Here is a 55,766-nt window from a genome sequence, read left to right on the forward strand (position 1 = left end):
GCCCCGCCGGCCGGCGTTCGCCCGGCGACGGCGCCGGCCGCCGCCCCGCGCGCGCCCGCGCCGCCAACGGCGCCCTCGCTCGCGCCGCCCGTGCCGCTGCGGGTCACGGACCTGCTGCGCGAGACGACGATCGGGCGCATCCGCTTCACCCTGGCGGCCCAGGCCGCGACCCTCGACGGCGCGCTCGAGGAGGCGATGGCCGGGGAGCCGGAGCCGGCCGCGAGCGATGAGGCTCGGTGACCTGATGGCCGGCCTCGATCTCCGCGCCCCCCGCCAGGACGGCCCGCCGGAGATCACGGGGCTGACGGCGGACAGCCGCCAGGTGGTGCCCGGCGCCCTCTTCGCGGCGCTGCCGGGCGCGCGGACCGACGGGCGCGAGCACATCGAGGACGCGGTGCGGCGCGGCGCGATCGCCGTGCTGGCGCCCGAGGGCACGGAATGGCCGCCCGGCGTGCCGCCGCGCGCGCTTCTGACCGCGAGCGACCCGCGCCGCGCGCTGGCGCTGATGGCTGCGCGCTTCCACGGCGCGCAGCCCGGCACGGTCGTCGCCGTGACCGGCACGAACGGTAAGACGAGCACGGCGGAGTTCCTTCGCCAGGTCTGGTCGCTGGGCGGGCAGCGCGCGGCCTCGATGGGCACGCTCGGCCTCGTGGCGGAGGGCTTCCCGCCGGGCCCCTCCCTCACCACGCCCGACCCGGTCTCGCTGCACGCGACGCTCGCCGCGATCGCGCGGGGGGGCGTGACGCACGCGGCGATGGAGGCCTCCTCGCACGGGCTGGAGCAGCGGCGGCTCGACGGCGTGACCCTCGCGGGCGCCGCCTTCTCCAACCTCACGCGGGACCATCTCGACTACCACCGCACGGTCGAGGCCTACCGCGCGGCGAAGCTCCGGCTCTTCGACACGCTGCTCGAGCCTGGCCGCCCGGCCGTCGTGAACGCCGACATGGACGCGGCGACGCTCGAGGCGCTGCGCGCCGTCGCCGGCTCGCGCCGCCTGCGGCTGCTGACGGTGGGCGAGGCCGGGGCGGACGCGCGGCTGCTGCGCCACGCGCCGCTGCCGGACGGGCAGGAGATCGAGGTCTCGCTCTTCGGCCGGCGCGAGACGGTGCGGCTGCCGCTCGTCGGGCGCTACCAGGCGGACAACGTGCTCCTCGCCGCGGCTCTGGCCGTCGCGACCGGCCTGCCGGCGGACCGCGTGCTGGCCGCGCTGCCGTGGCTGTCCGGCGTGCGGGGGCGGATGGAGTTGGCCGCGCGGCTGCCGAACGGCGCGGCGGTCTACGTCGACTACGCCCACACGCCGGATGCGCTGGAGCGGCTGCTGGCGGCGCTGCGCCCGCACGCGGCGCGGCTGCACGTCGTGCTCGGCGCGGGCGGGGACCGCGACCCCGGCAAGCGCCCGCTGATGGGCGCGGCCGGCGCGGCGCTCGCCGACCGGGTGGTGGTGACGGACGACAACCCCCGCAGCGAGGACCCGGCCGCGATCCGCGCGGCGGTGCTCGCGGCCTGCCCGGGCGGGATCGAGATCGGCGGGCGCGAGGCCGCGATCGCCGAGGCCATGGCCGCGCTCGGCCCCGGCGACGTGCTGGCGGTGGCGGGCAAGGGGCACGAGAGCGGCCAGACGATCGGCGGCGTGACGCATCCCTTCGACGACGTCGCGGTGGTGCGGCGCCTCGCGGGGATCGACGCGTGAGCACGCCGCTCTGGGACGCGGCCTCGCTCCGCGCGGCGACGGGCGGGGCGGCGGCGGAGGGCCTGGCCGTCTCCGGCGTCTCGATCGACAGCCGCGCGGTGGCGCCGGGCGACCTCTTCGTCGCGCTGCGCGACACCCGGGACGGGCACGACTTCGTGGCGGACGCCCTCGCGCGCGGCGCCGGGGCCGCCATGGTGGACCGCGCGCCGGCCGGATTGAGCGAGAGCGCGCCGCTGCTCCGCGTGGGCGACACGCTGGCCGGGCTGACGGCGCTCGGCGCGGCCGGGCGCGCGCGCTCCCCCGCCCGCTTCGTGGCCGTCACGGGAAGCGTAGGCAAGACGAGCACGAAGGAGATGCTGGCGGCCGGGCTCTCGGCCGCGGGGCGCGTCCACGCGGCGGCGGCGAGCTACAACAACCATTGGGGCGTGCCGCTGACCCTCGCGCGGATGCCGGTCGAGGCCGAGTTCGGCGTGATCGAGATCGGCATGAACGCGCGGGGCGAGATCGCGCCGCTGTCCCGCCTCGCGCGGCCGCACGTCGCGATCGTCACGGTCATCGCGCCCGCGCATCTCGGGCGGCTGGGCTCGATCGAGGCCATCGCCGAGGAGAAGGCCGACATCGTCGAGGGGCTGGAGCCCGGCGGGACGGTGGTGCTGCCGGCCGAGGGCGAGCAGGCCGCACGGCTGCAGCGTCGCGCGGCGACCGCGGGGGTGCGGGCGGTGCTGTTCGGCGAGGGAGAGGGCGCCGAGGCGCGGCTGCTCGCCTGGCGCGGCGAGGCCGACCGGCAGTCCTTCCGCGTCGCCCTCGGGGCCGAGGAGATCGCGGTTTCGCTGGCCGTTCCCGGCCGGCACATGGCGATGAACGCGGTGGCGGCGCTGGCCGCGGCGCGGGCGCTGGGGGTCGATCCCCGGCGCGTCGCGGAAGGGCTGGCGGGCTTTGCCGCGCTGGCCGGGCGGGGGGCGCGGGTCTCCATCCCCCTCGCCGGAGGGGCGGCGCTGCTGCTCGACGAATCCTACAACGCGAATACGACCTCCATGCGTGCGGCCCTCGCCGTCCTGGCGGCACAGGAAGGGACGCGGCGGATTGCCGTGATGGGCGACATGCTGGAACTCGGGGACCAGGGCGCGGCGATGCACGCGGCGCTGGCGGCGGAGGCGGCGGCGAGCGCCGACCTCGTCTTCACCTGCGGGCCGCAGATGGCGGCGCTGCACGCGGCGCTGCCGGCCGCGCGGCGCGGCGCGCACGCCGCCGACAGCGCGGCGCTGGCGCCGATCGTCGCGGAGGCGATCCGCGCGGGCGACGCGGTGCTCGTGAAGGGCTCGCTCGGCAGCCGCATGGCCGCCGTGGTGCGGGCGGTGAAGGGGCTGGGCGAGGCGGGCCGGGGGGCCGCGGCATGATCCCCGCGCTGCTCGCCGCCCCCGGCGACCTCATCATCTTCAACCTGTTCCGCTACCTCACCTTCCGCGCGGGCGCCGCCTGCCTGACGGCGTTGGTGGTCTCGCTCCTTTTCGGGCCGATGGTGATCCGCGGCCTCCGCGGCTTCCAGCGCGGCGGGCAGCCGATCCGAGCCGACGGGCCGGAGCGGCACCTGATCGAGAAGAAGGGCACGCCCACCATGGGCGGGGTGCTCATCCTCATGGCGCTTACCGTCTCCACCCTTCTCTGGGCGGATCTCCGCAACGGCATGGTCTGGTCGGTGCTCGTGCTCACCCTCGGCTTCGGGCTGCTGGGCTTCGCCGACGACTGGCTGAAGGTGACAAAGCGGAACACGAAGGGCGTCTCGGCCCGCGGCAAGCTCGTGGTGCAGTTCGGCCTCGCGCTGCTGGTCGCCGTCGCCATCCTCTGGTTCGTGCCGCCGGAGCTGAACGCGAGCCTCACCATCCCCGTCTTCAAGGAGGTGCTGATCCCCTTCAGCGTCTTCTTCCCCCTCGTCGCCATGCTGGTGATGGTCGGCGCCTCGAACGCGGTGAACCTGACGGACGGGCTCGACGGGCTGGCCATCGTGCCCGTGATGATCGCGGCCGGGGTCTTCGCGCTGATCGCCTATCTCGTCGGCAACCGGGTCTTCTCGGAGTATCTCCAGCTCCACTTCGTGCCGGGCACGGGCGAGCTCGCGGTGTTCTGCTCGGCGCTGATCGGGGCGGGGCTCGGCTTCCTCTGGTTCAACGCGCCGCCGGCGGCCGTCTTCATGGGCGACACGGGCAGCCTGGCGCTGGGCGGCGCCCTCGGCGCGGTGGCGGTGGCCACGAAGCACGAGGTGGTGCTGGCCATCGTCGGCGGCGTCTTCGTGGTGGAGACGCTGTCGGTCGTGATCCAGGTCTTCTGGTTCAAGCGCACGGGGCGGCGGGTCTTCCTCATGGCGCCGCTGCACCACCACTTCGAGAAGAAGGGCTGGGCCGAGCCGACCATCGTGATCCGCTTCTGGATCATCTCGATGATCCTGGCCCTCGTCGGCCTTTCCACCCTGAAGATCCGGTGAGCGCCGTGCGGCCCTTCGCCGGCCTCCGCATCGCCGTCCTCGGCCTCGGCCGGGCCGGGCTGCCGGCCGCGCGGCGGCTGCGGGAATGGGGCGCGGCGGTGACGGCCTGGGACGACGGCGAGGCAGCGCGGGCCGTGGCGGGCGACCTCCCGCTCGGCCAGCCCGAGAGCTTCGACCTGTTGATGATCTCGCCGGGCATCCCCCATCGCGGGCCGCGGGCCCACCCGCTGGCGCTCCGGGCCGCGGCGATCGGGGCGCCGGTGCTCTGCGACGTGGAGTTCCTCTTCCGCGCCGTGCGGGCCGCGGGCAGCCGGGCGCGCTTCGTGGGGATCACGGGGACGAACGGGAAGTCCACGACGACGGCGCTGCTGGACCACCTCGGGCGCGCGGCCGGCCTCGCCGTCGCGACCGGCGGCAACCTCGGCCCGCCGGCGCTCGACATGCCCGTGCTCGGCGACGAGGGCGTCTACATCCTCGAGATGTCCTCCTACTCGGCGGAGCGGCTGGACAGGACGCGTTTCGACATCGGAGCGCTGCTCAACCTCTCCCCGGACCATCTCGACCGGCACGGGGACATGGCGGGCTACGCCGCGGCGAAGGCGCGCGTGCTGCTGGGCAACCAGGTCTCGGTCATGGGGATGGACGACGCGGCCACGCGCGCCGTCGCACCCGGCGGGCGCCGCGTGCCGGTCTCGGGCCGCGCGCCGCAGCCGGGCGGGGTCTGGGCGGAGGGCGCGATCCTGCGCGACGACGCCGGCGTCATCGCCGACCTCTCGGGCGCGCTGGCCCTGCCCGGCGTGCACAACGCGCAGAACGCGGCGGCCGCCGCGGCCCTCGCCTTCGCGCTGGGGATCGACCGGGCGACGGTCGGCGCCGCGCTGCTGACCTACCCGGGCCTGCCGCACCGCCAGGAGAATGTCGGCTCGGTGGGCGGGGTGACCTTCCTCAACGACAGCAAGGCGACGAACGCGGACAGCGCGGCCTATGCCCTGGCCTGCCACGACCGGCTGGTCTGGATCGCGGGCGGGGTGCCGAAGGCGGGGGGCATCGAGCCGCTCGCCGCCTTCTTCCCGCGCGTGGCGGAGGCGCTGCTGATCGGCCAGGCCGCGGAGGAGTTCGCGGCCACCCTCGCGGCCCACGGCGTGCCGCACCGGGTCCTCGGCACGCTCGAGGCCGCGGTGCCGGCCGCGCTGGACGCCGCGCGGCGGACCGGCGCCGGCGCCGTGCTGCTCTCGCCGGCCTGCGCCTCCTTCGACCAGTTCCGCAGCTTCGAGGCGCGGGGCGATTCCTTCCGTGCCCTCGTCGCCGCCCTTTCCAACCGTGAAGCGGAGGCCGCCTGATGGCACTCTCCCGCGCCGATACCTCGACCCTGGGCCGCTGGTGGTGGAGCGTCGACCGCTGGACGCTGGCCGCGCTGATGACGCTGGTCGGCTTCGGCTACCTCATGGTGCTGGCTGCCGCACCGGCCGTCGCCGAGCGCATCGGTGCCTCGTCGCGGAACCTCTTCTTCGCCAAGCAGGTGATGTTCCTTGCGATGGCGACGACGGTGATGGCGGGCGTGTCGCTCCTGAGCCCGAAGGGGGTGAAGCGGCTGGCCCTGCTCGGCTTCCTCGGCGCGCTCGTGCTCACCATCGCGACCCTCCTGATCGGGGCCGAGGTGAAGGGCGCGCGGCGCTGGCTGAACCTGCCGCTGATCGGCTCGCTCCAGCCCTCCGAGTTCCTCAAGCCCTGCTTCGCCGTCGTCGCGGCCTGGCTGATCGCCGAGGCCAAGGCGGCCGGGCGCCGGGCCTGGGTGCCCTGGGTGATCGTCATCGGGCTCTACGGCTTCGTTGCCGTGTTGCTGCAGCGCCAGCCCGACATCGGGATGCTGCTCGTCATCACCTCCGTCTTCCTCGCGCAAGTCTTCGTGGCCGGGATCAACATGGCCGTGGTGACCGCGCTGGGCGGGGTGGGCGTCGCGGGGCTCTTCGGCGCCTACTTCGTCTTCGCCCACTTCCGCGACCGCATGAACCGCTTCCTCTACCCCGAGCACGGCAACAACTACCAGGTGGACGTGGCGCTGGAGGCCTTCGGCGCGGGCGGCATAATGGGGGTGGGCCCGGGCGAAGGGCGCATGAAGACCGTGCTGCCCGACGCCCACGCGGACTTCGTCTTCGCCGTGGTGGGGGAGGAGTTCGGGCTGCTCGTCTGCCTCCTCATCCTCCTGCTCTTCGCCTTCGTCGTTGTCCGCGGGCTGATGCGGCTGCTGGCGGAGACGGACCTCTACGTCATCCTCGCCGCCTCGGGCCTGCTCACGCAGTTCGGGCTGCAGGCCTTCATCAACATGGCCTCCTCCCTCCACCTCATTCCCACCAAGGGGATGACGCTGCCCTTCGTCTCCTACGGCGGCTCCTCCGTCATCGCCATCGCGCTCGGCATGGGCTTCCTCCTCGCCCTCACGCGCAAGCGGATGAGCCGGGCCGAGGAAGGGCCGCTGTGACGGGCGGGCGGCCCTGATGCGCGGCCCGGGGGCGCGGCCGGTCGTCATCGCCGCCGGCGGCACGGGCGGGCACTTCTTCCCGGCCGAGGCGCTGGCCGCGGCGCTCGTCGCGCGCGGCGAGCGGGTGGCGCTGATGACCGACGCGCGCTCCTCGGCGCTGGACAGCCCGGTCTTCGCGAACGCGGAGCGCTTCATCCTTCCCGGCGCCGGCCTAGCGGGGCGCGGGGTGCTCGCCGCCGCCCGGGGAGCGCTGGCGCTGGCGCGCGGCACGATCGAGGCGAGGCGCCTGCTGCTCGACCTCAACCCCTCCGTCGTCGTCGGCTTCGGCGGCTACCCCTCGGTGCCGCCGGTGGTCGCGGCGCGCCTCCTGCCCGCCGCGCGCCGGCCGGCGATCGTGCTGCACGAGCAGAACGCCGTCCTTGGCCGCGCCAACCGGGAGATGGCGCGGGGCGCGGACCTCCTCGCCCTCTCGCTCGAGGGCACGCGGCGCGTCCCGGCGGGGGCGCGGGCGGAGGTTCTCGGCAACCCCGTGCGCCCCGCCATCGCCGCGCTGCACGGCGGCGGCTACGAGCGGGCCTCCGGAACGCTGCGGCTGCTCGTCCTCGGCGGCTCGCTCGGGGCGCGGGTCTTCTCGGACGTGGTGCCGGCGGCCGTCGCCGCCCTGCCGCCCGAGCTGCGGGCGCGGGTCTCGGTGGTGCAGCAGTGCCGGGCGGAGGACCTGGAGCGCACCCGCGCCGCCTACGCGGCGGCGGGCGTCGCCGCCGAGCTCGCGCCCTTCTTCGGCGACGTCGCGGCGCGCCTGGCCGCCGCCCATCTGGTGGTCGCGCGCGCCGGCGCCTCGACCGTCGCCGAGATCGCCTGCGCGGGGCGGCCGAGCCTCCTCGTGCCCCTTCCGCACGCCATCGACGACCACCAGACGGGGAACGCCCGTTCCCTTTCGGAGCGCGGCGCGGCCGAACTGATGCCCCAGGACAGCTTCACGGCGGATTCACTCTCCGCCTCGCTGAAAAACTGCTTTCTCGCACCGGAAACCCTGGACGAAACGGCCCGCGCTGCGGCACTTCTCGGCAGGGCCGACGCCGCCGAGAGATTGGCGGACCGGGTCCTCTCACTGGCTGACGTCGCATCGCCGCTTCGCGGTGGGTCCGGATCGCCCCTCGGGAAAGCTGCCTGACATGCGCGCCCTTCCGCTCAACATCGGCCCCATCCACTTCGTGGGCATCGGCGGCATCGGGATGTCCGGCATCGCGGAGGTGCTGCACAACCTCGGCTACCAGGTCCAGGGCAGCGACATCGCCGAGGGCTACAACGTCACCCGCCTGCGCGCGGCGGGGATCGCCGTCTCGATCGGCCACGCGGAGGAGAATCTCGGCGCCGCCCAGGTCGTGGTGATCTCGTCGGCGGTGAAGAAGGACAACCCGGAGGTCCAGGCGGCCCGCGCCCGCTTCCTGCCCGTGGTCCGCCGCGCCGAGATGCTGGCCGAGCTGATGCGGCTGAAGTGGTCCATCGCGGTCGGCGGCACCCATGGCAAGACCACCACGACCTCCCTCGTCGCCTGCGTGCTCGAGGCCGCGAAGATCGACCCGACCGTGATCAACGGCGGCATCGTCAACGCCTACGGCACCAACACCCGGCTCGGCGCCGGCGAGTGGATGGTGGTGGAGGCCGACGAGAGCGACGGCTCCTTCCTCAAGCTGCCGGCCGTGGTGGCGGTCGTCACCAACATCGACCCCGAGCACCTCGACCACTGGGGCACGGCGGATTCCATGAACGAGGGCTATGCCCAGTTCGTCGGGAACATCCCCTTCTACGGCTTCGCGGTGCTCTGCGCCGACCACCCGCAGGTGCAAGCGATGATCCCGCGCCTGTCGGACCGCCGGCTGATCACCTACGGCTTCTCCCCCCAGGCGGATGTCCGGGCCGAGCGCGTCATCACCGACCGCATGGGCGCGACCTTCGAGGTGGTGGTGCAGGACCGGCTGAACCGGCGCTCGCGCGCCCTCAAGCCCTTCCGGCTGCCGATGCTCGGCCAGCACAACGTGCTGAACGCGCTCGCCGCCATCGCCATCGGCGTGGAGATGGAGGTGCCGGAGGAGACGATCCGCATGGCGCTCGCCACCTTCAAGGGCGTGAAGCGCCGCTTCACCCGGGCGGGCGAGGCCGGCGGCATCACCGTCATCGACGACTACGGCCACCACCCCGTGGAGATCGCGGCGGTGCTGAAGGCCGCCCGCCAGGCCGGCGCGCGGGACGTGATCGCCGTCGTGCAGCCGCACCGCTACTCCCGCCTCGACGCCCTGTTCGAGGAGTTCTGCACCTGCATGAACGACGCGGGCACGGTGATCGTGGCCGATGTCTACGCGGCCGGCGAGGCGCCCATCCCCGAGCGCGACCAGGACGCGCTGGTCGAGGGGCTGCGCGCCCACGGCCACCGCTCCGTCGTGCCGCTGCCCGGGCCGGACCACCTGGCGGAGATGGTGCACGCCATCGCGCGGCCCGGCGACTACGTCGTCTGCCTCGGCGCCGGGAACATCACCACCTGGGCCCACGCCCTGCCCGCCCAGCTCGCCGAGCTGCAGGCCAAGAGCGGCGGGCCGCGCCGGATCAAGGGCGCGGCATGAGCGCCTCCGTCGACATGACGGAGAGCCCCCTCCCCGCCCTGCGCGGGCGCGTGCAGGCGGGGGCGGCGCTCGGGGCCACGACGTGGTTCCGCGTGGGCGGCCCGGCCGACTGGCTCGTGCGCCCGGCCGATGCCGACGACCTGCTGCGCCTCCTGCGCCGCGCGACCCTGCCCATCACCGTGATCGGCGCCGCCTCCAACCTCATCGTGCGGGACGGCGGCGTGCGCGGCATCGTGCTGCGCCTGGCCCGCGGCTTCGGGGATGTCGAGGTCGAGGCGGACGGGGTGGTCGCGGGGGCGGCGGCGCTCGACGCCGTGGTGGCCGAGCACGCGGCGGCGGCCGCGCTCTCGGGCCTCGAGTTCCTCTCGGGCATCCCGGGCAGCATCGGCGGCGCGGTGGCCATGAACGCCGGCGCCTACGGGTCCGAGGTCGCGGACGTGCTCGACTGGGCGGAGATCGCGACGGCGGACGGGCTGTTCCGCGTGCGCGCGGCCGACCTCCGCCTCTCCTACCGCCGCGCCCTCCTGCCGGCCGGCGGCGTGGTGGTGCGGGCGCGCTTCCGTGCCGTGCCGGGCGACGCGGAGGCCATCGCGGCCCGCATGGCCGCGATCCGCGAGAGCCGCGAGGCGACGCAGCCCGTGCGGGCGCGCACCGGCGGCTCCACCTTCGCCAACCCGCCGGGCCACAAGGCCTGGGCGCTGATCGACGCCGCGGGCTTCCGCGGGCGCGTGATGGGCGGGGCTCAGGTGAGCGAGAAGCACTGCAACTTCCTCCTCAACACCGGCGACGCCACGGCCGCCGATCTCGAGGATCTCGGCGAGGCGGTGCGCGCCGCCGTGCTGGCCCATTCCGGCGTCTCGCTCGAATGGGAGATCAGGCGCATCGGAGAGCGTTCGGCATGACGCGCGTCACGGTCCTTCTCGGCGGCCTGTCCAGCGAGCGCGAGGTGTCGCTCTCCTCCGGGCGCGAGATCGCGCACGCGCTGCGCGAGGCGGGCTACGAGGTGACGACCCTCGACCCCGGTTCCGACCTCGGCGCCGTGGTGGCGGCGCTCGCCGCCTCGCGCCCGGACGCCGTCTTCAACGCGCTCCACGGCCGCTTCGGCGAGGACGGGTCCATCCAGGGCGTGCTCGACTGGATGGGCATCCCCTACACGCATTCGGGGCTGCGCGCCTCGGCGGTCGCGATGGACAAGGCGGCGGCCAAGGCCTGCTTCGCCCAGGCCGGGCTTCCGGTCGCGCCGCACCGGCTGCTGGAGGCGCGCGACCTCGCCGAGGCCGATCCCCTCCCCCTCCCCTACGTCGTGAAGCCGGTGCGCGAGGGTTCCTCGGTCGGCGTGCACATCCTGCGCGAGCGCGACAACCGCCGCGCCGAGATCGCGGCCTCCTGGTGCTGGGGCGAGATCATCGCCGAGCCCTATATCCCCGGCCGCGAGCTGACGGTCGCGGTGATGGAGGACCGGGCGCTGGCGGTGACGGAGATCGCGACCGGCCACGCCTTCTACGACTACGACGCGAAATACGCGGAAGGCGGGTCTCGCCACGTCATTCCCGCCGAGGTGCCCGACGACGTCCGCGCGCGCGCCATGGCGGTCGCGGTCGCGGCCCACGCGGCGCTCGGCTGCCGCGGCGTCTCGCGGGCGGACTTCCGCTGGGACGACGCCCGGCCCGGCGCCGAGGGGCTCGTGCTGCTGGAGGTGAACACCCAGCCCGGCATGACGCCGACCTCCCTCGTGCCGGAGCAGGCCGCCTATTGCGGCATCCGCTTCCCGGAGCTCTGCGCCTGGATGGTGCGCCAGGCGCGGCACGACGGGATGCCGCGGGATGGGGCGAAGGGGTTCCGCGATGCCGCGTAAGCTCACCGCCGGGGCCCGGAAGAGGCCCGTCCAGAAGGAGCCGCAGCGGCCGAGCGCGCTGCGCCTCTGGCTCCGCCGCCGCCGCCCGATGCTGCGCCCGGCGGGCAAGGCCGGGGCGCTGCTGGTGCTGTTCGGCGTGGCCGCCATGGGCGTCGCCAGCCTCGACCCCGCGAGCAAGCTGACGGCGGCCTTCGACCGCGCCTCCACCGGCGCCGCGGCGCGGGTCGGCGGGCTGCGCGTGACGGAGGTGCGGATCGAGGGCGCGCGCAACGCGACGCCGGCGATGCTGCGGGAGGCCATCGGCGTCCGCGCCGGCGACCCCATCCTCGCCTTCGCGCCCCAGGCCGCGCGCGAGCGGCTGGAGGCCATCGCCTGGATCGAGAGCGCGGAGGTGCAGCGCCACCTCTCGGGCCTCGTGCTCGTGCGGCTGCGCGAGCGGGCGCCCTTCGCGATCTGGCAGAACAACGGCCGCTTCGCGATCATCGACCGCGAGGGCCGGACCGTCGCGACCGACCGGCTGGACGCCTTCGGCCCGCTGCCCCTCGTGGTGGGCGCCGGCGCCGAGAAGACGGCGGCGCCCCTCTACGACCTTCTGCGCGGGGTGCCGGACGTCCTCGCCCGCACCCAGGCGCTGGTGCGGATCGGCGAGCGCCGCTGGAACCTCCGCCTGCACAGCGGCACCGACGTGATGCTGCCCGAAGGCCACGAGGACGCGGCCCTGCTGCGCCTGGCCGAGCTGCAGAAGGGGAACCAGATCCTGGACCGCCCGCTGCAGGTGGTGGACCTCCGCCTGCCGGACCGGCTCGTCCTGCGGGGCAACCCGGCGCCGCCCGAGGTCGCGCCCCCCGCCGCCGCCCGCGCGCGCGCGGGGAGGAGCGGGTGAACGCCCTGTCGCGCCCGCCGGACGGCACCGCGGCGCCGCGCGCCCGCAACCCGCGCGCGCGGCCCGCCGCCTTCGGCGTGCTCGACGTCGGCACCACGAAGGTCGTCTGCATCATCGCGCGGATCGAGCCGGACGGGCTGCCGCGCGCCCTCGGCTACGGTTGGCAGCGCAGCCAGGGGGTGAAGGGCGGCAACGTCATCGACCTCGCCCAGGCCGAGCGCGCCGTGCGCGCCGCCGTCGCCCAGGCCGAGGAGATGGCGGACATCAAGCTGTCCGGCGTCATCGCCAACCTCTCCTGCGGCCAGCCCGAGAGCCGGCAGCACCACGTGCAGTGGACGATCAACGGCCGCGCGGTGACGGAGGCGGACCTCCGCGCCGTGGTGGCCGAGGGGCGCCGGCGCATGGCCGAGGAGGGGCGCGAGGCCGTGCACGCGCTGCCGCTGGGCTTCACCCTCGACGCGACGCCGGGGGTCACCGACCCCCGCGGGATGATCTGCGACACGCTCGGCGCACGGCTGCACATCGTGGACGCGGCCTCGGCCTCGCTCCGCAACCTCGGCACCGGCCTCATGCGCTGCGACCTCGAGGTGGAGGAGGCGGTCTCCGCCCCCTACGCCGCCGCCCTCGCCGCGCTGTCCGAGGACGAGCGCGAGCTCGGGGCCACGGTGATCGACATGGGCGGCGGCACCACCTCGCTCGCGGTCCTGCACGAGGGGATGCTGCTGCACACCGCGCAGGTTCCCGTCGGCGGCTGGCAGGTGACGAACGACCTCGCCCGCGGGCTGAATACGTCCTACGATCAGGCCGAGCGGCTGAAGACGATGCACGGCAGCATGTTCGGCACGATCGACGACGAGCGCGAGATGCTTTCCCTGTCCCGGATCGGCGAGGACGGGGACATCCTCTCCCGCGTGCCGCGCGCGCAGATGCTGTCGATCATCCGCCCGCGGGTCGAGGAGACGCTGGAATTCGTCCGCGACCGCCTGAAGGAGGCCGATCTCGGCCCGCAGGCGGGCCAGGCGGTCGTGCTGACGGGGGGCGCGAGCGGACTCGTCGGCGCCCGCGAGACGGCGTCGCGCATCCTCGGGCGGCCCGTGCGGCTCGGCCGCCCGCAGGCGGTGCGCGGCCTGCCCGACGTCTTTCACGCACCGGGTTTCGCCACCACGCTCGGCCTCGTCGCCTGGGGCGCGGGCGAGGGACGGCCGGTGCTCGATTTCGATCACGGTCCGCAGGGGTCGCGGAGCGTTTTCGCGCGTTTCGTCAATTGGCTCCGGGACCGTGTGTGATCCATAAGGTCTCGGGGGCGATTCGTAATCATCGCGTCTTCGAAGGGGGCTAGAACGATGACGCTGAACCTGACCATTCCACGTCAGCAGCATACTGACTTTACGCCGCGGATCACCGTGATCGGCGTGGGTGGCGCCGGGTGCAACGCGGTCAACAACATGATCGGCATGGGCCTGGACGGCGTCGAGTTCCTCGTCGCCAACACCGACGCCCAGCAGCTCGTGAACAGCCGGGCGGAGCGGCGCGTGCAGCTCGGCCCGCACCTGACGCAGGGCCTGGGCGCGGGCGCAAAGCCCGAGATTGGGCGCGCGGCGGCGGAGGAGGCCACCGAGGACCTCGCCCGCCACCTCGAGGGCGTCCACATGATCTTCATCACCGCCGGCATGGGCGGCGGCACCGGCACGGGGGCGGCGCCGGTGATCGCCCGCATGGCGCGCGAGCGCGGCGTGCTAACCGTCGGCGTGGTGACGAAGCCCTTCGACTTCGAGGGACCCAAGCGCCGCCGCGCGGCCGACCAGGGCCTCGACGAGCTCCAGCAGTACGTCGACACGCTGATCGTCATCCCGAACCAGAACCTGTTCAGGAAGGCGAACGAGCGGACCACCTTCGCCGAGGCCTTCAAGATGGCCGATGACGTCCTCTACATGGGCGTGCGCGGCGTGACCGACCTGATGGTCAACCCCGGCCTCGTGAACCTCGACTTCGCCGACATCCGCACCGTCATGGCGGAGATGGGCAAGGCGATGATGGGCACGGGCGAGGCCGAGGGCGAGGACCGCGCGGTGAAGGCCTCCGAGGCTGCGATCAGCAACCCGTTGCTGGAGGACACCTCCATGCGCGGCGCTCGCGGCGTGCTGATCAACATCACCGGCGGCTACGACATGACGCTGTTCGAGGTCGACGAGGCCGCGAACCGCATCCGCCGCGAGGTGGACGAGGACGCGAACATCATCTTCGGCTCCTCGGTCGACGAGACGCTGAACGGGCGGCTGCGCGTGTCGGTGGTCGCCACCGGCATCGACGCGGTCGACCCGCAGGCTCAGGCGCAACAGGCCGCCGAGCCGCAGCGCGTGGTGGCGATCGGCGGCGCGGCGGTGGCCGCCCCCGCCGGCTTCGTGCCGCCCGCCGGCCAGGGCTTCGTGCCCGGCGGGCACGCCCCGGCCATGCGCCAGGCGGGCCAGCCCGGCGCGCACCCCGGCGCGCACCCCGGCATCGGGCGCCCGGCCTCCGTGATGGGCGCGCCGCGTCCCCTCTCGGCCGTGCCCTTCCCCAACGCGGCCGCGGTCCCGCCGCCCGCGCCGAACGCCAGCCCGCGCCTGCCGATGGGCGCCCGCCGCCCCGCGACGGTCGAGATGGGCGGCATGGCGGCCGAGCCCGCCGCCGAGATGCCCGTGCAGGCCGCGCCGGTCCCCCAGGCCCCGGCGCCCGCCCCCGCCCCGCGCATGGCGCCGGCCCCCTCGCCCTCCGCCCCGACCGGCGGCCTGGGCGGCATCTTCCGCCGCGCGACGGGCATCGGCGGCATGCGCCGGTCCCTGCCCGAGCAGCCCGAGGCCGGCCCCGCGCCGGTCGCGCGGCCGCAGCCGCAGGAGGACGGGATGGGCCTCGACATCCCGACCTTCCTCCGCCGCCAGGGCAACTGATCGCCCAAGCCCCACCGGCCCGCTTCCCGCGGGCCGCCTGGCCGAAGGGCCCCGTCAGGATGCTGGCGGGGCCCTTCGCGCGTTTGAAATACGCAGCAATATCAAGAAGTTCTCGCGAAATACGGAGAAACAACGCTTGACTGGCACTGGCCATGCTGCGGTGCGATGTTCCGGGTCGCCGGTGCGTTTACCCGGCACGAACGGCTCACCAGGGGTTCCCCGATGGACGGCTTCTTCCCGATCGGCACGGCGCGCGCCCGGACCCTCAAGTCCGCGATCGGCTGCGTGGGCGTGGGCCTTCATTCCGGCGCCCGCACGACGCTGAACCTGCGCCCGGCCGCGGCCGGGACGGGCATCGTGTTCCGCCGCACCGACCTCAGCATCGACATCCCCGCCCGCCACGACGCGGTCAGCGACACCCGCCTCTGCACCGCCATCGGCGAGGGCGAGGCGCGGATCGGCACGATCGAGCACGTCATGGCCGCCCTGGCCGCCCTCGGCGTCACCGACCTCGTGGTCGAGGTCGACGGGCCCGAGATCCCCATCCTCGACGGCTCCTCCGCCCCCTTCATCTTCCTGATGGACTGCGCGGGCGTGGTCGAGCTCGCGGCCTCCGTCGCCGCGATCGAGGTGCTGCGCACGGTCCGTGTGACCGACGGCGAGGGGCCGGACGCCGCCTGGGCCGAGCTCTCCCCGGCCGATGGCGCCGGCCTCGAGGCCGAGCTGAGCATCGACTTCGGCGCGACGGCCATCGGCCGCCAGTCCCTTTCCCTGCGGGTGACCGAGGAGAGCTTCCGCTCCCTGCTGGCGGACGCGCGGACCTTCACCATGGCCGAGGACATTGCGCGCCTCCGCGCGGTCGGCCTCGCCCGCGGCGGCTCGCTGGCCAACGCGGTGGTGGTGGACGGGCCGCTGGTGGTGAACCCGGGCGGCCTCCGCCACGTCGACGAGTTCGTGCGCCACAAGCTGCTGGACGCGGTGGGCGACCTCGCCCTGGCCGGCGCGCCGCTCAAGGCCCGCTTCCGCGGCCACCGCTCGGGCCACGCGCTGAACAACCGCCTCCTCCGCGCCCTCTTCGCCGATGCCTCCGCCTGGCGCCGGGTCGAGGAGGAGGACGTCTCGGCCATGCCGGGCGCCAGCGTCCGCCTTCCGATGGCGGCCGCGGCGGCCTGAACCGGGCGCCGGTCCCCCCGTCCGGCTCCCGCGCCCTGCCCTGCTCTGTCGCGTCCCTCCCGGCGCGTGCTATAGAGCCGCCGCCATGAAGCTCCGTCGCCTCGCGATCCTTCCCCTGCTCCTCGCCCCCCTCGCCCTCGGCGGATGCGAGAGTCTCGACTTCTGGAACGGGAAGTCGGACTCCCTCCGTGCGCGGGGCCAGACCTACGCGGACATGTCGCCCGAGGCCCTCTACGCCGCGGGGCTCGAATCCCTGCGCGCCCAGCGCTACGCCCAGTCGATCGAGATCTTCGACACGGTCGAGCGCGACCACCCTTATTCCACCTGGGCCACCAACGCCCGCCTGATGAGCGGCTACGCGGAGTATTCCCGCAACCGCTACACCGAGGCGCTGGGCCAGCTCGACCGCTTCATCCAACTCCACCCCGCGCACCGCGACATCGCCTACGCCTATTACCTCCGCGCCCTCTGCTACTACGAGCAGATCGCGGACGCGCAGCGCGACCAGGCCGGGACCGAGACCGCGCTGGCGGCGCTGCAGGACGTGGTGAACCGCTTCCCGAACTCCACCTACGCCCGCGACGCCCGGCTGAAGATGGACCTCGCCCGGGACCACCTCGCGGGCAAGGAGATGAACATCGGCCGCTTCTACCAGGAGCGCCGCCTCTACGCCGGCGCGATCCTGCGGTTCCGCAACGTGGTCGAGAACTACCAGACGACGAACCACACGCCCGAGGCGCTGCACCGGCTGACCGAGATCTACCTCGCGATGGGCCTGACCGACGAGGCGCGGAAGACCGCCTCGGTGCTCGGCCACAACTACCCCGGCAACCCCTGGTACCAGGACAGCTACGCGCTGCTGGTGGACGGCGCGCAGCCGGCGGACCGTCCCTCGCGCCCCGGGATCCTCCGGCGCGTGGTCGAGGCGGTTTTCTAGGCCGGCGTGCTCGCCTCCCTCTCCATCCGCGACGTGGTGCTGATCGAGCGCCTGGACCTCACCTTCGGTCCCGGCCTCTCGGTGCTGACCGGCGAGACCGGCGCGGGCAAGTCGATCCTGCTGGACAGCCTCGGCCTCGCGCTCGGGCAGCGGGCGGAGGCGGGGATGGTCCGCTCCGGCCAGAGCCAGGCCGGGGTGGTCGCCGTCTTCACGCCCCCGGCCTCCCACCCCGCCCACGCCCTAATGGCGGAGCAGGGGATCGAGGCGGACGACCAAATCGTCCTTCGCCGCATCGTCACCGCCGACGGCCGGTCCCGTGCCTTCGTCAACGACGAGCCGGTGGGGGTCGCCCTGCTGCGCCGCCTGGGCGCGCTGCTGGTGGAGGTGCAGGGCCAGCACGACCAGGTCGGCCTCGCCGATCCCGCCACCCATTCCGGCCTGCTCGACGCCTTCGGCGCGCTCGAGCCCCGCCGCAACGCCGTCGCCGAGGCCTATCGCGCCTGGCGCGGGGCGGAGCGCGCGCTGAAGGAGGCGCGCGAGGCCATCGCGGCCGCGCAACGCGACGAGGAATGGCTGCGCCACGCCGTGCAGGAGCTCGCCGACCTTTCCCCCCAGGAGGGCGAGGAGGACGCGCTCGCCTCGGAGCGCCAGGGGCTGCAAGGGAGCGAGCGCCGGGCGGAGGCCATCGCCTCGGCGCTCTCCGAGATCCAGCCGCGCGACCGGCGGGGCGGCGGCGCCCCCGCGGCAGCGCTCCGCAACGCCGCCCGCGCGCTCGAGCGCCTGACGCCGCCGAGCGAGGAGGCCACCGCCGCCCTCACGGCGCTGGCCGCCGCCCAGGACGCGCTGGCCGAGGCCGAGAACGTGCTCGAGCGGCTGGCGAGCGACGCCCAGCCCGACCCACGCCGCCTCGAGACCGTGGAGGAGCGCCTCTTCGCGCTCCGCGCCGCCGCCCGGAAGTACACGGTGGCCGTGGTGGACCTGCCCGCGCATCTCGGGTCGCTCCGCGAGCGCCTGTCGAACCTCGACGCCGGCACCGGGCGCGTGGCGGCGCTGGACGCCGCGGCGGGGCAGGCGCGGGCGGCCTATGTCGCGGCCGCCGGCGCCCTCACGGCCGCGCGGCGCGAGCACGCGGACAAGCTGGAGAAGGCGGTGTCGAAGGAACTCGCGCCGCTCAAGCTCGACCGCGCCCGGCTGCACATCGAGATCGTGCCGCGCGAGGAGAGCGCCTGGGGACCGGACGGGCAGGACCGGGTGACCTTCCTCGTCACCACCAACCCCGGGCAGAAGCCGGGGCAGCTCGCCAAGATCGCCTCGGGCGGCGAGCTGTCGCGCCTCATGCTCGCGCTGAAGGTGGTGCTGGCGCGCGGCTCGCCCGTGCCGACGCTGGTGTTCGACGAGGTCGACAGCGGCATCGGCGGCGCGACGGCGGCGGCCGTGGGCGAGCGGCTGGCGCGCGTGGCCGAGCGGCTGCAGGTGCTGGTCGTCACCCATTCCCCCCAGGTGGCGGCGCGCGGGGCGCGGCACTTCCAGGTGGCCAAGGGCGTGCGGGGCGACCGGGCCGAGACGCGCGTCGTGCCGCTCGACGTGCCCGCGCGGCGCGAGGAGATCGCCCGCATGCTGGCCGGCGAGCGCGTGACCGAGGCGGCGCGGGCGGCGGCGGACGAGCTCCTGGCCGGGGCGGCCTGAGGCTCAGGCCTCGGCCAGGCGCCGCGCCTCCCCCGCCAGCTTGTCCGCGAGCCGCGTCGGCTCGGGCAGGCGGTAGCCGGCGAGCCAGTCCAGGACGTGCCGCACCGCCGTCTCCGGCGAGACGCGGTGGCCGGCCGAGACGAAGAGCGGGTTCACCCCGCGCTTGCTCCGCAGCACGGTCGCGATCCGGCGGCCCTTCCAGACCAGCGGCACCTGGCTTCCCGCCTCCATCCCCAGCTCCCCCTCGGGCTTGCCGACCAGGGGCGACTTGGCGACGCCAATGGTCGGCAGGTCCAGCACCACGCCGAGATGCGTCGCCGTGCCGCAGCCGCGCGGGTGGCTCAGGCCGTGGCCGTCCACGAGGAGGAGGTCGGGGCGGGCCGGCAGCGCCGCCAGCGCGTCCAGGATGAAGGGGATCTCGCGGAAGCCGAGGAAGCCCGGAACGTAGCGGAAGGCCGGCACGCCTTCCACCAGCCCCGTCGCGACCGGCGCCGAGGGCGCGCCGCGCTCCAGCAGCACGGCCATGGCGCGGATCCGGTCCGGCCGGCCGCGGGCAGCGCCGGCGCAGTCCACGCCGGCCACGAGGCGGGGCACCTCCGCCAGCCGGTCCGCCGCCTCGGCGCGGGCGGCGATCGCGTGCTGGGCGGCGCGGGCGGCCGCGAGGTCGGGCGGGTGGATCCAGTCGGGCGGCACGTCGGTCATGACGGCACAACGCGGCGGGGGGCGGGCGGTGGCCTTGGCGGCATGGGGCGGGCGCGGCTATCCACGGGGCGATGCCGAAGAACCCGCCCGCTCCCGCCCTGGCCCCTTCCCTGCCGATCGAGGACCTGACGGAGGAGGAGGCCGCGCGCGAGCTCGAAGCCCTCGCCGCCCGCCTCGCCGAGGCCAACGCCGCCTATCACGTCCGCGACGAGCCGATCATGCCGGACGCGGAATACGACGCGCTGTTCCGGCGGAATCAGGCGATCGAGGCGCGGTTCCCGGAGCTGGTGCGGGCCGACAGTCCCTCGAAGAAGGTGGGCGAGGAGCCGGCGGCGGGCTTCGCCAAGGCGCGGCACGGCACGCCCATGCTGTCGCTCGACAACGCCTTCGCGCCCGAGGATTTTTCCGAGTTTGCCGCCCGGATCCGCCGCTTTCTCGGCCTCTCGGCGGAGGAGGTGCTGCGCTTCGTGGCGGAGCCGAAGATCGACGGGCTCTCCGTGAACCTCACCTACGAGCACGGGCGCTTCGTGCGCGGCGCCACGCGCGGCGACGGCACGGTGGGCGAGGACATCACCGAGAACCTCCGCACGCTCGACGAGCTGCCCCGCGAGCTCCCCGCCCCCTTCCCCGACCGGATCGAGATCCGCGGCGAGGTCTTCATGACCAAGGCCGACTTCCTCGCCTTCCACGCGGAGCAGACGAGGCTCTTCGAGGAGCGCGAGCGGCGCCGCGCGGCCGGGGAGAAGGTGGGCGAGGCCGTCCGCATCCCCGTGAACCCGCGCAACGCCGCGGCGGGATCGCTGCGGCAGCTCGACGCGCGCATCACCGCGCGGCGGCCGCTGCGGCTCTTCGCCTACGCGCAGGGCGCGTCGTCCTCCCCCGTGGCGGAGACGCATTCGGGCTATCTCGACGTGCTGCGCGGCTGGGGCTTCCGGGTGAACCCGCTGTCGGAGGCGCTGCGCGACGAGCACGCGGCGGCGGACTTCCAGGCGCGCATGGGCGAGCGCCGCGCGGGGCTCGACTACGACATCGACGGCGTCGTCTACAAGCTCGACCGGCTGGACTGGCAGGGGCGGCTCGGCTTCGTCGGCCGCGCGCCGCGCTGGGCCATCGCCTGGAAGTTCCCGGCCGAGCGCGCGACGACGAAGCTGCTGGAGATCCAGATCCAGGTCGGCCGCACCGGCGCCCTCACGCCGCGGGCCATCATGCAGCCCGTCAACGTCGGCGGCGTCATGGTGCAGCACGCGACGCTGCACAACGAGGACGAGGTGGCCCGCCGCGACGCGCGTGTGGGCGACACGGTGGAGCTGCAGCGCGCCGGCGACGTGATCCCCCAGGTCATCCGCGTCGTCGATCCCGACCGGCCCGGGCGCGGCGAGCCCTGGGTGCCGCCCACCCACTGCCCGGAATGCGGCAGCCCCGCCATCCGGCCGGAGGGCGAGGTGGTGCGCCGCTGCACGGGCGGGCTGGTCTGCCCCGCGCAGCAGGTGGAGCGGCTGATCCACTTCGCCTCCCGCAACGCGATGGACATCGAGGGACTGGGCATCGAGAACGTCGTGCTGCTGCACGAGGCCGGGCTGGTGAAGACGCCGGCCGACATTTTCCGGCTGTCGGGGCACGTGGCCACGCTGCGGGGCTGGAAGGGCTGGGGCGGCGCGGCGAAGGGGGAGTCGAAGAAGGTCGCGAACCTCCTCGCCGCCATCGAGGCGCGGCGCCGCCCGAGCCTCGAGCGCTTCATCTTCGCGCTCGGCATCCGTCGCATCGGCGAGCAGAACGCGCGGCTTCTCGCGCGGCACTACCACTCGGCGGCGGCCTGGCGGGCGGCGATGCTGGACGCGCGGATCATCGGCAGCGAGGCGCGCGAGGACCTCGGCGGCATCCAGGGCATCGGCCCCTCCATCGCGCAGGAGCTCGTCACCTTCTTCGCCGAGACGCGCAACGTGGAGGCGCTGGACGACCTTCTCGGCGAGGTCACGCCCGAGGAGGCCGAGGCGGTGGCGGAGGGCGCGCTGTCCGGCAAGTCGATCGTCTTCACCGGCGGCCTCGAAACCATGACGCGGCAGGAGGCCGAGGCGCGGGCGGAGCTGCTGGGCGCGAAGGTCGTGAAGTCCGTCTCCAAGCGCACGGACCTCGTCGTGGTCGGCACCGACGCCGGCTCGAAGGCGAAGAAGGCGGCGGAGCTGGAGCTGAGGACGCTGACCGAGGCGGAGTGGCGCGCGATCGCGGGCTTCCCGCCCGCGGAGCCGGCGCCGGAGACGACGCCCGACCCGGAGCCCGACCCGGCGCCCTGAGGCGGGGGCGCCATCAAGGGCGGTGATGCCGGGGATCAGGAGAAGTCGCTCGACCTCCGGCGGCGGCGGCGCCACGAATCGCGGCATGCCTGTCGACCCCGCCCTCCTCCTCGCCTGCCTGCTGGCCAGCGTCGTCGTGGCGCTCTCGCCGGGGCCGGACATGATGTTCGTCCTCGGGCAGACGCTCTCGGGCGGCGCGCGCCGGGGATGGGCGGCGGCGGCCGGGATCTGGTGCGGGGCGATGGTTCATCTTACCGCCGCGGCGCTCGGGGTGGCGGCGCTGATCGCGGCGGAGCCGGCGCTCTTCACCGTGCTGCGGCTGGCGGGGGCGGCCTATCTTCTCTGGCTCGGGGCCGGCGCGCTGCGGGCGGCCTGGGAGGGGGCGCCGGTCGGGCTTCCGTCCGCGACCGCGCCGCGGCGGGTGGTGCTGCAGGGCATGCTGACGAACCTCACCAACCCCAAGGTGGCGCTCTTCTTCCTCGCCTTCCTGCCGCAGTTCGTGGCGCCGGACCGGGCGGCGCCCTGGGTGCAGATGCTGCTCCTCGGGCCGCTGCTGCCGCTGCTCTCGGTGCCGGTCTTCGCGGCGCTGATCCTCGGCGCGGGCCGGGCCTCGGCGCGTCTGGCCCGCTCCGCCCGCGCGGCCCGCTGGCTGCACGGGGCGGCGGGGGTGATCTTCCTCGGGCTCGGGGCGCGGCTCCTCGCCCAGCGCTCGTGAGGCGGCGCTAGCGCGCGGCGCCGAGCACCTTCTCCCGCATGCCGTCGATGAAGTTGAGCATCCAGCGCGTGTAGTCCGTCGCCTCCGGCACGGAGCCGCCCACGGTCTCGAGCGACAGGTCCGCGAGGCGCGCGCGCACGGCCGGCGCCCGCGCTGCGCGGTCGTAGGCGGCGTTCACCTGCGCGACCACGCCGGGCGGCGTGCCGCCGGGGGCGAAGAGGATGATGCCCATGTTGAAGCCGAGGTCGGGGTAGCCGGCCTCCGCGATGGTCGGCACCTCCGGAAGCTGCGGGATGCGCTCGGGCGAGAGCACGGCGAGCGCCTTCAGCCGCCCGGCCTGCACGTGCGGCAGGAGGAGCGCCGTCGGCTGCACCACGTAGGAGACCCGGCCCGAGAGAAGGTCCGAGGTGAAGTCGCCGCGGTAGGGCACGTGCACCGCCTCGAAGCCGAGCCGCTGGCTGAGGCGGGCGGGGACGAGGTGGAACAGGGTGCCCACCCCGAAGGAGGCGTAGTTGAGCTCGCCCGAGCGCGCCCGCCCGACGCGGGCGAGGTCGGCGATCGTGTTCACGCCGAGGTCCGGGTTGGCGACGACCATCCAGTGGTCGCGCGTGGCGCGGGAGATCGGCGTGAAGTCGGTGAAGGGGTCCATCGGCGAACGCCCCGCGAGGAGGAAGGAGTGGACGATGGCGTCCACCCCGCCCATGAACAGCGTGTGCCCGTCCGCCGGCGAGCGCGCCGCGGCCTCGACGGCGATGATGCTGGCCGCGCCCGGCCGGTTGTCCACGACGACGGGCTGGCCGAGCGCCTCCGCCATTCCCTCCGAGACCGCGCGCGCGGTGAGGTCGATCGTGCCGACGCCGGGGGCCACGCCGACGATGATGCGGACGGGGCGCGTCGCGTAGCCGCGGCCGGGTGCGGCGGGCTGGGGAGCGGCGGGTTGCGAGGCGGCGGGATGGGCCAAGCCGGCCGCCGTCAGGAGGGCGGGCGCGGCGCCGAGGATCGTTCGCCTCTGCATGGTTCGTTTCCTTGCGGCGCGGCGCGGCGCCGCGGCTCCCGGCCAGCTTAGGCAGCGCCGCCGGGACGGCCAACCGGGAAGCGCGCCGCCCGGCCGCGGGGGGCGCGCGAATTTGCGGCCGGACGGGCGGGCCTTTATGAAAGGCCGTCGGCGTCGCTCGCCGCCCTCGATCTCTGCCATGGGGAACGTCGCTGTCGAACAGGGGACCGGCCGCGGGGCGCTTCGTCTTCCGCACGCTCGCGGCCATGGCCGTGCTCGTCCCGGCGCTTGCCCTCGCCGGCGGCGCCTGGTGGTCCTGGCGGAACGTGCAGGCGGCGGCGCGATCCCGCGTGGAGCGGACGGTCGGCGTGCTGCACGAGCACGCGCTCCGCTCCTTCGAGACGCAGAACGCGCTTCTGACCACGCTGCAGTGGAACACGCGGGCCCTGTCCTGGCCTGAGATCGCGGCCAGCGCGGAGATCGCCGACCTGGCCGCGCACCTCGCCCGCAGCACGCCGGGCACGAGCGCGATCGGCATGGTGGACCCGGACGGCCGCGTCGTGCAGATCACCTCCTCGCCCTTCCCGCCGTCGCCGATCAGCTTCGCGGACCGCGACTACATCCAGGCGCAGCGCGGCCCCTCCGCCGGGCTTTTCATCTCCGCCCCCCTCACCGGCCGGATCAGCGGGCGGGCGGTCTTCAATTACAGCCTTCCGCATCTCGGCCCCGACGGGCGGCCGGACGGCGGCGCCATGTGGGCGACCTTCCCGATCCGGGAGTTCGAGGCCTTCTACCGCTCCCTCGCCGAGAACCCGCGCGACGTGATCGCGCTGCTGCGGCGGGAGGACGGCGTCATCCTCGCCCGCCACCCGCCGGCGCCGCCGGGCCAGCGCGTGCCCCGCGGCACCGCGGGGATGGCGGCGGTGGAGGCGGCCGGCGGCAGCCCCGGGCGCGTCGGCTTCGCCGAGGACACCTCGGTGGTGGACGGCCTCTGGCGCCTCTACGCCGCCACCCCCGTCCGCGACCTGCCGGTCGCGGTGGTCTACGGCCTGAGCCCCGACGGGCCGCGGGCGGAGTGGCTGCGGCAGGTTTCCACCATGGCGGCCGTCGCCGCGGTGGCGTCGCTCCTGCTTCTCTGGGCCGCCTGGTACGCCGCGCGGGTGGCCGGGCGCGGCACCCTGGCCCTGGCGCGCGAGCGCGACGCCCTCGCCCTCGTGCGGGACGAGGCGGAGCAGCGCGGGCGGGCGGAGGCGGCGATGCGCGAGAGCCAGCGGATGGGCGCGCTCGGCCAGGTGGCCGCCGGCGTCGCGCACGACTTCCGCAACACCGTGCAGGCGGTGACCGGCGGGACGCTGCTGGCCCGCCAGGCCCTCAAGCGCGGCGACGCGGCGGGCGCGGACGCGCTGCTGGCGATGATCGCGGACGCCGCCCGGCGCGGCGGCGCGCTGACCGAGCGCATGGTGGCGGCCGCGCGCCGGGCCTCCCGCGCGCCCGGCCAGGAGGCGGGCGAGGCCGCGCTGGACCCGGTCGCGGCCATCGAGGCGACCGCGGCGCTCCTGGAGCGCTCGCTGTCGCCGACGCACCACCTCCGCCTCGCCATCGACCGCGAGGGCCTGCCCGCGCGGGTGCGCGGGGAGGCCGCCGAGCTCGAGGCCGCGCTGCTAAACCTCGTGGCCAACGCGCGGGACGCCATGCCGGGCGGCGGGGAGATCGTCCTGTCCGCCCGGGCCGACCTCGCCGGTCCCGCCGAGCCGGGTTCCGTGGAGGCCGGCGCCGGGGTGCCGCCGCCGGCCGCGCTGCGCCCCGGCCGCTACGCCCGCATCGAGGTGGCGGACACCGGCATCGGCATGGACGCGGCGACGCTCGCCCGCGCGCGGGAGGCCTTCTTCACCACCAAGCGCGACGGCAAGGGCACCGGCCTCGGCCTCGCGACCGCCAGCGCCTTCGCCGGGGAGGCGGGCGGCGCCCTCGAGGTCACGAGCCCCGGCCTGGGGCGCGGCGCCAGCGTCGTCCTCTGGCTGCCGGAGGCCGAGGCGGCGGCGGGGCCCGGTGCCCTGGCCGCCCGGCCGGAAGCGGGACGCCCGGAGCCGGCTTGACGCGCCGCGGGCGAGGCCCGCCGGCCATCGCGCAGTGCGGCCTTCCGGCTTTCCTCAGGCGTAGCGCAGCCTGGCCCGGCCGGCGCCGAGCCGGGCCGTGAGCCAGCGCGTGACGGGCTTCTCGACGCCCGCGTGGAGGAGCCAGCCCGCGGCGACGCAGGCCGCGACCACGATCGGCAGCGCGACCAGCGCGGGCAGCGAGAGCAGCGGCGGCCGGATCGCGTGCAGGACCAGCACGTGGCTCAGGTAGAGCGCGTAGGACGCGTTGCCGAGCGCGAGCAGGGGTGCGAGGCGGGGCAGCCGGCCGGACGCCTCCAGCCCGAGCGCCCCGGCGACGACCAGGGCGGCCGGGACGCCCCAGACCAGCCAGCGCCAGGTCGTCGGCTCCTGCGCCAGCCCGAGCTGGGCGGCCAGGAAGGCGAGGCCCATCGGCAGCAGCGGCGCAGCGGACCGCAGGAGGCCGCGGCGCCACGCCTTGCAGAGCCAGATGCCCGCGAGGAACTCGAGGAGGAGCGAGCTCACGACGCTCGTCGGCGAGTTGACGCCGGGGTGCAGGATGGCGCCGGCCACGCCGAGCGCGGCCAGCGCGAGGGTCACCGCGGCCAGCCGGCGGGCCGGCGCCACGAGGAGGGAGAGGGCGAAGATCGCGTAGAAGAAGGCCTCGAAGTTGAGCGTCCAGCCGACGATGACGACGGGATAGCCGGGGCCGTCCGGCCCGACATGCGGCCAGAAGAGGAGGGACTGCGCGATGTGCGGAAGGTCGGTCATCCGACGCTCGGCCACGGTGAGGAGCGTCACGATCCAGTAGAGCGGCACGACCCGCAGCGCGCGGGCGCGGAGGAAGGCGAGCGGCGTCTGATCGTCCCGGCCGACATAGGCCATGATGAAGCCGCTGATCACGAAGAAGAGGTCCACCCCCGAGGCTCCCAGCCCGGTCGGCGTCCAGTTCGTGTGATGGACGACCACCCCGAGCGCCGCCAATCCGCGAAGGTACTGAATGGACAGGAGAACGGGCGTCTGCGGCATGGATCATTCCTGCGGCGGACGCGGGGTGACGCCCTGGTGTCGGGGGCGGCGGCGCGCCGCCGGGCCGGCCGGGGCGAGGCGCCCGGGCGTGAACGGCCGGCTGCCATAGGGGTATGCGGCCGGCGCGGCAACCCACCCCCCTCCCCGCTGGCCCTGGATCGGGCTCGGGATCGGCCCCCGGACCCGGCGCCTAGAGCGGCGCGCAGGCCCCCCGCAGCCAGGCCGCCGCCGCCTCGTCCAGGCCGGGCAGGACCTCGTCCAGCACCCGCGCGTGGTAGGCGTCTATCCAGGCCCGCTCCGACGGGACGAGGGCGGCGGGGTCGATCAGCGCGCGCTCGAGCGGCGCGAGGGTGAGGGTCTCGAAGCGCAGCCAGGGGCGCGGGCCCGGCACGCCCTCGTCCGGGCGCACGAGGAGGAGGTTCTCGATCCGGATGCCGTAGGCGCCCGGACGGTAGAAGCCCGGCTCGTCCGAGAGGATCATCCCCTCCCGCAGCGGCACGTTGGCGGCGTTGCGCGAGAAGGCGGCCGGCCCTTCGTGGACCGAGAGGAAGGCGCCGACGCCGTGGCCGGTGCCGTGGTCGTAGTCGAGCCCGGCCTCCCAGAGCGGGCGGCGCGCGATCGCGTCGAGGTGCGGGCCGGCGACCCCCGCAGGGAAGCGCGTGGCCGCCAGCGCGACCATACCGCGCAGCACGAGGGTGTAGCGCGCGCTGAGCTCGGCGGGTGGCGCGCCCGGCCCCACCCAGAGGGTGCGGGTGACGTCGGTGGTGCCGTCCAGGTACTGCCCGCCGCTGTCGATGAGGAAGGATTCGTCCGGCCGCACCGCGCGGTTCGTGGCAGGGGTGGCGCGGTAGTGGATGATCGCGCCGTGCTCCCCCGCGCCGACGATGGCGGGGAAGGATTCCGCGCGGAAGCGCTCCTCCTCCCCCCGGAAGGCGAGGAGGCGCGCCGCGACGTCCATCTCGGTCAGCGCGCCGCGCGGGGCCTCGGCCGCGAACCAGGCGAGGAAGCGGGCCAGCGCCCGGGCGTCGCGACGGTGCGCGGCGCGGGCGCCCTCCTGCTCGGCGGCCGTCTTGGTGGCGCGCGGCAGGCGGACGGGGTCTGGCGCGAGCGCGACCTCCACGCCCGCGGCGCGGAGGGTGTCGGCGAACCAGGCGGGCGTCGCCTCGGGGTCGAGGCGGACGGTGCGGCCCTGGAGCGCGGCCAGCGCCCCCGCCAGCGCCGCGCGCGGCTCGACCGAGACCGCGTTGCCGAGGGTCGCCCGCAGCGCCGGCCCGGCCTTGGCGGGGTCCATGAAGAGGGTGACGGACCCGTCGTCCCGGAGAAGCGCGAAGGCGAGGGCGAGCGGGGTGTGGCCGAGGTCGCCGCCCCGCATGTTCAGCAGCCAGGCGACGGAGTGCGCGTCGGCCAGCACCGCCGCCCCCTGCCCGGCTTCCCGCAGGACGCGCGCGATCTCCTCGCGCTTCTCGGCGGAGGAGCGGCCGGCGAATTCCTCCGGCCAGGGCTCGGCCGGGGCGGAGGGCGCCGCCGGCCGGTCCGTCCAGGCGGCGTCGAGCGGGTTGGCGGGGAGTGGGACGAGGACGGCGCCGGAGGCGGTCAGCCGGTCGAGCGCGGCCTGGGGATGCAGCCAGGGGTCGTAGCCGACCCGCCGCCCCGCCGCGTGCTCCCGCAGCCAGTCCACCGGCGGCTGCTCCGTCAGGTGCCGGCGCTCCCAGAGGGCCGGGTCGGTCTCCTGGGCGAGCTGGGTGGTGTAGCGGCCGTCGGAGAAGACCGCCGCGCGGTCGGGCAGGACGATCGCGAGCCCGGCCGAGCCGGTGAAGCCCGTCAGCCAGGCGAGGCGCTCGCCGGAGGGGGGGACGTATTCGCCGAGGTACTCGTCGGCGCGGGGGATGATAAATCCTTCCACTCCCGCCCGGGCGAGCTCCTCGCGCAGATTCGCGAGGCGGTTTGCGTACGAAGATGTGAAGAGTTGGTTACTCAAGACATAGTTCCCCAGACCTCCATGCTTTCCTCGCATGGCTCCAACACATGAACAGCGCGCCATTCGTGACGGCAGCGACCTTATATACTCGCCACACGAGACGGGCGGGCAGCGGGAACATGGGTTCCTGCGGGACGCCGCCCTCGACACGGACAGCAAGCAATGAACCCCCGCATCTCCCAGGCGCACAACCCCGCGCCGATGATGCCCTACCCCGCCAACCTCCCCGCGATCAGCCAGCGGGAGCTCCTGCGCCAGGCGAACGAGTCCCGCAACGCGGTCGTCGCCTCCGGCCTGCAGCGCATGGTGGCCGGCTTCGCCGCCTGGATCCAGCGCCGCCGCGCCGAGGCCGAGCTGCTCGCCCTGAGCGACCGCGAGCTGGCCGACATCGGCATCAACCGGAGCGAGATCCGCTACGTCCTCGACGGCCGCATGCAGCCCGCGCGCGAGGCGCCCGCGCCCCGCGCCGCCCAGGCGCCCGCCTCCGTCCCGGCCGCGGCCAACGACCAGTCCCGGAAGACCGCGGCCGCCTGAGGCCCGCTTCCTTATTACCGGGACGGCCCGCGCGGCCGTCCTGATGCCCGGCCCGCGCGGCGTCCCCTTCCGGGGCGCCCCCGCGGGCCGGTGCTGTTTTGGGCGTTTGGTGTTTTGGGCCCCTGCTGTCTCGGGCGCCCGCCCGCTGCTAGTCTGTGCGGGCATGACGCGTCGCCGATGACCGCCGCCGGGATGAAGACCGCCGGGGGGAACGCCGCCCAGGCCGACGCCCGCCGGATCAACGCCTTCCGGGCCAGCGCCCTCGGGCGCCGCCCCCGCCGGGCACCGGTTCCCGGATGGGCCGCTGCCCTCCTGGCCGCCCTTCTCCTCCTGCCCGCCGCTGCCTCGGCGCAGTCGCGCTCCCGCGGGCGCGCCGCCGCGCAGCTTCGCCAGGCGCCGCCCGAGGACCCCGACGAGGCCTCGACGGACCTCACCGCCCCCACCGGCACCCTCGGCTCCGCCCTCACCCTCGAGCGCCGCAGCGGCCGGAACGGGCGCGGCGCGGCGAACGAGCCCTCCACCACCACCATCCTCGGCGCGCGGGTCGGCCTGCCCGAGGGGTTCGCGGTCCACACCACCCTCCACGCCGAGCCGCTGGATCCGCTGGGCCTGGAGCGGACGCGCCTGCCGGAGCACGCGGTGTGGGTCGAGACGCTGAACCTTCGCTGGCAGCGCGGCCCGCTGGTCGTCTTCGGCGGCAAGATCCACCCCCGCTTCGGCGCCGCCTGGTTCCGCGTGCCGGGCCTCTACGGCGCCGACCTCGCGGGGGACTACGAGCTTCGCGAGAAGCTCGGCGGCGGCGTCGAACTGGACCTGGAGGACGTCTTCGGCCTGCCCGACGCCCTCGGCGGGCACGAGTTCCGGGTCGAGGGCTTCCAGGCCGACACGACGGACCTCTCGGGCGGCCTGTTCCGCCCCCGCTGGGCCGAGACCGTCACCGCCACCGACCCGGCGACGGGGGCGACCAGCCTCGCGACCCTGCGCCACCGCCGGAACAGCCGCGCCCTCGGGGGCGCGGACAACCGGCCGGGGCTGGCGGGCCTCACCGCCTCCCTCGTCGGCACGGGGATCGACCTGCCGGGCGACGCGGGCCTCGGCTACAGCGCGGCGCTCTCCCTCCGCCAGCCCGGGGAGGACGCCACGGGGGCCGGGCGCGGGCGCCGGGAGCGGGGGGCGACCGCCGCCCTCTTCGGCGAGTTCGGGCTGCCGCTCGGCCTCCGCCTGCTGCCGCTGGTGGAGGTGGCGGCGCAGGAGGCGGCCGGCGGCTTCGCGGGCAGCCGGGCGGCCTGGCTCACGGGGGCGGTGACGCTGCGCCGCGGGCCGGTCGCGGCCAGTCTCGTCGAGATGCGGCGGCGGGTGAGCGACCAGGCCGCCGGCCGCGCCTTCTGGCGGGAGCGGGCGGTGAACCTGACGCTCGACCTCGGCGCGCTGAGCGGCCTCGCGGCCCTGGCGCCGGTCTCCCTCAGCCTCGACGCGCGACGGGCGGCGCAGGGGGGGCAGCGGCTGACGGACCTCGCGGCGGGGCTGGTCGTCAGCCTTTCCTTCTAGGCCTCAGCCGGCCTTGCGCAGCACCAGCGTCGTCCAGGGCCCGACGTCGAGCCGCCGCTCCAGCCGCAGCCCGCCGCGGCGGTGCGCCGCCAGGACCTGCCTCGCCTGGATGCCGAGCAGCCCCGCCAGGATGGCCGTGCCGCCGGGGCGGAGGTGCCGCGCCAGGTCGCGCGCCATGGCGCAGAGCGGGCGGGCCAGGATGTTCGCGAAGACAAGGTCGTAGGCGCCGCGCGCGACGGCGGGCGAGGTCCAGCCATCGGCCAGGACCGCGCGGACGGTCGGCTTCAGCCCGTTCATGGCCGCGTTCTGGTTGGCCACCCTGACCGACCAGGGCTCGATGTCCGTCGCCAGCACCCGGCGGTGCAGGGCGCGCGACGCCGCCATGGCGAGGATGCCCGAGCCGGCGCCGAGGTCGAGCGCCCGCAGCCGGTCCTTCGGCAGGGGCCGCATCCGGCGCGAGACCGCCTCGAAGGCGATGAGGCAGCCGCGGGTGGAGGCGTGCTCGCCCGACCCGAAGGCGAGGCCCGCGTCCAGCACCAGCACCGTGCGCCCGGGCACGCGGCGGGCCGGCAGGTGGGTGGGGCGGATGAGGACGCGGCCGCCGATCTCCTGCTCCGGGAAGGCCTCGGCGGTGCGGGCGAGCCAGCCCTCGGCCTCCACGGGCGCCCGCTGCGGCGCGAGGTCGAAGCCGGTCATGAGCGAGGCCAGCGCGAGCGCCGCCGCCAGTTCGTCCTCCTTCGCGCCCTCCTCGCGCACGCCCTCGACCCGCCAGGTGTCGGTGGCCTCGTCGAGGAAGAGGGAGACGGTGCGGCAGGCGCGGGCGAGCGCCGCCTCCACGGCGGGGACGGCCTCCTCCGGCAGGCCGTCGATCCAGACGGATTCGAGGTTCTGCGCGTGGCGCCGCGACATCAGGCGCGCCCCCTGTGGTGCGACATCATGCCCTCTCCACGAAGCTGTCGAGGACGCGCTTCTGGCCCGCCTTCTCGAAGTCCACCTCCAGCCGGTTGTCGTCCACCGCCGTGACCCGGCCGTAGCCGAACTTCTGGTGGAAGACGCGCTGGCCGACCTTCATCGCGTCGGCGCGGGCCGGGCGCTCCTTCACCTCCCAGGCGCCGGCCTCGATCACGCGCGGGCGCTGCGAGGAGAAGGGCGAGCCGCCGCTGAAGACCGAGGGCGCGTCCACCATGCGCGCGCGCTGCGCGGCCCCGCCGCCCTCGCGCTCGATCTGGTCGGGCGGCAGGTCCTCGAGGAAGCGGGACGGGATGGCGGCGGACCAGTTGCCGTAGATCCGCCGGTTCGCCGCGTGGGAGATGACCGCCATCTTCCGCGCGCGGGTGATGCCGACATAGGCGAGGCGCCGCTCCTCCTCGAGCGACTTCGTGCCGCCCTCGTCCAGCGCGCGCTGGTGGGGGAAGAGCCCCTCCTCCCAGCCCGGCAGGAAGACGAGGTCGAACTCCAGCCCCTTGGCCGCGTGCAGCGTCATCAGCGAGACGCGCGCGCCCTCCGCGTTCTCGTCGTTCTCCGTGACCAGGGCCACGTGCTCGAGGAAGCCCTCCAGCGTCGCGAACTCGCCGATGGCGCGCACCAGCTCCTTCAGGTTCTCGAGCCGCCCCGGCGCCTCCGCCGACTTGTCCTGCTTCCACATCTCCGTGTAGCCGGACTCGTCCAGCATGGTGGCGACCGCGACGACGTGGCCGTCTCGCTGCATCAGCGCGCGCCAGCGGGAGAAGCCGTCGAAGAGCTCGCGCATGGCGGCGCGGGGCTTGGCGCGCATTGCCTCGGTGCGCGCCAGGCGCTCGGCGGCGATGGCGAGCGGGATGGACTGCTCGCGCGCGGCGACGTGCATGGACTGCAGCGCGCCGTCGCCGATGCCGCGCTTGGGCGTGTTCACGATGCGCTCGAAGGCGAGGTCGTCGCTCGGCTGGTGGAGGACGCGCATGTAGGCCATGGCGTCGCGGATCTCGGCGCGCTCGTAGAACTTCAGGCCGCCGACCACGCGGTAGGGGATGCCGAGCGTGATCAGCCGTTCCTCGAAGGAGCGCGTCTGGAAGCCGGCGCGAACCAGGATCGCGACCTCGGCGAGGGAGACGCCCTTCCTCTGGGCCTGCTCGATCCGCTCGCCGACCATGCGGGCCTCCTCCTCGGAGTCCCAGAGCGAGACGACGCGTACCTTCTCGCCCTCGGCGTCGTTGCGGCCGGATCGCAGCGTCTTGCCGAGCCGCCCCTCGTTCTTGCTGATGAGGTGCGAGGCGGCGGCGAGGATGGGGCGGGTGGAGCGGTAGTTGGATTCCAGGCGCACGATCTTCGCGCCCGGGAAGTCCTTCTCGAAGCGGAGGATGTTCTCCACCTCCGCGCCGCGCCAGGAATAGATCGACTGGTCGTCGTCGCCGACGCAGCAGATGTTGCGGTGCTCCTGCGCGAGCAGCCGCAGCCAGAGGTACTGCACGCTGTTCGTGTCCTGGTACTCGTCCACCAGGATGTAGCGGAAGGCGCGGTGGTACTGGGCCAGCACGTTGGGCTGGGTGCGCAGGATCTCCACCATGTGCAGCATCAGGTCGCCGAAGTCGGCGGCATTGAGGTCGCGCAGCCGCGACTGGTAGGCCTCGTAGATCGCGCGCGCGCGGTTGTTGGCGTAGTCGCTGTCCTCGGCCGGCGAGACGCGGGCGGGCGGCAGGCCGCGGTCCTTCCAGCGCTGGATCACCGCCATCATCCCCTGGGCCGGCCAGCGCTTCATGTCGATGACGGCCGCGTCCATCACCTGCTTGAGCAGCCGCATCTGGTCGTCGGTGTCGAGGATGGTGAAGGAGGAGGTGAGGCCGACGTATTCCGCGTGGCGCCGCAGCATGCGCGCGCAGAGGGCGTGGAAGGTGCCGAGCCAGAGCCCCTCCGCCGGGCGGCCGAGGATGGCGGAGACGCGCTCCCGCATCTCCCGGGCCGCCTTGTTGGTGAAGGTCACCGCCAGCACCTGGTTCGGGAAGGCGCGGCGGGTCATCAGGATATGGGCGAAGCGGGTGGTCAGCACCCGCGTCTTGCCGGTGCCGGCGCCGGCCAGCACCAGCAGCGGCCCGTCCACGGTCTCCACGGCCTCGCGCTGCTCGGCGTTGAGCTTGGCCAGGTAGTCGTCCGTGGGGACGGCCAGGCCTTGGGGATTCGCTTGGGGGGGCTGGGCTGGTGGGAACACGGGGGCGGCTATAGAACGGGATGCGAACCCGCGCCAACCACGATGACCGGACGGCGCCGCCGGGAATGTGCCGATTGCCCATCCGCCCCCTCCTCGAATGGTCCGCCCGGCACGGGGGCGCGCTTCTGGCGGTGGGGATCTTCGCGGGGCTGCTGAGCCCGCCCGTCTCCGCCGCGCTGCGGGACGTGGTGACGCCCGTGGTCGCCTCCCTCATGACCCTCGTGCTGCTGCGGGTCGACCCGGCGCAGGTGCTGGCCTATCTCCGCCGCCCCCTGCTGGTGGTGGCCCTCCTCGCCTGGATCCTTCTCGCCTGCCCGGTCTTGGCCTTCGCCGTGGCCTGGGTGACGGGGATGGACGGGCCGCTCGGCGCCGCGCTCGTCATCATGGCCACCGGCTGCGCCGCCACCTCCTCCCCCGCCTTCGCGCGGCTGGTGGGGCTGGACGGGGAGGTCTCGCTGGTGGTGGCGGTCCTCTCCACCCTGCTGGTGCCCTTCACCGCCCCGCCGCTGGCCCTCGGCCTGCTCGGGATCGACCTCGCGATCTCGATCGGCGCCCTGACCGGGCGCCTCGTGCTGGTGGTGGGGCTGCCCCTCCTCCTCTCCGTCATCATCCGCCGGATCGTCCCCCCCGCGGCGCTGGAGCGCTGGGGGCGGGCGGTGGACGGGGCGGTGGTGCTGCTCGTGGTCCTCTACGGCTTCGGCATCATGGACGGGGTGCTCGCCCGCCTCCTCGCCTCGCCGGGCTTCGTGCTGGGGGGCGTGGCGCTGGCCTTCGGGGGGTCCTTCGCGCTGAACGCCGCCACGGCGCTCGCCTTCCGCCCGGCGGGGCGGCGGGTCGCCCTCTCGGCGGGGCTGCTCTCGGGCAACCGGAACATGGCGCTCTACTTCGCCGTGCTGCCGGCGACGACGGACCCGCGCATCCTTCTCTTCTTCGCCCTCTGCCAGTTCCCCCTGTTCCTCTCCCCCTTCTTGCTCCGCCCGGTCTACCGGCGCTTGCGGGCGGAGGCCTGAGGGGCGCGATCAGCCGCCCAGCTTCGTCAGCACGAAGGCGGCGAGGAAGCCGAGGACGGTGATCAGCCCGGCGTAGTCGTGCGCGGTCTCGAAGGCCTCGGGGATCATCGTGTCGGCCAGCATGGCGAGGATCGCCCCGGCCGCGATCGCCGTGACGAAGGCGACCGCCCCCGCGCCCGCCCCGTCCATCAGCAGCGCGCCGAGCAGGGCCGAGAGGCCGGAGACGAGCGCGATGCCCGTCCAGACCCCGAAGACATAGGCCGCCCCGCGCCCGGCCTTGCGCATCCCCGCCGCGCTGGCGAGGCCTTCCGGCAGGTTGGACAGGAAGACGGCGGCGACGGCGACGAGGCTCACCCCCTCGCCCGCGAGGAGGCTGACGCCGATCACCACCGATTCCGGGATGCCGTCCAGCAGCGCGCCGACCGCGATGGCGGTGCCGCTGCCCCCCTCCTCCGCCTGCTGCGGGCCGGAGCGCTTGCGGTGGCGCGCCCCGTAGCGGGAAAGCGCGATGTTGGCGGCGGTATAGGCCACCGCCCCCGCGAGGAAGCCCGCCGCGGTCGGGCCGAAGCCGCCGCGGCGCTGCGCCTCGTCCATGAGGTCGAAGGAGAGGGCGGAGACGAGGACCCCGGCGCCGAAGGCCGTGATCGCCGCGATCCAGCGGCGGGGCAGGTCGGCGAACCAGGCCAGGGCCGCGCCGATGACGAGCGCCGCCCCGCTGAGGAGCCCCCAGAGCCCGGCCTGGACGTAGAGGGGCATGCTGGCGCGCTCCGCGGGGGAGCCCTGGCAACGCGCCGGGGCCGCCGCGGTTCGCGCGGCCTCACGCCGCCTGGGGCGCCGGCGGGGTCACGCCGGCTGGGTCACCCTTGGGGGCGGGCGCCCAGGATATGCGCGATGGCGTAGGTCAGGTCCGGGCGGTTCAGCGTGTAGAAGTGGAACTCGTCCACCCCGTTCGCCTGCAGCAGCCGCACCTGCTCGGCCGCGACCACGGCGGCGACCATGCGGCGCGTCTCCGCGTCCTCGTCCAGCCCATCGAACAGCGTGCCCATCCAGTCCGGCACCCGGGCGCCGCACATGGCGGAGAACTTGGCGACCTGGGCAAAGTTCGACACCGGCAGGATGCCCGGCACGATCGGCACGGTGATCCCCGCCGCGTGCGCCCGGTCGATGAAGCGGAGGAAGGTGGGGGCGTCGAAGAAGTACTGGGTGATGGCGCGGGTGGCGCCCGCGTCGATCTTGCGCTTGAGGTTGTCGAGGTCGTCGTCCGGCGAGGAGGCCGTCGGGTGGACCTCCGGGTAGGCCGCCACCGAGATCTCGAAGTCCCCGATCCGCTTGAGCCCCGCCACGAGGTCGGCCGCGTAGGCGTAGCCGCCCGGGTGGGGCTCGTAGCCGTTGGCGCCGCTGGGCGCGTCGCCCCGGAGCGCCACGATGTGCCGCACGCCGGCCTCCCAGTAGTCCCGGGCCACCGCGTCCACCTCCTCCTTCGTCGCGCCGACGCAGGTGAGGTGGGCGGCCGGCGTCAGGCTCGACTCGCGGAGGATGCGGGTGACCGTCGCGTGGGTGCGCGCCTGGGTCGTGCCGCCCGCGCCGTAGGTGACGGAGACGAAGCGCGGCGCCAGCGGCTCCAGCCGCTTCACGCAGGACCAGAGCTGGGCCTCCAGCGCCTCGGTCCGCGGCGGGAAGAACTCGAAGGAGAGCAGCGGCGCCGGCATGGCCGTCAGGGAGGGCAGCGCGTCCACGCGCGGCCCGCTCAGCCAGTTGCCGAGCGTCTTCGCCTCCGCCTGGGCCTGCTTCGGGGAGGGGGGCGACATCTCGTTCATGCGGTGGTCCTAGAGCATCCCGGCGGCGGATCGAAGCGGCAAGTGGGGCCGGTCCGCCCCCGCGTCCAGCCGCCGCGGCCCGATGGCGTGCCCGGCGGCGCGCCGGATGGACGGTTCCCCGGCCCTGCCGCGGGTGCTAACACGGCGGGGACACCGGATTCCCATCGCCCATGCGCCACGCCCCCCTCCGCCGCCTCCTCCCGGCCGCCCTGGCCCTCGGGCTCGCGGGCGGCCTCCTCGCCGGCTGCGCCACCCTGCCGCCGCCCGACGACAAGGACGCGCTGGAGGAGTTCCGCGCGAACAACGACCCGGCCGAACCCTTCAACCGCGCCATGTACGACGTCCACCAGGCGATCGACACGGCCGTGCTGCGGCCGGTGGCCGTCGCCTACCGCGCCGTGGTGCCGCCGCCGGTGCGGACCGGCGTCTCCAACGTGCTGAGCAACCTGCGCAGCCCGGTCATCCTGATGAACGACGCGCTGCAGGGCGAGACCGAGCGCTTCGGCATCACCCTCGGCCGCTTCATGATCAACTCCACCCTCGGCGTCGGCGGCATCTTCGACGTGGCGAGCCGCTTCGGCCTCGTGCCCCACACCGAGGACTTCGGCCAGACCTTCGCGGTCGCGGGCGTGGAGGAGGGTCCCTACCTCTTCATCCCCATCCTCGGCCCGAGCAACCCGCGCGACCTCGTGGGCTTCGCGGCCGGCATCGCGGCCGACCCCTTCAACTGGCTCACCTTCGGCAACCGCGACCTGCTGGACGCCCTCAGCTACGCCCGCGCCGGCGTGACCGTCGTCAGCACGCGGGAATCGCTCCTCGACACGCTCGACGACGTGCAGCGCACGAGCCTCGACCCCTACGCCACGCTTCGGAGCGCCTACCGCCAGCAGCGGGCGCGGGAGATCGCCAACACCGGCTCCGGCGCCGTCCCGGCGGCGCCCCAAGGGCTGGGCACCGGCCTGGGCAACACCACCGAGGGCGGGCAGCCCTAGCCTCCCGCCGATGTGACCCCGGGCGGGCGGGGATGGCGCGGCGTGCGGGACGACCGCGGAAACCTGGGCGCGCCGGTCCGCGTCGTAGCACGGTTCGTTACCGTTGCGGCGGAACGCAACCGCCGCCCGGGCGTTGAGCCCCGGAACCCGTCCCCCCACCTGGGATCCGGCGGTCGACCCCGTGCCGGCCCCTGGCGCACAGACAGAACGAGACTTTCAAGCCGATGACCGAACGACGCCCCCTCCTGGCCGCCGGCGCCGCCCTTCTGCTGGCGCGCGCCCGTCCGGCCGCCGCGCAGCCGGTGGACACGGCCCGGGCCGCGAGCTTCATCCAGGCCACCGGGCGGGAGCTCGTGGCCGCCATCAACGGCGGCGGGGGGGTGACGCAGCGGCGCGACCAGGTGGCCGCCATCCTCCGCCGCGCGGTGGACGTGGAAGGGGTGGGCCGCTTCATCCTCGGCCGCTACTGGCGGGTCGCCACCCCCGAGGAGCAGGCGCAGTACATGCGGCTCTTCGAGGAAACCCTCATTCGCAACCTCTCGGCCCGCTTCGGCGAGTACCAGGGCGTGCGCTTCTCCCTCGGCCGCAGCCAGCAGCGGACCGAGGACGACGCGCTGGTGAACACCATCGTGGAGCGCCCCAACCTTGCCCCCTTCTCGCTCGACTGGCGGGTCGGCGAGGTCGGCGGGCAGCCGCGGGTGGTGGACGTCATCGCCGAGGGCACCTCGCTGCGCCTGACCACGCGGAGCGAGTACTCCGCCGTCATCAGCCGCAACGGCGGCCGGGTCGCGGCGCTGCTCGACGCCATGCGGAACCAGGTCGCGCAGCTCGCGGCGCGCGAGGGCCGCTAGCCGGCCCGGCCGTCCACCGGGGGCTGGTCACGAAAATGTGACCATTTGGCATCACCTGCCCCGAACCCGTCGCGAGGGGTGCCGGGGCGGTTCTGTTTCGATGGACGCACGAGGCGCGCCGACTACCATCGGGTCCAGTCTGAAGGACCCTCCGCGATGCCGTCCCGACCGCCCCGCGACGACGCCAACACGCCGGCTGGCCCTGCCGCGAGCGGTTTGGCGCGGCCGTGAAGCTCCAGGGACGGCGTCTCGCCGCGGACCGCTCGATCGGCCGCTCCTCCAGCCTCACGGCCGTGGTGGAACGCCCGGACCGTCGCCTCGGCTTCCGCGCCCGGCTCCGCGCCTACGCGGCGCGGCCGGGCTTCCGCCAGTCGATCCTGCGCGCCGCGTTCTCTCTCCTGAGGGAGCGGGTGCGGGCCGCGCGGGTGGACCTCCGCACGCGGCTGGACCGGTCGGCCCCCATCCGGTCCTTCCGGACCGGCGAGGTGCCGCTGGAGCGCGCGCGGAGCCTCGCGGTCTTCATCCACTACGCCCCCGTGCCGGCCGTCAGCCGCATGGTGCTCGAGCAGGTCCGGGCGCTGCGCGAGGAGGGCTTCGCCGTCGTCTTCGTCTCCATGGCGCCCTCCCTGCCGGCGGCCGACCTCGCGCGCCTCGGGCCGCTCTGCGGCGCCATCGTCGAGCGGCGGAACCACGGCCTCGACTTCGGCGCCTGGCACGACGTGCTTCCCCTCGCCCTCGCCCGCGCGCCGGAGGCAACCGAGCTGCTGCTGGCCAATGACAGCCTCTGCGGCCCCTTCCGGCCCCTTCGCCCCGCCCTCTCGGCCATGCGCGCGGCGCCGGAGGGCCTCTACGGGCTGACCGAGAACCTCGCACCGTCCCCGCACCTGCAGTCCTACTTCCTGCTCGCCACCGGGCGACGCGCGGTCGACGACGTCGCGGCCTTCCTCGCCGCCCACCGCGTCACCGCCAACAAGCGCCGCACCATCCGGGAGGGCGAGGTGCGGCTGAGCGGATGGATGCGCGGGCGCGGCCACGCCGTCGCGGCCTGGTGCGGCTACGAGCGCGCGGAGGCCGCGGCGCTGCGCCGCGCCGCCGCGCGCCGCCGGGTGCGCGCGCTCTACCCACACCTCTTCGCCGGCCTCGGCCGGACGACGCGGCGGGCATGCGCGAGGCGCTGCGCAAGCGCCCGCTCAACAGCACGCATCTCTTCTGGCGGGAGCTCGTCGAGGAGCTCGGCTTTCCCTTCGTCAAGACCGACCTGCTGCTGCGCAACCCGCTCGGCGTCGCCGACGATCTCGCCTGGCGCCCGCTGCTCGGCGGGGATGCGGAGGCGATCGCCCTGGTGGAGGAGCACCTCGCCATCCTCGGCGGCACCCTGCCCGCGGCGACGGAGGCCGGCGCGGCGCGCGCGCTCGCGGCCTGAGGGCTAGCGCCGGCTCTCGAAGACGAGCATCCGGTGGCCGAGGTTGGTGAACTCGCCGCCCTCGACCATGCCGATGTCCGTCATGACGGCCCGGGAGGAGGCGTTGCTCTCCCGCGCGATGCCGATGATGCGGGGGAGCCCGGCCGCGTGGCCGAAGTCGAGCGCGGCCCGCGCTGCCTCCCGCGCGTAGCCGTGGCCGCGGCATTCCGGCCAGAGCGCGTAGCGCAGCGCGACGCCGCGCCCGTCCGGCCGCTCCATCAGCCCCGCGAGGCCGAGGAACTCGCCGTCCTCCGTGCGGTGGACGGCCCAGGTGCCGTAGCCGCGCACCTCCCAGAAGTCGATGTCGTCGGCGAGCTCCTCCGCGGTGCGCTCGGGCGTGCGCACGCCGTGGAGCATCGCCTCGAACACGGCGGGGTCGGACTTCAGCCGCACAAGGTCGGGAAGGTTCTCCTTCCCGACCGGCAGCAGCGTCAGCCGCTTCGTGCGGACGACGCGCGACGTGACGAGGCGGGACGCGTGGTGCACCGGGCGCCCCCGCTCACCGGGTAAGCGGGCGGTACTTGATCCGGTGCGGCTGGTCGGCCGCGGCGCCCATGCGGCGTCGCTTGTCGGCCTCGTAGGCCTGATAGTTGCCCTCGAACCACTCGACGTGGCTGTCGCCCTCGAAGGCGAGAATGTGGGTCGCGAGGCGGTCGAGGAACCAGCGGTCGTGCGAGATGATGACGGCGCAGCCCGCGAAGTCCGTCAGCGCCTCCTCCAGCGCGCGCAGCGTGTCCACGTCGAGGTCGTTCGTGGGCTCGTCGAGCAGGAGCACGTTGTGCGGGTTCTTGAGCATCTTCGCGAGGTGGACGCGGTTGCGCTCGCCGCCCGAGAGCACGCCGACAGGCTTCTGCTGGTCGCCGCCCTTGAAGTTGAAGGCGGCGCAATAGGCGCGGCTCGGCACCGCGCGCTTGCCCATGGTGATCAGGTCCTGCCCGTCCGAGATCTCCTGCCAGACGGTCTTCTTGTCATCCAAGCTGTCGCGGCTCTGGTCGACGTAGCCGAGCTCCACGCTGTCGCCGATCGTCATCGTGCCGGAATCCGGCTGGTCGCGGCCGGTGATCATCTTGAACAGCGTCGTCTTGCCCGCGCCGTTCGGCCCGATGACGCCGACGATGCCGCCGGGAGGCAGCTTGAAGGACAGGTCGTCGATCAGCAGGCGGTTGCCGAAGCCCTTGCGGATGGCGTCCGCCACGATGACCGTGTTGCCGAGGCGGGGCGCCGGCGGGATCTGGATCTCCGTCGGGTCGGGCGCCTTGTCGAGGCTCTTCTGCAGCAGCTCCTCGTAGGCCTGGATGCGCGCCTTGCTCTTGGACTGGCGCGCGGCCGGGCTGCGGCCGATCCACTCCTGCTCCTCGGCGAGCTGGCGCTGGCGCGTGCTCTCCTCCTTCTCCTCCTGCTGCAGGCGCTTGCGCTTGGCCGCAAGGTAGGAGGAGTAGTTGCCCTCGTAGGGGATGCCCCGGCCGCGATCGACCTCGAGGATCCAGTTGGTGACGTTGTCGAGGAAGTAGCGGTCGTGGGTGACGATCAGCACCGCGCCCTCGTAATTGCGCAACGTCTTCTCGAGCCAGGACACGCTCTCGGCGTCGAGGTGGTTCGTGGGCTCGTCGAGAAGCAGCATCTCGGGCTTCTCGAGCAGCAGCTTGCACAGCGCGACCCGCCGGCGCTCGCCGCCGGACAGCGTGGTCACGCCGCTCTCGGCGGGCGGGCAGCGCAGCGCGTCGAGGGCGATGTCCACCGTGCGGTCGAGGTCCCAGCCGTCGGCGGCGTCGATCCGCTCCTGCAGCTCGGACTGCTCCGCGAGAAGGGTGTTCATCTCCTCCTCGCTCATCTCCTCGCCGAACTTCATCGAGATCTCGTTGAAGCGCTCGAGGTCGGCGGTCAGCGTGCCGAAGGCGTCGCGCACGTTCTCGCCCACGGTCTTGTTCGGGTCGAGCCAGGGCTCCTGGCTGAGGTAGCCGACGCGCACGCCCTCGGCCGCCCAGGCCTCGCCGCCGAACTCCTTGTCCTGCCCGGCCATGATCCGCATCAGCGTGGACTTGCCAGCGCCGTTGGGGCCGAGCACGCCGATCTTCGCGGTCGGCAGGAAGGACAGGGTGACGCCCTTGAAGACCTCGCGGCCGCCCGGATAGGACTTGGTGAGATCCTTCATGACGTAGACGTACTGGTAGGCGGCCATGGCGGGGTCTCCGGGGGGGCGTGCGGGCTGGGGCGCCTTCTACCCGCGGCACCCCCTTGCGCCAAGGCTCGGGGGCCGCGGGGCTGGGCGGCGGGGGACGCCGGGGGCCGTCAGCGCCACTTCGGCGTGCGGTCCCGCGCGGCGCGGGTGGGGGCGTGGAAGTCCGGCGGCTTGGTCGAGACCCAGGCGAGGAAATCCGCCAGGCGGGGCTCGGCGCGCAGGGCCTCCGGCTCGGTGAAGCGGCGCGCCAGCTCCGTCTCGGTGAAGCGGGCATAGATTGCCTGATGGCATATATGGTGCAGCCGCACCGTTCCGCGATGGGTGCCGCCCTTCAGGCGCGGCACGAGGTGGTGGCGGCTGGCGCGGGCGCCGGGCGGTATGGGGCGGAGGCAGAGCGGGCAGGGCGCCTCGGGCGGCGGCGCCCCGCCCTCCTCGCGCCCGCCCCGCGCGGCGCGCTTCTCGTGGCGGCGGGACACGCCGGAGAGATGGGATCGCCCCGCCGTCCCGGAAGCCCCGCGCGCTGCTGGCGGCCCCCTTTCCCCCGCGCTAGAACGCCCGCCCGGAGGGATCCCGGCGCCGGCCGGGCTCCCGGCGACCCCGCGGAGCGCGCATGCAAGACCCCGTCCTCTTCACCCTGACCGTGCTGCTCATCCTCGGCACACCCGGCCCGACCAACACGCTGCTGGCGACGGCGGGCGCGACGGTCGGCTTCCGCCGGGCGCTGCCGCTGCTGCCGGCTGAGGCCGCGGGCTACCTCGTCTCCATCCTCGCCATCGGCCTCGCGCTCGGGCCCGCCGTCGCGGGCGCGCCGGCCGTGGCGGCGGGGCTCCGCCTCGCGGTCGGGGCCTATCTCGCGCTTCTGGCTGTGAAGCTCTGGCGCCACGGGGCGGTGGACCTCTCGGCCATGCCGGTCACGCCGCGCCAGGTCTTCGTGACCACCCTGCTGAACCCGAAGGCGATCGTCTTCGCCCTCGGCGTCATCCCCTTCGGCGCGGCGCCCTGGTGGCCCTGGATGGCCGCCTTCCTGGGCCTGCTCACCGCCGTGGCGCTCGCCTGGATCGCGCTGGGCAGCCTGCTCGGCCGGGCTGCCGGGGCGGCGGGGCGCGCGCGGCTGGTGCCGCGGGTGGGCGCGGCGGCCATCGGCGCCTTCGCGGTCCTGCTCGTCGTCGGCCCGCTGCTGCGCTAAGGGCGCGGGCCCGCCTCAGCGCGGGCCGCGGTCGTCGTGGCCCCGATGATCAGGGCCCCGGTGGTCGGGGCCTCGCTGGTCGGGGCCGCGCGGCTCCGGCCCGCGCCGGCCCTCCCCGGCGGGACCGGGCGGCGGGCCGCGGTGATCGTTCCGTCCATCGTTGCGGCGCTCGTCGCGCCAGTCCGCGCGGCCTTCATGCCGCCAGTCCGGTCGTCCCTCGGGGTGCCAGTCGGGGCGCCAGTCGGGGCGCCCGTCCGGCCTCCAGTCCGGGCCGCGGCCCGGCGGGCCTTCCCGGCGCCAGTCGGGCGGCGGCGGGCCGCGGAAGTCGGCCCTGGGCGGCGGCGGGCCGCGCCAGCGGTCCCGCTCGGCGTACCAGGGCCGGTCGCGGTAGTGGTCGCCCCAGTAGTCGCCCAGCCGGAAGCCGATGACCGGCACGCCGAGGCGCGGCGCGTAGTCCGGCAGCGGCACCGCGCGCCCCGCCTGGAGGAATTGGAGGTAGCCCGCCGGCAGCCAGCCGCGGGAGGGCCCCGCCCCCACGTCGCACCAGGCGTAGCCCTGCAGGCAGCCGATGATCTCGAGGGGGATGCCGGGGGAGACGAGGGCGACCGGCGGGTATTCCAGCCCGGGGCCCGCGCGCATCTCGACGGGGGCCGTCGCGATGCCCGGCGCGGCGGCGGCCCCGCCCGCGAGCCCAAGCAGGAGCGCGGCGGCCGGAAGGAAGGGGTGGCGCATCGCTCGGGCTCCCGCTGGTGTCGCCGGAGGGAACGCCCGGCGCGGGCGATCGATGCGGGAGGGGATCATCCGCCCTCGGACCGCTTCCGCAGCGGGCGGGCGAGGTTGGCCCCGGCGGGGACGAAGCCGAGGGCGGCGAGGAAGGCGCCCCCCTCCCCCTCCCCGGCCGCCGCCTCCAGCCGGTCGCAGCCGGCGGCGCGGGCGGCCTGGGCGCCGGCCTTGATGAGGAGGCGGCCGATCCCGTTGCGCCGCTCCTCCGCGGCCACGGCGAGCGCCGTGACCCGGGCCAGCGGACGGTCGGCCGTGAGGGCGGGGTGCCAGGAGAGGGCGATCGCCCCGATCACCGCGCCGTTCCAGCCCGTGGCGACCAGCACGGCCGAGGCGGGGTCCCGCGCCATGGCCTCCAGCCGCCCCGCCATGCCCCGCGCCTCGCCCCCGAGAAGGGCGGCGAGGTCGGCCGCGTCGGCCGGCAGGGCGGCGCGGAGGTCCACGCCGTATCGGGTGCCGGTTGCCATGGCTCTCCTCCGGGGCTCCCCACGAGTCCGCGGGGGCCCTTGGTGTTGGCCGCCCCGGTCCCAAGCTGTAGCGGCCCGGGCCCCAGGTGCCCGGACAACAACGCCCGGGCGCCCCTGCGCCCGGTTTGACGCCATGGGCGCCCTCGCGCCCGATAGAGGAGCAGATGATGCAGAAGCACGCTTCCGCCAGCTGGACGGGCGGACTGAAGGACGGGCGCGGCACGATCTCGACCGAGAGCGGGGTGCTGAACGCCCAGCCCTACGGCTTCGCGATGCGCTTCGAGGGGGTGAAGGGCACGAACCCCGAGGAGCTGATCGGCGCCGCCCATGCCGGGTGCTTCACCATGGCCCTCTCGATGATCCTCGGCGGCGCCGGTCTCACGGCCGACCGGATGGACACCAAGGCCGCCGTCACCCTCGACAAGGTCGGCGAGGGCTTCGAGATCACGAAGATCCACCTCACCCTCCGCGCCAAGGTGCCGGGCACCGACGACGCCGCCTTCCAGGAGCTGGCGGCCAAGGCGAAGGCGGGCTGCCCGGTCTCGAAGCTGTTCAAGGCCGAGATCACCCTCGACGCCGCGCTCGAGGCCTGAGACCCGCGGCGCCGGGCCTCCCCCGGCGCCGCCCCCCCCCTGAGCGGAATGAGCGGAGGATGCCCATGACCACCCGCCGCGCCCTGCTGGGCGGCGCCACGGCCCTGGCGGCCGCCCCCGCCCTCGCGCGCGCCGCCCTGGCGCAGGGGGAGGCCGCGCGCGTCCTCCGCTTCGTGCCCCAGGCGGACGTGACGACGCTCGACCCGCTCGCCACCACCTCCTACGCGGTGCGCAACCACGGGCACCTCCTCTGGGACACGCTCTGGGGCCTGGACGAGGGCTTCCGGCCCCACCCGCAGCTCGCCGAGGGCCACCGGGTGGAGGAGGACGGCCGGCGCTGGGTGATCACGCTGCGCGACGGCCCGACCTTCCACGACGGGGAGAAGGTCCGCGCGGCCGACGCGGCCGCCTCCATCCGCCGCTGGATGGCGCGCGACACCCACGGCCAGACCCTGGCCGCGCGGCTGGACGCGATCGAGGTGCTCGACGACCGCCGCCTCGTCCTTCGCCTGCGCCGGCCCTTCGGGGTGATGCTGGAGGCGCTCGGCAAGTCCTCCTCCTACCCCTGCTTCATCATGCCCGAGCGCTTCGCCTCGACCCCCGCCGGGACGCCGCTGACGGAGGTCGTGGGCTCCGGCCCCTACCGCTTCGTGCCGGAGGAGCGGCGCTCGGGCGAGCGGGTCGCCTACCGCCGCTTCGATGCCTACTCGCCCGCGCCCGGCGGCCCTGTCAGCGTCACCGCCGGCCCCAAGCTCGCCCATTTCGAGCGGCTGGAATGGCGCATCCTGCCCGACCCCTCCACCACCGGCGCCGCGCTCCAGGCCGGGGAGATCGACTGGTGGGAGAGGATGGCGCCCGACCTCCGTCCCCTCCTCGCCCGCCGGCGGGACGTGGTGGTGGAGCGGGTGGAGACCCAGGGCACCATCGCCATGCTGCGCCCCAACCACCTGCACCCGCCCTTCGACGACCCCGCGGTCCGCCGCGCCCTCCTGCCGGCGCTGAGCCAGGCGGACGTGATGGCGGCCATCATGGGCGACGACCGCAGCCGCTTCCGCGACGGCATGGGCTGCTTCCCGCCGGGCTCGCCGCTCGCCTCCGACGAGGGGCTCGCGGCCGTGACGGGCCCGCGCGACCTCGCCGCCGCCCGCGCGGCGCTGGCGGCGGCCGGCAAGCTCGGCGCGCGCGTCGTGCTGCTGAACCCGGCGGACCAGGTGAACAACAGCAACGCCACCCTCGTCTGCGCCGACGCGATGACGCGCGCCGGCCTCGAGGTGGAGGTCGCGACCTCGGACTGGGGGACCATGCTCGCCCGCCGCGCCCGGCGCGACCCGCCGGAGAGGGGGGGCTGGAACGCCGTCTACGTCGCCTTCGGGGGCGAGGACCTGGTCAACCCCGGCGGCCACCCCCTGCTGCGCGGCAACGGCGCCGACGCCTGGTTCGGCTGGCCCAGCAGCCCGGGGCTGGAGGCGCTGCGGGAGGAGTGGCTGGAGGCGCCGGACGCAGCGGCGCAGCGGCGCGTCGGCCGCGCCATCCAGGCGCGCTTCTTCGAGGAGGTGCCCTTCTACCCTCTCGGGCAGTACTTCCTCGACAGCGCCTACCGCCGCGGGCTGAGGCTGGAGCGCCGGGGCATGACCCTGCCGCTGAACGTGCGCCGCGAGGCCTGAGGGGGCGGGCCGCTAGAGCCCGTCGTCCCCGTTCAGGTCCGGCGCCGCGCCCTGCGGCTCGGGCAGCGCCCGCGCCCGGTCGACGAGGCGGTCGAGCAGGTCGTCCAGCACCGCCCGCTCCTGCGCGGAGAGGGTCTCGAGCAGGGCGTCCTCGCGGTCCCGGCTGGTGGGCTCGATGAGGGCGAAGAGGGCGCGCCCGGCCTCGGTCGGCTCGAGCACGATGCGGCGCCCGTCCCGCGGGTCGGGGCTGCGGGTGAGGCGGCCGCGGCTCTCGAGCGCGCGCACGGCGCGGCTGGCCGCCATCTTGTCCATGCCCAGCTCCTCCCCGACGACGCCGGCGGTGGCGTGGCCCGGGCGCAGGCAGAGGGCGCGCAGGATGCGCCACTCGCTCAGCCGGAGGCCGTGGGCGCGCTCGTGGAGTCGCGCGAAGGGGCGCGCCACGAGATTGGCCAGGAGGACCAGCTTCAGGAAGGTCGAGGCGGGCGCGGCGGGATCTTCCGCGCGCGGGGGGGACGAGGAGGGCACGGGCCTATTTTCGCTGATTCGGCCGCCGCGCGCCAGGGTCGTAACGGCTTTTTGGAATGATTAAGGAACAATTTTCGCGGAAAATTAGATCGACGCGGCGCAGAACTGGCCACGCATCACGAAAGGTGAAGCCTCCCGGCGGCCCGGCAGGCTCTTTTTTTGGGCGGGCGCGGGTCCCTCCCCCGACGCGGACCGCGGCGCCTTCCGCCCCGCCCGATCTTCCCGGCGGCCCCGGGGGGCCCTGCGGATCCCCTGGGCGGCCGAGGAGCCGCGCGCATGGACACGATCCCGTCGAACCTCTCGCCCTCGCTGGACGACGCCGCGCGGCTCGACCGGCTGGCGGAGCTGGCCGTGAAAGTCGGGCTCGGGCTGGTGCCGGGGCAGGAGCTGGTGATGACCTCGCCGATCGAGGCGCTGCCCCTCGCCCGGCGGATCACCGAGCACGCCTACAAGGCGGGGGCGAGCCTCGTGACGACGCTCTTCTCGGACGAGCAGTCGGCCCTGCTGCGCTACCGGCACGCGCCCGACGGGAGCTTCGACCTCTCCTCCGGCTGGCTCTTCGAGGGCATGGCGGCGGCCTTCCGGGCCGGCGCGGCGCGGCTGGCCATCGTCGGCTCCGACCCTTCCCTCCTCTCGGAGGAGGACCCCGCGAAGGTGGCGCGGGCGAACCGGGCGCAGTCCAAGGCCTATCGCCCGGCGCTGGACCTCATCGCCGACAGCTTCATCAACTGGACCCTCGTGCCCTTCGCCCACCCGGCTTGGGCGCGGGCGGTGTTCCCCGAGGCGGCGCCCGACGAGGCGGTGCGGCGGCTCTGGGACGCCATCTACTCCATCACTCGCGTGGACGCGGCCGATCCCGTGGCGGCCTGGGCGGCGCACAACGCCGGGCTGAAGGCGCGGCAGGACATGCTGAACGAGCGGCGCTTCCACGCGCTGCGCTTCCGCGGGCCGGGGACGGATCTGGTCGTCGGGCTGGCGGACGGCCACGCCTGGATGGGGGGCGCGAGCCGCGCGAAGAACGGCGTCTACGGCAACCCGAACATCCCGACCGAGGAGGTCTTCACCACGCCCCACCGCGCCCGCACCCAGGGCGTGGTCTCCGCCACCAAGCCGCTGTCGCACCAGGGCACGCTGATCGAGGGCATCCGGGTGCGCTTCGAGGACGGCGCGATCGTCGAGGCCCAGGCGACGCGCGGCCAGGCGGTGCTCGAGCAGATGATCTCGACGGACGCCGGCGCCCGCCAGCTCGGCGAGGTCGCGCTGGTGCCGAGTTCCAACCCCATCGCCCGCAGCGGCATCCTGTTCCTGAACACCTTGTTCGACGAGAACGCGGCGAGCCACATCGCGCTCGGCCAGGCCTACAGCAAGTGCTTCGTGGCGGAGTTCTCCGAGGACGAGCTGGTGCAGCGCGGGGCCAACCGCAGCCTCATCCACGTCGACTGGATGATCGGCTCGCCCGAGGTGGAGGTGGACGGGCTGGACGAGGCCGGGAACGCGACGCCCGTGATGCGCGGCGGCGAGTGGGTGGCCTGAGCGCGCCCCCCGACCGGCATGAGTGACTTGGGGCGGCGGCTCGGCTAGAGCCCCGCCATGCGCCGCTTCCGCCCCGGCCTCGCGCGCCTCCTCCCGCTGCTGCTGCTGGTCCAGTGGGCCGCGGCGACGCTGCCCCACGCGCGGGCGCTGGCGGCGCTCGGCGGCGCGACGGCGGTGGAGCTCTGCAGCGCCCACGGCGCGCGCACGGTCCTGCTGGGCGCGGACGGGCAGCCGCTGGACGAGCGGGAGGCGCCGGACTGCTGCACCCTCGGCCCGCTTCCGGCGGCGCCCCCGCCGTCCGGCCCCACGGCGCCGTCCCGCCCCGTCGCCGTCGCGCCCGCGGAGCACGCGGCGCTGCGGCCCGGCCTGCCGCCGCTTCCGCCCCGCGCGCCGCCCCAACTTCCGCGCGCCCCGCCCGCGGCCTGATCCGCCCCTTCCGAGCCTCTCCGACCACGGGCGCCCCCGCGCGCCGCCTCCGGGACGATCAGACCATGACGATTCACCGCCGCGCCCTCGCCGGACTCGTTGCGCTGGGCAGCCTTGCCCTCTCCTCCCCTCTTCGCGCCCAGGGAACGGGCGTCGTCGTCGAGCAGCCCTGGGCGCGCGCCGCGCTGCAGGGCGGCAACGGCGGGGCCTTCCTCACGCTCCGCAACACCGGGACGGCGCCGGACCGCCTTCTCTCGGCCTCCAGCCCCCTCGCCCGCACGACGGAGATCCACGAGACGGTGCGGGAGGGCGAGGTGATGCGCATGCGCCCGGTCGCCGCGATCGAGATTCCCCCGGGCGGCAGCGTCACGCTGCGGCCGGGCGGGGCGCACGTGATGATGACGGGGCTGAGCGGGCCGCTGCGCGCGGGGACCACCGTGCCGCTGACGCTCACCTTCGAGCGCGCGGGCGCGGTCGAGGTGCAGGTGGCCGTGCAGGCCGCGGGGGCGAGCGCGCCCGCCGCCGGCCACCACGCGCACTGAGGGGCGGGGCATGGACCGGACCCTTCCGCTGGCCGCGCTCGGCCTGCTCGCCGCCCTCGCCGGGCCGGCGGCCGCGCACGTGACGCTCGACCGCGCGGAGCTGCCGGCGGACAGCAGCCTGCGCGTCGCGCTGCGCGTCACCCATGGCTGCGGCGGCGCCGCGACCACGGGGCTGCGCGTGACCGTCCCGCCGGAGCTGCGCGGGGCGCGGCCGATGCCGCACGCGGGCTTCGCGCTCGCCATCGGCGGGTCGCCGGCCGGACCGGCGGCCGCGGGGCCCCACGCGGGGCACGGCACGCATGGCGCGCCTGCCGGGCAGGCGGGGCCTGCCGGGCACGCGGGGCACGCGGGGCATGGCGACCGCGCGGCGCCGGCGGCGGGGGAGATCGCCTGGACCGGCGGGCGGCTGGACGACGCCTTCTACGACGAGTTCGTCCTCCTGATCCGCACCCCCGCCGAGCCCGGCGCGCTGCTCCGCTTCCCCGTCGTGCAGGAGTGCGAGGGGGGCGTGGTCGCGCGCTGGACGGAGGACCCGGTCGCGGCACGCGGGGCGGAAGGCCAAGGCCCGGCCCCCGTGGCGCGGGTCGTCGCCCGCGCGCCCTGAGGGAGGGGCGCGCCTATTCCTTCCAGGGATGGGCGCGCCAGAGGCCCTGCAGCTCCTCCCGCAGGGCCAGCAGCGCCGCGCGGTACTCGGCGGGGGCGAGGTAGCGCAGCGGCAGGGCCTGCTGCGAGGCGAGGCGGCGGAACTCCGGCTCCTCCATCGCGGCCCGGGTCGCGGCGGCGAGGCGTTCGAGCACGGGCGCCGGCACGCCAGCCGGTGCGGCCAGGCCGCGCATGGAGCCCTGCACCACGTCGAAGCCCTGCTCGCGGAAGGTGGGGGTGTCCGGCGCCTCCGCCCAGCGCGCCGTCGCCATCTGGCCGAGGGCGCGGAGCTGGTCCTGGCGCATGTCGTTGATCCCCTCCCCCACGTTCATGCTGGCGACCATGATCTGCCGGCCGAGGATGGCGTTCCGCACGGGCGCGGCGCCGGCGAAGGGGATGTGGGTGAGCCGCACGCCCGCCAGCCGCTCGAAGGCGAGCGCCGCGAGGTGGTCGTCCGAGCCGATGCCGGTGGTGCCGTAGGTGACCGCGTCCGGGTTGGCCCGCGCGAAGGCGACGAGGTCGGCGAGACTGCGGAACCGGCTGTCCGGCGGCACGAGGAAGGCGCCGGGGTCGTCCACGACGTTGGCGACGGGCGCGAAGTCCTCCAGCCGGTAGCGGGCGCTGCGCTCGATCGGGATGCTGACGATGTTGGGCGTGTTGATAAAGCCGATCGTGTAGCCGTCGGGCTGCGCGCGGGCCATCTCGGCCCAGCCGATCTCGCCCCCCGCGCCGCCGCGGTTGAGGACGACGACGGACTGGCCGAGCTCGCGCTCGAGGAAGCGGGCGAGGGTGCGGGCCGCGACGTCCGTGCCGCCGCCGGGCGGGAAGGCGACGATCATCGTGACGGGGTGCTCCGGCCAGGCGGCGCGGGCGGGGCGGGCCGCGGCCAGGGCGGCGGATGTGGCGGCCAGGGCCACGAGGTGGCGACGCTTGACTCTTCTTTCCTCCCGCCGCGCCGCCCCGCGGCCCGGGGCGGCTTGCCAATGCCGGGGGATCGTGCCGATCCTGCGCCATGCCGCCAAGACGGCGCGGAGGGAAACGTCCGGGGACCGGGAGGCATCGCCCCCCGCCCGCGCGCCCTCCGAGACGCAGCGCGCCCGCACCGGGCGGTTCCCCAGGAGAGTGCCCCGCATGACCGTTGGCCTTCGCATCGCCGAGCGGCGCCCCGAGCCCGACGCCGCCCTCATCGCCCGCGCGGCCCGGCTGCCCGTGGCCAACATCGGCGACGTGATGAACCGGCTGCAGGCGATGCGCGGGGGCTTCATGGCCTATGGCGGGCGCCGCACCTTCGTCGGCCCCGCGCTGACGGTGAAGGCGCGGCCGGGCGACAACCTCTTCCTCCACCGCGCCATCGACCTCGCGCGGCCCGGCGAGGTGATCGTCTGCGACGGGGGCGGCGACCTCGAGATCGCGCTCGCGGGCGACCTGATGATCGGCCACGCGGAGAAGCGCGGCGTCGGCGCGCTGGTGATCGACGGCGCGGTTCGCGACATCGACGGGATCGAGCGCATGGACATCGGCGTCTGGGCGCGGGGCGCGACGCCGGCCGGCCCCTACAAGGACGGGCCGGGCGAGATCGGCTACCCCATCGCCTGCGGCGGGCAGGTGGTGATGCCGGGCGACCTCATCGCCGCCGACGAGGACGGCGTGGTGGTGATCCCGCTGGCCGAGGCCGCGCAGGTCATCGCCGACGCCGAGAAGCACGCGGCCAAGGAGGGCGAGACCACCGCCGCGATCAAGGGCGGCGGCTGGGTGCGCGGCTGGGTGGAGGAGACGCTGGCCGCCAAGGGCGTGGCCGTCACGCGGTGAGGCCGGTCGCGTGAGGCGGGTCGCGTGAGGCAGGTCCCGGCCGAGCGCGTCCGGCGGCAGATCCTGGGCGTGCTGCGCGCCTGGGGCATGCCCGACGACCTGGCGGCGACCACCGCGGAGGCGATGGTCGAGACCGACCTGATGGGCATCGACAGCCACGGGCTCTCGATGCTGATGATGTACGAGAGCTTCCGGGAAGCGGGCCAGCTCGACCTCGCGGCCCGCCCGCGCGCGGTGCTGGACCTGCCGGCGACGGCGCTGGTGGATGGCGGCGCCAATCTCGGTCACCCCGTGGCCGATTTCTGCATGCGGCTGGCGGTGGAGAAGGCCCGAGCGTCGGGCATCGCGGCGGTGGGCGCGCGGAACTCGCACCATTTCGGCGCGGCCGGGCACTACGCGCGGATCGCCTCCTCCGCGGGAATGATCGGGATGATCACGAGCTCCGCGCGCACGGTGCTGATGGTGCCGACGCGGGGCACGCTGCCGCTGCTCGGCGCGAATCCCATCGCCTTCGCGGCACCGGCCCTGCGGAACCGCCCCTTCGTGCTGGACATCTCCACGACGACGGTCGCGGCCAACAAGGTGAAGGTCTACGACCTCAACGGAGTGCCGATTCCGGAGGGGTGGGTGGTGGACGAGGCCGGGCGGCCGGTGACGGATTCGGCCGAGGCCATGCGGGTCATCTTCCAGGAGCCGGGCGGCGGCGTGACCCCGCTCGGCGGCGCGGAGGCGACGGGCGGGCACAAGGGCTACGGGCTCGGCGTCATGGTCCAGGTGCTCTCGGCGACCCTGACGGGGGCGGCCTTCGGGCCGGCCCGCAATCCCACCCGCAAGCCGGGCGACCCCGACGACGTCGGGCACTTCTTCCTCGCGATCGACCCGCGCGCCTTCCGGCCGGAGGGCGGCTTCGAGAACGACATGGACGCGATGATCGACACGCTGCGCGCGACGCCGCCGGCCGATCCCGCGCGCCCCGTGCTGGTCGGCGGCGACCCCGAGGCGGCGGAGCGCGAGCGGCGCCTGGAGGGCGGCATCCCCGTGCCGCCGGCGCTGGAGGCCCATGTGCGGGCCATCTGCGGGCGCTCGGGGGCCAGGTACGAGCTCAGCGACGACTGAGGGAGGGAGGAGCATGGTGAACCGGAGGACGGTGCTCGGCGGGGCGGGCGCGGCGCTCGCCTGCCCCGCCTATGCCCAGCAGCTCGGGGCGTGGCAGCCCACGCGGCCGGTGCAGCTCATCGTCGGCTACGCGCCCGGCGGCGGGAGCGATATCATCGCGCGCACCATCGCCGAGGCCTCCGCCCCCTTCTTCCCCGTGCCGCTGGTGGTGGTGAACCGCCCCGGCGCCGGCGGTGCCCTGGCGGCGGAGCAGGTGGCGCGGGCGGCGCCGGACGGGCACACGCTGATCATCCACGGGGGCAGCGAGAGCACCTCCCTGCCCGCCTTCCGCGACCTTCCCTACGACCCGAAGCAGTCCTTCCGCGCGGTGATCCGCCTGACGCGGAACGGGCACTTCCTGGTCTGCAAGGGCGGGCCCTCGCCGCGTTTCGCGGACCTGGGCGCGGCAATCGCGGCGGCGAAGGCGGACCCGGGCGGCATCGCGCACGGCTCGGCGGGGAACGGCACGCTGTCGCAGGCGATCTTCCTCCTGCTGGAGCGCGCGGCGGGGGTGGGGTTCCTGCACGTTCCCTACACGGGCGGCGGGCCCGCGCTGCAGGCACTGATCGCCGGGCAGACGGCGCTGAACATCAACGCCTCGGACGAGCTCGGCGGCTTCGTGGCCTCGGGGGATCTCAAGCTCCTGGCGCTCGCGGCGGAGCAGCGCGCGCCGGCCTACCGCGACGTGCCGACGATGCGCGAGCTCGGCTACGACATCGTGGCGGACAACATGAAGGGCTGGGTGGGCCCTGCGGGGCTGACGGACGAGATGGCGCGCTCGCTGCACGACCGCTTCCGCCAGGGCATGCAGACGCCGACCTGGGCGCGCTTCATGGAGCGCGTGGGCGAGGCCGACGGCTACGCGGACGGGCCGGCCTTCCAGGCGGCCATGGACCGGCTGCTGGACAGCATCCGCGCCGCGATGAAGAGGACCTGACGACCGTGGACACCGTATCGCCGCCGGCGCGCGTCGCCTTCCTGGGCCTCGGCGTCATGGGGGCCGCGATGGCCGCCAATGTCGCGAGGGCCGGCTTCGCGCTCGCCGTGCACAACCGCAGCCGGGCGAAAGCGGAGGCGCTGGAGGCGGCGGGCGCCGCCTGGGCCGCGACGCCGGCCGAGGCCGCGCGGGGGGCGGCGGTGGTCGGGCTCTGCCTGCCGGACACGCCGGACGTGGAGGCGGTGCTCTTCGGGCCGGAGGGCGTGGCCGAGGGCGTGGCGCCGGGCACGGTCGTGATCGACTTCAGCACCATCGCCGCCGCCCCCGCCGCCGGCTTCGCGCGGCGCCTGCTGGAGGAGCGCGGCGCGCACCTGCTGGACAGCCCCGTGAGCGGCGGGCCCGGCGGCGCGCGCGACGGCACGCTCACCTGCATGATCGGCGGCGACGCCGGGGCCTTCGCGCGGGCGCGGCCCTTCTTCGAAGCCGTGGGCAAAACCTTTACCCATCTCGGCCCGCCCGGCGCGGGGCAGGTCTGCAAGTCTGCGAACCAGCTCATGGTGGCGGCGACGATGCTCGCGGTGTCCGAGGCGATCGCGCTCGGCCGCAAGGCGGGGCTCGATCCCATGGCGATGCGCCAGGCGCTGCTGGGCGGCTCCGCGAAGTCCTTCGTGATGGAGAACCACGCGAAGCGGATCATCGAGGGCACGCTGCAGCCGGGTTTCCGGGCGGAGCTGATGCGCAAGGACACGCGGCTCTCGCTGGCCGCGATGCGCGACCACGGGGTCTTTGCGCCGGCGACCGCGCTCGCCGCGCAGATGATGGAGGCGTTGGTGAACAGCGGGCGCGGGGGAATGGATTCCGCCTCCCTCGGGCTCCTCGTCGCGGAGCTGTCGGGGCTTGAGGGGTGAGCGGGCTGCGGGTCCTCTCGACCCTCGCCGTCGCGGGGGCGATGCGGGTCATGGGGCCGCGGCTGGAGGCGGCGGCGGGGATGCCGGTCGCGGCCGAGTTCGCGCCGACGGGGGTGCTGATGCCGCGGCTGCGGGAGGGCGAGGCGGCGGACCTCGTCATCCTCACCGCCGAGGGCGTCGCGGAGCTGGCGTCGGCAGGGCGGCTCGATCCGGGGAGCGCGACGGACCTCGTGCGCTCGCATATCGGCATCGCCGTGCGGGCAGGGGCGCCGCATCCCCTGATCGGCACGGCGGCGGCGCTGCGGGAGGCGCTGCTCGCCGCGCCCTCGGTCGCCTACTCGCGGGCCGGGGCGAGCGGCATCGCCTTCGCGGCGCTGATCGAGCGGCTGGGCATCGCGCGTGAGGTGAACGCGCGGGCGAAGGTCATCCCCGCCGGCTTCACGGCGGAACTGGCGGCGCGGGGCGAGGCGGCGCTGGCCGTGCAGCAGGTGAG

The 55,766-nt window shown here is 75.0% G+C and carries 52 protein-coding genes (1 of these 52 running past the window's edge); 37 read left to right on the forward strand and 15 right to left on the reverse strand.

Going from position 1 to position 55,766, the window contains the following annotated elements; translation table 11 throughout:
- The 16 genes from EAH89_RS31425 to recN all read left to right on the forward strand — a co-directional run.
- A partial coding sequence (locus EAH89_RS31425) for a hypothetical protein (RefSeq protein WP_456306512.1) occupies positions 1–240 on the forward strand: 240 nt, incomplete at its 5' end.
- Positions 227–1,690: a UDP-N-acetylmuramoyl-L-alanyl-D-glutamate--2,6-diaminopimelate ligase gene (locus tag EAH89_RS19200; protein WP_140885330.1), complete on the forward strand. Its 1,464-nt coding sequence runs from the start codon at positions 227–229 to the stop codon at positions 1,688–1,690. The genes EAH89_RS31425 and EAH89_RS19200, both read left to right, overlap by 14 nt.
- On the forward strand, positions 1,687–3,087 hold the full coding sequence (locus EAH89_RS19205; RefSeq protein WP_140885331.1) for a UDP-N-acetylmuramoyl-tripeptide--D-alanyl-D-alanine ligase: 1,401 nt from the start codon (positions 1,687–1,689) through the stop codon (positions 3,085–3,087). The genes EAH89_RS19200 and EAH89_RS19205 overlap by 4 nt, the downstream gene beginning before the upstream one ends.
- Positions 3,084–4,169 (forward strand): phospho-N-acetylmuramoyl-pentapeptide-transferase, encoded by a 1,086-nt coding sequence (mraY, locus tag EAH89_RS19210; protein ID WP_140885332.1) that lies wholly within the window; start codon positions 3,084–3,086, stop codon positions 4,167–4,169. Before EAH89_RS19205 ends, mraY begins: the two co-directional genes overlap by 4 nt.
- Positions 4,166–5,509: a UDP-N-acetylmuramoyl-L-alanine--D-glutamate ligase gene (murD, locus tag EAH89_RS19215; protein WP_140885333.1), complete on the forward strand. Its 1,344-nt coding sequence runs from the start codon at positions 4,166–4,168 to the stop codon at positions 5,507–5,509. Before mraY ends, murD begins: the two co-directional genes overlap by 4 nt.
- Entirely contained in the window at positions 5,506–6,648 is a 1,143-nt protein-coding gene (locus EAH89_RS19220) for an FtsW/RodA/SpoVE family cell cycle protein (RefSeq protein WP_140885334.1), read from the forward strand. Before murD ends, EAH89_RS19220 begins: the two co-directional genes overlap by 4 nt.
- Before the next feature lie 16 nt (positions 6,649–6,664).
- Positions 6,665–7,822, forward strand: a complete 1,158-nt coding sequence (locus EAH89_RS19225) for a UDP-N-acetylglucosamine--N-acetylmuramyl-(pentapeptide) pyrophosphoryl-undecaprenol N-acetylglucosamine transferase (RefSeq protein ID WP_140885335.1) — start codon at positions 6,665–6,667, stop codon at positions 7,820–7,822.
- A 1-nt stretch (position 7,823) separates the two neighbouring features.
- Entirely contained in the window at positions 7,824–9,269 is a 1,446-nt protein-coding gene (gene murC / locus EAH89_RS19230) for a UDP-N-acetylmuramate--L-alanine ligase (RefSeq protein WP_140885336.1), read from the forward strand.
- Positions 9,266–10,171 (forward strand): UDP-N-acetylmuramate dehydrogenase, encoded by a 906-nt coding sequence (gene murB / locus EAH89_RS19235; protein ID WP_140885337.1) that lies wholly within the window; start codon positions 9,266–9,268, stop codon positions 10,169–10,171. The genes murC and murB overlap by 4 nt, the downstream gene beginning before the upstream one ends.
- The gene (locus EAH89_RS19240; RefSeq protein ID WP_140885338.1) at positions 10,168–11,124 is read left to right on the forward strand and encodes a D-alanine--D-alanine ligase; all 957 of its coding nucleotides are present in this window, start codon (positions 10,168–10,170) and stop codon (positions 11,122–11,124) included. Before murB ends, EAH89_RS19240 begins: the two co-directional genes overlap by 4 nt.
- A complete protein-coding gene (locus EAH89_RS19245) occupies positions 11,114–12,007 on the forward strand; it encodes a cell division protein FtsQ/DivIB (RefSeq protein WP_140885339.1) in 894 nt (297 codons plus the stop codon). The genes EAH89_RS19240 and EAH89_RS19245 overlap by 11 nt, the downstream gene beginning before the upstream one ends.
- A complete protein-coding gene (gene ftsA, locus EAH89_RS19250) occupies positions 12,004–13,293 on the forward strand; it encodes a cell division protein FtsA (protein WP_140885340.1) in 1,290 nt (429 codons plus the stop codon). Before EAH89_RS19245 ends, ftsA begins: the two co-directional genes overlap by 4 nt.
- Before the next feature lie 57 nt (positions 13,294–13,350).
- The gene (gene ftsZ / locus EAH89_RS19255) at positions 13,351–14,934 is read left to right on the forward strand and encodes a cell division protein FtsZ (RefSeq protein WP_140885341.1); all 1,584 of its coding nucleotides are present in this window, start codon (positions 13,351–13,353) and stop codon (positions 14,932–14,934) included.
- Positions 14,935–15,156: 222 nt separating this feature from the next.
- Positions 15,157–16,107 carry a UDP-3-O-acyl-N-acetylglucosamine deacetylase gene (gene lpxC / locus EAH89_RS19260; protein WP_140885342.1) on the forward strand — a complete coding sequence of 317 codons (951 nt, stop codon included), beginning with the start codon at positions 15,157–15,159 and terminating at the stop codon, positions 16,105–16,107.
- A gap of 85 nt (positions 16,108–16,192) precedes the next feature.
- A complete protein-coding gene (locus EAH89_RS19265) occupies positions 16,193–17,044 on the forward strand; it encodes an outer membrane protein assembly factor BamD (protein WP_140885343.1) in 852 nt (283 codons plus the stop codon).
- A 6-nt stretch (positions 17,045–17,050) separates the two neighbouring features.
- Positions 17,051–18,730, forward strand: a complete 1,680-nt coding sequence (gene recN / locus EAH89_RS19270) for a DNA repair protein RecN (RefSeq protein ID WP_140885344.1) — start codon at positions 17,051–17,053, stop codon at positions 18,728–18,730.
- Between the two features lie 3 nt (positions 18,731–18,733).
- Here recN and EAH89_RS19275 read toward each other — a convergent pair whose 3' ends face one another.
- On the reverse strand, positions 18,734–19,432 hold the full coding sequence (locus EAH89_RS19275) for an endonuclease V (protein ID WP_140885345.1): 699 nt from the start codon (positions 19,430–19,432) through the stop codon (positions 18,734–18,736).
- A gap of 71 nt (positions 19,433–19,503) precedes the next feature.
- On the opposite strand from EAH89_RS19275, the gene ligA reads away from it, so the two are divergent.
- Both ligA and EAH89_RS19285 read left to right on the forward strand, forming a co-directional pair.
- Complete coding sequence (gene ligA, locus EAH89_RS19280; protein ID WP_140885346.1) at positions 19,504–21,723, forward strand: NAD-dependent DNA ligase LigA; 2,220 nt, start codon at positions 19,504–19,506, stop codon at positions 21,721–21,723.
- 85 nt (positions 21,724–21,808) lie between these two features.
- Positions 21,809–22,438 carry a LysE family translocator gene (locus tag EAH89_RS19285; protein WP_140885347.1) on the forward strand — a complete coding sequence of 210 codons (630 nt, stop codon included), beginning with the start codon at positions 21,809–21,811 and terminating at the stop codon, positions 22,436–22,438.
- 7 nt (positions 22,439–22,445) lie between these two features.
- Here the strand turns inward: EAH89_RS19285 and EAH89_RS19290 are convergent, their stop codons facing one another.
- The gene (locus tag EAH89_RS19290; RefSeq protein WP_161993686.1) at positions 22,446–23,453 is read right to left on the reverse strand and encodes a Bug family tripartite tricarboxylate transporter substrate binding protein; all 1,008 of its coding nucleotides are present in this window, start codon (positions 23,451–23,453) and stop codon (positions 22,446–22,448) included.
- A gap of 245 nt (positions 23,454–23,698) precedes the next feature.
- On the opposite strand from EAH89_RS19290, the gene EAH89_RS33160 reads away from it, so the two are divergent.
- A complete protein-coding gene (locus EAH89_RS33160; protein WP_140885349.1) occupies positions 23,699–25,528 on the forward strand; it encodes a hybrid sensor histidine kinase/response regulator in 1,830 nt (609 codons plus the stop codon).
- A gap of 54 nt (positions 25,529–25,582) precedes the next feature.
- On the opposite strand, the gene EAH89_RS19300 is transcribed toward EAH89_RS33160, so the two are convergent.
- Together EAH89_RS19300 and EAH89_RS19305 are read right to left on the reverse strand one after the other, a co-directional pair.
- Positions 25,583–26,554: an acyltransferase family protein gene (locus EAH89_RS19300; protein ID WP_140885350.1), complete on the reverse strand. Its 972-nt coding sequence runs from the start codon at positions 26,552–26,554 to the stop codon at positions 25,583–25,585.
- 190 nt (positions 26,555–26,744) lie between these two features.
- Positions 26,745–28,532, reverse strand: a complete 1,788-nt coding sequence (locus tag EAH89_RS19305; RefSeq protein ID WP_241667099.1) for an aminopeptidase P family protein — start codon at positions 28,530–28,532, stop codon at positions 26,745–26,747.
- A 162-nt stretch (positions 28,533–28,694) separates the two neighbouring features.
- Between EAH89_RS19305 and EAH89_RS32225 the strand changes: the two genes are divergently transcribed.
- Together EAH89_RS32225 and EAH89_RS19315 are read left to right on the forward strand one after the other, a co-directional pair.
- Positions 28,695–29,066, forward strand: a complete 372-nt coding sequence (locus EAH89_RS32225; protein WP_206667613.1) for a DUF1127 domain-containing protein — start codon at positions 28,695–28,697, stop codon at positions 29,064–29,066.
- Positions 29,067–29,243: 177 nt separating this feature from the next.
- Positions 29,244–30,614, forward strand: coding sequence for a hypothetical protein (locus EAH89_RS19315; RefSeq protein ID WP_140885352.1), 1,371 nt, complete (start codon positions 29,244–29,246; stop codon positions 30,612–30,614).
- Positions 30,615–30,617: 3 nt separating this feature from the next.
- On the opposite strand, the gene EAH89_RS19320 is transcribed toward EAH89_RS19315, so the two are convergent.
- Positions 30,618–31,523 carry a 50S ribosomal protein L11 methyltransferase gene (locus EAH89_RS19320; RefSeq protein ID WP_140885353.1) on the reverse strand — a complete coding sequence of 302 codons (906 nt, stop codon included), beginning with the start codon at positions 31,521–31,523 and terminating at the stop codon, positions 30,618–30,620.
- Positions 31,524–31,548: 25 nt separating this feature from the next.
- Positions 31,549–33,795 carry an ATP-dependent helicase gene (locus EAH89_RS19325; RefSeq protein WP_408906306.1) on the reverse strand — a complete coding sequence of 749 codons (2,247 nt, stop codon included), beginning with the start codon at positions 33,793–33,795 and terminating at the stop codon, positions 31,549–31,551.
- Between the two features lie 74 nt (positions 33,796–33,869).
- On the opposite strand from EAH89_RS19325, the gene EAH89_RS19330 reads away from it, so the two are divergent.
- The gene (locus EAH89_RS19330; RefSeq protein WP_241667100.1) at positions 33,870–34,805 is read left to right on the forward strand and encodes a hypothetical protein; all 936 of its coding nucleotides are present in this window, start codon (positions 33,870–33,872) and stop codon (positions 34,803–34,805) included.
- A gap of 9 nt (positions 34,806–34,814) precedes the next feature.
- Here the strand turns inward: EAH89_RS19330 and EAH89_RS19335 are convergent, their stop codons facing one another.
- Together EAH89_RS19335 and metF are read right to left on the reverse strand one after the other, a co-directional pair.
- Positions 34,815–35,561 carry a ZIP family metal transporter gene (locus tag EAH89_RS19335; protein WP_140885355.1) on the reverse strand — a complete coding sequence of 249 codons (747 nt, stop codon included), beginning with the start codon at positions 35,559–35,561 and terminating at the stop codon, positions 34,815–34,817.
- Between the two features lie 101 nt (positions 35,562–35,662).
- Positions 35,663–36,613: a methylenetetrahydrofolate reductase [NAD(P)H] gene (gene metF / locus EAH89_RS19340; RefSeq protein ID WP_241667105.1), complete on the reverse strand. Its 951-nt coding sequence runs from the start codon at positions 36,611–36,613 to the stop codon at positions 35,663–35,665.
- 179 nt (positions 36,614–36,792) lie between these two features.
- On the opposite strand from metF, the gene EAH89_RS19345 reads away from it, so the two are divergent.
- The 3 genes from EAH89_RS19345 (at position 36,793) to EAH89_RS19355 (ending at position 39,895) form a co-directional block, all read left to right on the forward strand.
- Positions 36,793–37,614: an MlaA family lipoprotein gene (locus EAH89_RS19345; protein WP_140885357.1), complete on the forward strand. Its 822-nt coding sequence runs from the start codon at positions 36,793–36,795 to the stop codon at positions 37,612–37,614.
- 224 nt (positions 37,615–37,838) lie between these two features.
- Complete coding sequence (locus EAH89_RS19350; RefSeq protein WP_140885358.1) at positions 37,839–38,465, forward strand: MlaC/ttg2D family ABC transporter substrate-binding protein; 627 nt, start codon at positions 37,839–37,841, stop codon at positions 38,463–38,465.
- Between the two features lie 227 nt (positions 38,466–38,692).
- Positions 38,693–39,895: a hypothetical protein gene (locus EAH89_RS19355; RefSeq protein ID WP_140885359.1), complete on the forward strand. Its 1,203-nt coding sequence runs from the start codon at positions 38,693–38,695 to the stop codon at positions 39,893–39,895.
- Here the strand turns inward: EAH89_RS19355 and EAH89_RS19360 are convergent.
- The 3 genes from EAH89_RS19360 to EAH89_RS19370 form a co-directional block, all read right to left on the reverse strand.
- Positions 39,892–40,413 carry a GNAT family N-acetyltransferase gene (locus tag EAH89_RS19360; protein WP_140885360.1) on the reverse strand — a complete coding sequence of 174 codons (522 nt, stop codon included), beginning with the start codon at positions 40,411–40,413 and terminating at the stop codon, positions 39,892–39,894. The two genes, EAH89_RS19355 and EAH89_RS19360, sit on opposite strands and share 4 nt — an antisense overlap.
- Positions 40,414–40,426: 13 nt before the next feature.
- Positions 40,427–42,106 carry an energy-dependent translational throttle protein EttA gene (gene ettA, locus EAH89_RS19365; RefSeq protein WP_140885361.1) on the reverse strand — a complete coding sequence of 560 codons (1,680 nt, stop codon included), beginning with the start codon at positions 42,104–42,106 and terminating at the stop codon, positions 40,427–40,429.
- A gap of 110 nt (positions 42,107–42,216) precedes the next feature.
- Positions 42,217–42,582, reverse strand: coding sequence for an HNH endonuclease family protein (locus tag EAH89_RS19370; RefSeq protein WP_140885362.1), 366 nt, complete (start codon positions 42,580–42,582; stop codon positions 42,217–42,219).
- Positions 42,583–42,716: 134 nt separating this feature from the next.
- Between EAH89_RS19370 and EAH89_RS19375 the strand changes: the two genes are divergently transcribed.
- Complete coding sequence (locus tag EAH89_RS19375) at positions 42,717–43,292, forward strand: LysE family translocator (RefSeq protein ID WP_140885363.1); 576 nt, start codon at positions 42,717–42,719, stop codon at positions 43,290–43,292.
- A gap of 15 nt (positions 43,293–43,307) precedes the next feature.
- On the opposite strand, the gene EAH89_RS19380 is transcribed toward EAH89_RS19375, so the two are convergent.
- On the reverse strand, positions 43,308–44,024 hold the full coding sequence (locus tag EAH89_RS19380) for an SH3 domain-containing protein (protein WP_140885364.1): 717 nt from the start codon (positions 44,022–44,024) through the stop codon (positions 43,308–43,310).
- A gap of 65 nt (positions 44,025–44,089) precedes the next feature.
- Positions 44,090–44,539: a GNAT family N-acetyltransferase gene (locus tag EAH89_RS19385; RefSeq protein ID WP_140885365.1), complete on the reverse strand. Its 450-nt coding sequence runs from the start codon at positions 44,537–44,539 to the stop codon at positions 44,090–44,092.
- 167 nt (positions 44,540–44,706) lie between these two features.
- Here EAH89_RS19385 and EAH89_RS19390 point away from each other — a divergent pair, with 167 nt between their 5' ends.
- Positions 44,707–45,132: an OsmC family protein gene (locus tag EAH89_RS19390; RefSeq protein WP_140885366.1), complete on the forward strand. Its 426-nt coding sequence runs from the start codon at positions 44,707–44,709 to the stop codon at positions 45,130–45,132.
- A gap of 65 nt (positions 45,133–45,197) precedes the next feature.
- On the forward strand, positions 45,198–46,796 hold the full coding sequence (locus tag EAH89_RS19395) for an ABC transporter substrate-binding protein (RefSeq protein ID WP_140885408.1): 1,599 nt from the start codon (positions 45,198–45,200) through the stop codon (positions 46,794–46,796).
- A 12-nt stretch (positions 46,797–46,808) separates the two neighbouring features.
- On the opposite strand, the gene EAH89_RS19400 is transcribed toward EAH89_RS19395, so the two are convergent.
- A complete protein-coding gene (locus EAH89_RS19400) occupies positions 46,809–47,321 on the reverse strand; it encodes a MarR family winged helix-turn-helix transcriptional regulator (RefSeq protein WP_161993687.1) in 513 nt (170 codons plus the stop codon).
- A gap of 276 nt (positions 47,322–47,597) precedes the next feature.
- Between EAH89_RS19400 and EAH89_RS19405 the strand changes: the two genes are divergently transcribed.
- From EAH89_RS19405 to EAH89_RS19420, 4 genes are all read left to right on the forward strand, one after another.
- Complete coding sequence (locus EAH89_RS19405) at positions 47,598–48,854, forward strand: aminopeptidase (protein WP_140885368.1); 1,257 nt, start codon at positions 47,598–47,600, stop codon at positions 48,852–48,854.
- A 57-nt stretch (positions 48,855–48,911) separates the two neighbouring features.
- On the forward strand, positions 48,912–49,280 hold the full coding sequence (locus tag EAH89_RS19410) for a hypothetical protein (RefSeq protein WP_140885369.1): 369 nt from the start codon (positions 48,912–48,914) through the stop codon (positions 49,278–49,280).
- Positions 49,281–49,345: 65 nt separating this feature from the next.
- Positions 49,346–49,822 carry a copper chaperone PCu(A)C gene (locus tag EAH89_RS19415; protein ID WP_140885370.1) on the forward strand — a complete coding sequence of 159 codons (477 nt, stop codon included), beginning with the start codon at positions 49,346–49,348 and terminating at the stop codon, positions 49,820–49,822.
- A gap of 10 nt (positions 49,823–49,832) precedes the next feature.
- On the forward strand, positions 49,833–50,426 hold the full coding sequence (locus EAH89_RS19420) for a YcnI family protein (RefSeq protein ID WP_140885371.1): 594 nt from the start codon (positions 49,833–49,835) through the stop codon (positions 50,424–50,426).
- A 13-nt stretch (positions 50,427–50,439) separates the two neighbouring features.
- Here the strand turns inward: EAH89_RS19420 and EAH89_RS19425 are convergent, their stop codons facing one another.
- On the reverse strand, positions 50,440–51,597 hold the full coding sequence (locus EAH89_RS19425) for a tripartite tricarboxylate transporter substrate binding protein (protein WP_241667101.1): 1,158 nt from the start codon (positions 51,595–51,597) through the stop codon (positions 50,440–50,442).
- Between EAH89_RS19425 and EAH89_RS19430 the strand changes: the two genes are divergently transcribed.
- The 5 genes in view from EAH89_RS19430 to EAH89_RS19450 are tightly spaced (at most 24 nt apart) and all read left to right on the forward strand, a layout consistent with a single transcriptional unit that may run on beyond the window.
- A complete protein-coding gene (locus tag EAH89_RS19430) occupies positions 51,596–52,273 on the forward strand; it encodes an RraA family protein (protein ID WP_140885372.1) in 678 nt (225 codons plus the stop codon). The genes EAH89_RS19425 and EAH89_RS19430 overlap by 2 nt on opposite strands.
- A 24-nt stretch (positions 52,274–52,297) precedes the next feature.
- Positions 52,298–53,389 (forward strand): Ldh family oxidoreductase, encoded by a 1,092-nt coding sequence (locus EAH89_RS19435; RefSeq protein WP_140885373.1) that lies wholly within the window; start codon positions 52,298–52,300, stop codon positions 53,387–53,389.
- Between the two features lie 13 nt (positions 53,390–53,402).
- A complete protein-coding gene (locus tag EAH89_RS19440; RefSeq protein ID WP_161993688.1) occupies positions 53,403–54,365 on the forward strand; it encodes a Bug family tripartite tricarboxylate transporter substrate binding protein in 963 nt (320 codons plus the stop codon).
- A 5-nt stretch (positions 54,366–54,370) separates the two neighbouring features.
- Entirely contained in the window at positions 54,371–55,273 is a 903-nt protein-coding gene (locus tag EAH89_RS19445; protein ID WP_140885375.1) for an NAD(P)-dependent oxidoreductase, read from the forward strand.
- Positions 55,270–55,766, forward strand: partial view of a substrate-binding domain-containing protein gene (locus EAH89_RS19450; RefSeq protein ID WP_140885376.1) — the 5' portion only. Its footprint extends 199 nt past the window's final position; the window shows 497 of its 696 coding nt (coding positions 1–497); it begins with the start codon at positions 55,270–55,272; the stop codon falls past the right edge of the window. Before EAH89_RS19445 ends, EAH89_RS19450 begins: the two co-directional genes overlap by 4 nt.

The organism is Muricoccus nepalensis, assembly GCF_006438825.1.
In the GTDB taxonomy this organism is placed as follows: domain Bacteria; phylum Pseudomonadota; class Alphaproteobacteria; order Acetobacterales; family Acetobacteraceae; genus Roseomonas; species Roseomonas nepalensis.

Coding starts and splice junctions, on each gene's coding strand:
- EAH89_RS19200 (WP_140885330.1), top strand. CDS start 227: ATGAGGCTCGGTGACCTGATGGCCGGCCTCGATCTCCGCGCCCCCCGC.
- mraY (WP_140885332.1), top strand. CDS start 3,084: ATGATCCCCGCGCTGCTCGCCGCCCCCGGCGACCTCATCATCTTCAAC.
- EAH89_RS19225 (WP_140885335.1), top strand. CDS start 6,665: ATGCGCGGCCCGGGGGCGCGGCCGGTCGTCATCGCCGCCGGCGGCACG.
- murC (WP_140885336.1), top strand. CDS start 7,824: ATGCGCGCCCTTCCGCTCAACATCGGCCCCATCCACTTCGTGGGCATC.
- murB (WP_140885337.1), top strand. CDS start 9,266: ATGAGCGCCTCCGTCGACATGACGGAGAGCCCCCTCCCCGCCCTGCGC.
- EAH89_RS19240 (WP_140885338.1), top strand. CDS start 10,168: ATGACGCGCGTCACGGTCCTTCTCGGCGGCCTGTCCAGCGAGCGCGAG.
- EAH89_RS19245 (WP_140885339.1), top strand. CDS start 11,114: ATGCCGCGTAAGCTCACCGCCGGGGCCCGGAAGAGGCCCGTCCAGAAG.
- ftsZ (WP_140885341.1), top strand. CDS start 13,351: ATGACGCTGAACCTGACCATTCCACGTCAGCAGCATACTGACTTTACG.
- lpxC (WP_140885342.1), top strand. CDS start 15,157: ATGGACGGCTTCTTCCCGATCGGCACGGCGCGCGCCCGGACCCTCAAG.
- EAH89_RS19265 (WP_140885343.1), top strand. CDS start 16,193: ATGAAGCTCCGTCGCCTCGCGATCCTTCCCCTGCTCCTCGCCCCCCTC.
- EAH89_RS19275 (WP_140885345.1), bottom strand. CDS start 19,432: ATGACCGACGTGCCGCCCGACTGGATCCACCCGCCCGACCTCGCGGCC.
- ligA (WP_140885346.1), top strand. CDS start 19,504: ATGCCGAAGAACCCGCCCGCTCCCGCCCTGGCCCCTTCCCTGCCGATC.
- EAH89_RS19285 (WP_140885347.1), top strand. CDS start 21,809: ATGCCTGTCGACCCCGCCCTCCTCCTCGCCTGCCTGCTGGCCAGCGTC.
- EAH89_RS19290 (WP_161993686.1), bottom strand. CDS start 23,453: ATGCAGAGGCGAACGATCCTCGGCGCCGCGCCCGCCCTCCTGACGGCG.
- EAH89_RS33160 (WP_140885349.1), top strand. CDS start 23,699: ATGGCCGTGCTCGTCCCGGCGCTTGCCCTCGCCGGCGGCGCCTGGTGG.
- EAH89_RS19300 (WP_140885350.1), bottom strand. CDS start 26,554: ATGCCGCAGACGCCCGTTCTCCTGTCCATTCAGTACCTTCGCGGATTG.
- EAH89_RS32225 (WP_206667613.1), top strand. CDS start 28,695: ATGAACCCCCGCATCTCCCAGGCGCACAACCCCGCGCCGATGATGCCC.
- EAH89_RS19315 (WP_140885352.1), top strand. CDS start 29,244: ATGACCGCCGCCGGGATGAAGACCGCCGGGGGGAACGCCGCCCAGGCC.
- EAH89_RS19320 (WP_140885353.1), bottom strand. CDS start 31,523: ATGTCGCGGCGCCACGCGCAGAACCTCGAATCCGTCTGGATCGACGGC.
- EAH89_RS19335 (WP_140885355.1), bottom strand. CDS start 35,561: ATGCCCCTCTACGTCCAGGCCGGGCTCTGGGGGCTCCTCAGCGGGGCG.
- metF (WP_241667105.1), bottom strand. CDS start 36,613: ATGTCGCCCCCCTCCCCGAAGCAGGCCCAGGCGGAGGCGAAGACGCTC.
- EAH89_RS19345 (WP_140885357.1), top strand. CDS start 36,793: ATGCGCCACGCCCCCCTCCGCCGCCTCCTCCCGGCCGCCCTGGCCCTC.
- EAH89_RS19350 (WP_140885358.1), top strand. CDS start 37,839: ATGACCGAACGACGCCCCCTCCTGGCCGCCGGCGCCGCCCTTCTGCTG.
- ettA (WP_140885361.1), bottom strand. CDS start 42,106: ATGGCCGCCTACCAGTACGTCTACGTCATGAAGGATCTCACCAAGTCC.
- EAH89_RS19375 (WP_140885363.1), top strand. CDS start 42,717: ATGCAAGACCCCGTCCTCTTCACCCTGACCGTGCTGCTCATCCTCGGC.
- EAH89_RS19380 (WP_140885364.1), bottom strand. CDS start 44,024: ATGCGCCACCCCTTCCTTCCGGCCGCCGCGCTCCTGCTTGGGCTCGCG.
- EAH89_RS19385 (WP_140885365.1), bottom strand. CDS start 44,539: ATGGCAACCGGCACCCGATACGGCGTGGACCTCCGCGCCGCCCTGCCG.
- EAH89_RS19390 (WP_140885366.1), top strand. CDS start 44,707: ATGCAGAAGCACGCTTCCGCCAGCTGGACGGGCGGACTGAAGGACGGG.
- EAH89_RS19395 (WP_140885408.1), top strand. CDS start 45,198: ATGACCACCCGCCGCGCCCTGCTGGGCGGCGCCACGGCCCTGGCGGCC.
- EAH89_RS19405 (WP_140885368.1), top strand. CDS start 47,598: ATGGACACGATCCCGTCGAACCTCTCGCCCTCGCTGGACGACGCCGCG.
- EAH89_RS19410 (WP_140885369.1), top strand. CDS start 48,912: ATGCGCCGCTTCCGCCCCGGCCTCGCGCGCCTCCTCCCGCTGCTGCTG.
- EAH89_RS19415 (WP_140885370.1), top strand. CDS start 49,346: ATGACGATTCACCGCCGCGCCCTCGCCGGACTCGTTGCGCTGGGCAGC.
- EAH89_RS19420 (WP_140885371.1), top strand. CDS start 49,833: ATGGACCGGACCCTTCCGCTGGCCGCGCTCGGCCTGCTCGCCGCCCTC.
- EAH89_RS19430 (WP_140885372.1), top strand. CDS start 51,596: ATGACCGTTGGCCTTCGCATCGCCGAGCGGCGCCCCGAGCCCGACGCC.
- EAH89_RS19425 (WP_241667101.1), bottom strand. CDS start 51,597: ATGCGGGGCACTCTCCTGGGGAACCGCCCGGTGCGGGCGCGCTGCGTC.
- EAH89_RS19440 (WP_161993688.1), top strand. CDS start 53,403: ATGGTGAACCGGAGGACGGTGCTCGGCGGGGCGGGCGCGGCGCTCGCC.